This is a genomic window from Arthrobacter sp. CG_A4 (assembly GCF_035985125.1).
Lineage (GTDB): Bacteria > Actinomycetota > Actinomycetes > Actinomycetales > Micrococcaceae > Arthrobacter.
In genome coordinates this window covers 1-49,351 of the sequence record NZ_JAXCID010000032.1, presented here as the reverse complement: position 1 = coordinate 49,351, position 49,351 = coordinate 1, and the positions used below count along the sequence as shown (strand labels likewise).

Genomic DNA, 49,351 nt, shown 5'->3' with positions numbered 1-49,351 from the left:
ATCCTCAGAGAACTCCAACGAGTCCTCGCCGCATGGCTCGGTTACTGCCCCCACTGCCGACAACGAGCACCAACATAACAAAGTACTACTAGGAGACTGCTGATTAATTCGGGGTTTAAGGCGCGCCTCCGAAGGGATCCGGCGTCAGCGATGCTCCAGATCAGTGCTGCGATTCGAGAATGGTTGACGGGGCTATGCGACACTGCGGTCCTTCACTCTTGACAGTACGTCCCGTTGAAAAGGCGGGAGACGAAACGATTGCAGGCGATGCCGCCCCCCACCTGCACGAGGTTTCCAAAGTCGACTTAGGGCGGCCAGATATCTAGTTGTGACGGAACTCCATGCGATCAGTTTCATCGGGATTCCGCCATGATTGCGGGTTCCCCATCGATCCACTTTTTTTCGTCCGAAGAATACCTGGAGACAGTAGGGGTCGCGCTCGATTGATCGATTCGCTTCCGACCACTGTAAGAGATCCGGTACTCGGTCAGCTCGCCATTCGAGCGACGGAAGGTAAGAATCCACGGCACACCTTGAAGGTTGCCGGCTTTGTTGTAAGGCCTATAGGACCCAACCAGATTTCCGACGTTCCATTTGCCGCTGGAACCACCGGAACCACGCCACCACTGAACAAGATCCGCCAAGACTCCCAGCGGCACGGCGGCTGGTCGCCGATACTCGCCGTCCTTCTCCTCAAGTCGATCGTCGTCAGCTACCGGCTCGTCGGTCGATGGTTCTGACAAAACCGGCTCAGGTTCAGTTGGTTCTCCCAATAACTCTTCCGGCGCAGGAAGGTTTGCAGCAGCCCTGGCGGACTGCATTTGTTCGAGAAACTGCTCTGACTTCAACGAGCTAACGGCAGCAACTTCCGAGTGCGACGCTGCGCGCTCCGACGCATTGCCGATGGCACCAAGCAACTCAGTCTGCGCGATCGAATCTAAGTATGTCTTCTTAGACTGAACACGGTAGATCGTCACGCCGACGGCAGCCCCAAAGCAAGTGACAGCCAGAGAGAACAGCGACAGAGCGCCCGAGACCGGATCTTGGGCAGTTAAAGCGGCAACAGGTACCGACAGTGACGCTCCGACGGTAAGAATATAGGCGCCTCGTTCGGCTAACAACCATCCACGAGGTGGCGTCCAGTCAGTTGGCGGTTCCCCCACTTGGCCAGCTACGTTCACTTCTTGCCTTGGGCCGCAGACGTTATTCCGTGACGGAACTCCACCACGTCGCCGTCGACCATGACATATTCCTTGCCTTCGATCCGGACCTTGCCGCGGGCCTTCGCCTCAGCCATGGTGCCGGCCTCCATTAGATCATCGAAGGACACCACCTCGGCCTTGATGAAGCCACGCTGGAAGTCGGAGTGGATCACGCCGGCCGCCTGCGGGGCGGTGTCGCCCTGGTGGATGGTCCAGGCCCGGGTTTCCTTGGGGCCGGCCGTCAGGTACGTCTGCAGCCCGAGGGTGTGGAAGCCTACGCGGGCCAGCTGATCGAGCCCGGACTCGTCCTGGCCGTTCATTTCCAGCATCTCGCGGGCCTCTTCCTCGTCCAGCTCCACGAGGTCCGATTCGAGCTTGGCGTCGAGGAAGATGGCGTCCGCCGGGGCAACCATGGCCCGCAGCTCTTCCTGCTTCTCCGGACTACCCAGGATGCCTTCATCCGCGTTAAAGACGTAGATGAAAGGCTTGGCGGTCAGGAGGCTGAGCTCCCTGAGGTGCTCCATCTCCAGCTTGTCGCTCTTGACGGACGCGAAGATGGTGTCACCTCGTTCCAGCACGGCCTGGGCGGCCAGGATTGCTGCCAGTTCCGGGGCTCCCCGCTTCTTGATCTTGACTTCTTTTTCGATCCGGGGGACAGCTTTTTCGATCGTCTGGAGGTCCGCCAGGATCAGCTCGGTGTTGATGGTCTCCATGTCCGAGCGGGGATCCACCTTGCCGTCAACGTGGATGACGTCGGGGTCATCGAACACGCGGACCACCTGGACAATGGCCTCGGCCTCGCGGATGTTGGCGAGGAACTTGTTGCCAAGACCCTCGCCCTCGGAGGCGCCTTTCACAATCCCGGCGATGTCGACGAAGGACACCGGGGCGGGGAGCAGCCGCTGGGAGCCGAAGACGGCGGCCAGCTTCGCGAGCCGCGGGTCCGGCAGGCTCACGACGCCGACATTGGGCTCGATCGTGGCAAACGGATAGTTCGCTGCGAGCACCTGGTTTCGGGTCAGTGCGTTGAAAAGAGTTGATTTGCCGACGTTGGGCAGTCCGACGATGCCGATAGTAAGAGCCACGAGGATAGATTCTACCCGCTGCGGCCGGGGATCTCCGCGGCTGCCTGGTCCGCCAGCTGGTGTGCCACCCGGCGAGCTGTCCGCAGGGAGCCGGACCAAAACTGTCACAGCGGCATGCCAGAGTGAAGACATGGACGCTTTTGCACTGATACTTGCCCTACTCATGCTGCTCGTCGGCGCCATCGCCGGCGCCGCCGTCGCCTATGTGCTGCTGCGGCGCCGCTCTCTGGCCGTCGAGCAGGACTTCGACGCCGTGTCCGCGCGGCTCTCCGAGGTCAGTTCCCAGTTCGCCGCGGCCGACGCCGAGAGGCGCCTTCTCGCTGCGCAGAACCGGGAGCTTGGCGAGTCCAGGACCCAGGACGGCAGCGTGCTGCGGGCCCTGGCCCCGGTGGCAGAGAAGCTCAGCGCGGTCCAGCAGCAGGTCTCGCTGCTGGAGCGGGACCGGCTGGAGCAGTACGGCCAGCTTGCCCAGCAGTTACAGGAAGCCAGGCTCTCCGATGCGCAGCTGCTGCGGTCCACCCTTGCCCTGGAGTCCGCGCTGCGGTCCAATAGTGCCCGCGGCCAGTGGGGTGAAGTCCAGCTCCGCAGGGTGGTTGAGGCTGCCGGGATGCTGCGGCACGTCGATTTCCACGAACAGCTGCACAGTGCCGCGACCGACACCAGTGTCCGGCCGGACCTCGTGGTGCAGCTCCCTGGCCAGAAGCAACTGGTGGTCGATGCCAAGGTGCCGCTCGCGTCCTACCTTGAGGCCCAGGAACTCGGCACGTCCGGCCGGAGCGGCGCTGCCTCACCGGCCGGGCAGCAGGCGCACCTCCTGGCCCATGCGAAGGCACTGAAGGCCCACGTCGATGCACTGAGCAACAAGAAATACTGGGACATCCCCGGCAACTCCCCCGAGCTGGTGGTCTGTTTCCTGCCCGCGGAGTCGATTCTGGCGGCCGCGCTCTCGGCGGATCCGGCACTGCTGGACTATGCCTTGTCCAGGAACGTGGTGCTCGCCTCGCCGGGGACCCTGCTGGCGGTGCTGAAGTCCGTCGCGTTCACTTGGCGTCAGGACGTCCTCACGGACAGCGCCCGGGAACTCTTCGAGCTCGCGCACCAGCTCTACGAGCGGATGGGGACGCTGGGCGAGAACGTCACCAAACTCGGCGCCTCGCTCAAAACCTCGGTGGACCGCTACAACTCCATGGTGGGCACGCTCGAGGCGAGAGTTCTGCCGACCGCCCGCAAGCTCAACGCCCTCGACGCAGCGGGGCTGGCCACACCCGCTGCCGTCGAGGTCACGCCGCGGTCCGTGGCGGCCCCGGAACTTCAGCCGGGCAACGGGTCAGAGCTCGTATCCGGGAGCGGGTCCCGGAGGGATACGGGGCCCGGACCCCGGCGGGAGCCGGAGCCGGAGTCCGGCGAGTCCGCAGCCTAGGGGTGCCGGGTCAGGACGTCTGGGCGGTGCGTGCGCCGCGGCCGCCGAGGGCGCGGGTGACATCGCCGGCCTGCTTCAGCGTGGCACGGAGTTCCTTGGGCAGCGAGAACAGCAGGTCCTCCTCCGCCGTGACCACTTCCTCGACCGAGCCGTACCCGTAGTCGGCCAGGAGCCGCAGGACGTCCTTGACCAGAACCTCCGGGACGGAGGCACCCGAGGTCACGCCGACGGTGGCGACGCCCTCGAACCACGCCTCGTCGACCTCGTTGGCGAAGTCCACCCGGTAGGAGGCCTTCGCACCATATTCCAGCGCCACCTCGACCAGCCGAACGGAGTTCGAGGAGTTGGCCGAGCCCACGACAATCACCAGGTCGGCCTGGGGCGAGATCTTCTTGATCGCCACCTGGCGGTTGGTGGTCGCGTAGCAAATGTCGTCGCTGGGCGGATCCTGCAAGGTGGGAAACCGCTCCTTAAGCAGACGGACGGTCTCCATGGTCTCGTCCACACTGAGCGTGGTCTGGGAGAGCCAGATGACTTTCTCCGGGTCCCGGACGGTGACCTTGTTGACCTCGTGCGGGCCGTTGATGATCTGGATGTGTTCGGGGGCTTCGCCTGCGGTGCCTTCGACTTCCTCGTGGCCGTCGTGGCCGATCAGCAGGATGTCGAAATCGTCTTTCGCGAAGCGGACCGCCTCTTTGTGCACCTTGGTCACCAGCGGACAGGTGGCGTCGATGGTGCGCAGGCCACGGTCCTCGGCGGACTGGACCACTGCGGGCGAGACGCCGTGGGCCGAGAAGATCACCAGGGCCCCCTCGGGCACCTCGTCGGTTTCTTCAACGAAGATGGCCCCCTTTTCCTCCAGGGAGCTGACCACGTGCACGTTGTGCACGATCTGCTTGCGCACGTACACCGGGGGGCCGTAATGTTCCAGGGCTTTTTCCACCGCAATAACAGCCCGGTCGACGCCGGCACAGTAGCCGCGCGGGGCTGCCAGCAGCACCTTTTTGGGACCTGGTACGGGGGCCGCCGCCAGCACGTCTTCCGGAGTGCGCCGACGGCGCGGAACGGTTGGCATCGGAATGGAAACAGCGGTGGACGTCATCCCTCAATCCTACCGGTGTTGGCTGCAGCCCGTTGTGGGCCCTGCCTGCAGGCTGCGGCTAGAGGTCATTTTCGTTAGGTCGTCGGGTCAGACGGAGCCTGGACCTTTTCGCGCTGCGGGACATGCCCATTCTTCGCACCTTGGACTGGGCATAATGACACTATGTCCATCCGCTGCCCCCGACGCGGGGCATGTCCCTTTGAGCCGGTGTCCAGTCCAGCGGGACATGCCCATTCTTCGCACCTTGGACTGGGCACAATGACACTATGTCCATCCGCTGCCCCCGACGCGGGGCATGTCCCAGAGTCCGGCCACCGCGCTCCTCTACTCAGACACCAAACCCCCGACGACCTAACGAATATGCCGGTCAGCCGCTGCGGCGTCCGCCGAGTACCCGGACCATCAGCCCCAGGGCCAGCAGCATCCCGCCAAGCACCACGGCGACCAGGATCCATTGCCCGAAACTGCCGGTGGAGGCTGCAACAAACTCGCGTTTGAAAATCTCCGCGACCTCGTTACCGCTCTTCTTCCGTGCCACCGCAGCCCCGGCGGCGTCAGAAGCCAGCTTCCAGGCGCCTGCCAGCACGAGGGCGCCCGCCCCCGCTCCGGCGAGAACGGTCCAGCGGCGCCGGGCCGCAACCAGGGCGATGGCGAACGAGATAACGGCACCGACGCCCGCGGCGTAGCCCATCGGGGCGTAAGCAGAAACCCGCTCGAGGAACTGCCGCTGGCTGGGCTGCCCGATTTTGATCAGGACCTGGTCGGGGGCCTCCAGCGGCAATCGGGTGGCCTCGGCCACCTGTTTGGCTACCAGCCCGGCCAGCGGCGCGGCGTCTAGGGTTAGGGCGCTCACCCCGTCGATTTCAGCGGGCCGGGTGTCCGGGTCGACAAAACTCAGCCGGTGGCTCTTGCGCAGGGTCTCTGTCCAGGCCTCGGGATACCCGGGCAGACCGGTCAGGGACGTCGCCGCGCTCTCCAGGACCGGCCGAGCCAGTTCGGTGAGGACTTCGGGGATCCGGTCCGAACCGAGGCTGCCGACGGCGGCCGCAGCCAGCCGCTGCCGGAAGACGGGGTCCGTGCCGAGCGGCGCGGTCAGGGCCACGAAACCGTCCTCCTGGACGATATTCCGGTCCACCCACATGGCCGGTACGGCGATAGCTGCCATAACAAGCCCGATGAGAACAGCCAGAGCCGAGACAAAAGTGCGCAAGAGAAAATCCTAGGAAGGGGGAGGCCGGGAGTAGTGCCATCCTACGGCGGCGGTCCCGGGATCTATAAAGTCAGGCTCTGGTGGTAAAGCTATGGATAGAGTTGAGCAGACAATCCGCAGCCGGCAGACACAGCAATTCATTAGACACAGCCCTTCGACAGACCCAGCCCTTCAGTAGACCCAGCCCTTCGACAACCACAGCCCCGCAAAGGACCAGCACACATGCACAAGGCAATCTCCGCCACGGGGTACGGGCGTGTCTGAGGACGTCGCGGCGGCCACCACAGTACCGGCCACAGCTGCGGAAACCAGTCCGGACAACCCCTGGCCGCTGCAGCTGATGTCCCAAAAGCTCAAGATGCACATCGACCGGGCGCCCTCCGCCTGGGTCGAAGGACAGGTCATCGAGTTGAACCGGCGCGGCACCAACGCCTATCTGACCCTGCGTGATGTCGACGCGGAGATCTCCCTCCCGGCGTCCGTCTGGACCAACGTGCTGGACCGCCAGGAGACGCCGCTGGAACGCGGCTCCCGTGTGGTGGCCCTGCTCAAGGCCGACTTCTGGCTGAAGACCGGACGGCTGAGTATGTCCGTCAAGGACATCAGGCCGGTGGGGCTCGGCGATTTGCTGGCCAGGATAGAGCGGCTCCGCCAGGCCCTCGCTGCCGAGGGCCTGTTTTTGGACGCCCGGAAGAAGCGGCTGCCCCTGCTCCCCCACCGGATCGGCCTGATCACCGGCCGGGATTCGGACGCCAAGAAGGATGTGCTGCGCAATGCGGCGCTGCGCTGGCCCGCCGTCGAATTCGAGATCCGTGAAGTGGCGGTCCAGGGAAACACCGCCGTCGCGCAGATCATCGGCGCGTTGCGCGAGCTGGATGCCCGCCCCGAAGTGGACGTGATTGTCATTGCCCGTGGCGGCGGCGCCCTCGAAGATCTGCTGCCCTTCAGCAACGAGGAACTCATCCGCGCCGTGGCCGGTGCTGTGACGCCGGTGGTGAGCGCCATCGGCCATGAGGCGGACCGGCCGATCCTTGACGATGTGGCGGACCTGCGCGCCTCGACCCCCACCGACGCCGCCAAACGGATCGTCCCCGATGTGGTGGAAGAGCTCGCCCGCGTCCGGCAGGCCCGGGACCAGCTACGGCGCGGAGCCGCCCGGCTGGTGGAACGGGAGACCGACCGGCTGGCTTCGCTGCGCTCCCGCCCGGTGCTGGCGTCCCCCGAGGGTATGGTCACCACACGGAACGACGACGTCGAGCGGCTCAAGGGCCGCTCCCGCGCGGCGATCACCACCGCCGTCGTCCGGGCTGCCGATCAGCTGATCCACCTCAAGTCGCAGATCCGGGCGTTGTCTCCCCAGAAAACGCTGGACCGCGGCTACGCCGTCGTGCAGCTCGCCGGGGGTGAGCTGGTTCCGGGAGCGGGCCGGGAAGTGGTGCGCCACCCCGGCCAGGCCCCGTCGGGCACGGCATTGACGGTACGCGTGGCCGGCGGCCGCTTCAGTGCGGAGTCCACCGGAGGCCAGGAGCCCGCCGACGACTGACCCGGCGGACTCCGCCCGGGTCGATGACATTTTCCAGAACCACCCGTCCTCCGGGACCAGCAAGGAGCAGTACGCCATGGCAGCTGAAACGAACCCCAACACCGACATCGAGGCCCTGAGCTACGAGGACGCCCGCGAACAACTCCTCGGCGTCGTCGGCAAGCTGGAAGCCGGCGGTGCGAGCCTGGAGGAATCCCTCGCGCTGTGGGAACGCGGCGAGGCGCTGGCCAAGCGCTGCGAGCAGTGGCTCGAGGGCGCCCGCAAGCGGCTTGCCGCAGCCCGCGACCAGGCCGCGCAGACCGGCTAGGCACGCGGACCGGCCGGGCGCCCGCAAGCGGCTCGCCGCAGCCCGCGACCAAGCCGCGCAGACCGGCTAGGCACGCAGACCGGCCGGGCGCCCCGGGCCGGACTCAGGAGCGTTCCACCAGCTCCCGCTCCATGCCGACGTCCAGATCAGGTACCGGCCACTGCAGCTTCAGCCCCTCCAGGGCCTCCAGCAGCAGCTGCTGGACCGCGACCCGGGCGTACCACTTCTTGTTGGCGGGCACCACGTGCCACGGGGCTGCCTTGGAGCTCGTCTTGTCGAAGGCCGCCTGGTAGGCGTCCATGTAGTCGGTCCAGAAGGCCCGTTCCTTGAGGTCGTTGCTGCTGTATTTCCAGAGCTTGGCCGGGTCGTCCAGCCGCGCCAGCAGGCGTTCCTTTTGCTCGTCCCGGCTGATGTTGAGCATGACCTTGACGATCGTGGTGCCGGCCGCCGTCTGCCGGGCCTCGAAGTCGTTGATGGCGGTGTAGCGGCGCTCGAGTTCCTCGGGGCTGGCCCAGCTGTGGACCCGGTGGATGAGCACGTCTTCATAGTGGGAACGGTCGAAGACGCCCACCATGCCCGCGGCCGGCGCTTCCTTCTCGATCCGCCACAGGAAGTCATAGGACTTCTCCTCCGGGGTGGGGGCCTTGAACGACTTGAGCTGGACCCCTTGCGGGTTCATGGAGCCCATCACGTGCGTGACAATTCCGCCCTTTCCGGCGGTGTCCATGGCCTGCAGGATGAGCAGGATGCGCCGGGTGCTGCCGAACCTGGACCCGGCAAATAGCTGCTCCTGGAGCTGCGCGAGGTTGTCATCCAGGTCAGCGAGCAGTTCTTCGCCGGCGTTTTTGTCCCCGTCATAGCCCGGGGTGGAGTCCGGATCCGAGTCCTTCAGGCTGAAACCCTTGCGCGCCTTCAGGGTGGCTGAGGAGTTCTTCGTAAATCTCACGACGTCTGCCATCAAGGGCCTCTTTCCGGTTCACGCAGCCTCCGTTAGGGACACATGGGAGCACCCATGCCGCGCTGCTGTCCTCAGGCTAGTTGCCCTTGTACCGGCTCAGGAAGTCCGCCATGCGGTTGATTGCCTCTTCGAGGTCCTTCACCAGCGGCAGCGTGACCATCCGGAAGTGGTCGGGGCGGACCCAGTTGAAGGCGCGGCCGTGGGAGACGAGGATCTTTTGCTCGCGCAGCAGGTCCAGGACGAATTTCTCGTCGTCGCGGATGCGGTACACCTCGGGATCAAGCTTCGGAAACAAGTACATGGCACCCCGCGCCTGCTGTGTGCTGACGCCGGGGATGGCGTTGAGCATGTCGTAGGCCTTGTTCCGCTGCTCAAGCAGGCGCCCGCCGGGGAGGATCAGATCGTTGATGCTCTGGTACCCGCCGAGCGCCGTCTGGATCGCGTGCTGCGCCGGGACGTTGGCGCACAGGCGCATGTTCGCGAGCAGGCTGATGCCCTCGAGGTAGTCCGCGGCATCCTTCTTGGGTCCGGAGATGGCCATCCAGCCGGCCCGGTAGCCGCAGACCCGGTAGGCCTTGGAGAGACCGCTGAACGTCAGGCAGAGGACGTCGTCCCCGGTGAGGCTGGCCATGTTCACGTGCACGGCGTCCTCGTAGAGGATCTTCTCGTAGATCTCGTCCGCGAAGAGCACCAGGCCGTGCTTCTCGGCGAGGGCCACGATCTTCTTCAGCGTGGCCTCCGGGTAGACCGCACCCGTGGGGTTGTTTGGGTTGATCACCACGAGGCCCTTGGTGCGCGGGGTGATCTTCGCTTCGAGGTCCTCCAGATCCGGCTGCCAGCCGGAGTCCTCATCGCAGAGGTAGTGCACGGGCCTGCCGCCGGCGAGGGCCACGGAGGCAGTCCACAGCGGGTAGTCCGGTGTGGGGATCAGGACCTCATCGCCGTCGTTCAGCAGCGCCATGAGCGACATCGTGATGAGCTCGCTGACGCCGTTACCCAGGTAGATGTCATCGACGTGGATGTTCTGGATTCCGCGGGTCTGGTAGTACTGCGACACTGCGGTGCGGGCGGAGAATATCCCGCGGGAATCGCTGTAGCCCTGGGCGTGCGGCAGGTGCCGGATCATGTCCACCAGGATCGCGTCCGGGGCTTCGAAACCGAACGGCGCCGGGTTGCCGATATTCAGCTTGAGGATGCGGTGTCCCTCGGCCTCCATCTGCTGGGCGGCTTGGAGGATCGGTCCACGGATGTCGTAGAGGACATTATGAAGCTTGGTGGACTGCTTGAATTCTGCCATTCATCAAATATGCCATATGGCGGATGTACTGCGTCCGCGTCATGTCTCACAGCCGTTTCCGGCCGTCACAGGCACCGGGACCACCGCGGCAAACACGACGGCGGCAACCGGACCCCGCCGTGAGGCAAAGTCCGGCAGCCGCCGTCGTACGTCAGGAAATGAAGGAGGTGCGCCCTACATGACCAGTCCCTTGTCCTTGAGCCATGCGGCCGCAGCGTCCTTGGGGTTCTGCTTCTGGCTTCCGCTGACCGCGCGGTTGAGGTTGATCAGGTCGTCCGTGGTGAGGACCTTGGAGACCGAGTTCAGGGCTTCTTTCGCCTTGTCCGTCATCTTGGCCTTGTTGTAGAGAGGCAGGACCTGCTGGGCGATGAAGTTGTTCTTCGGGTCTTCGAGCACCACCAGATCGTTGTCCGCGATGGACGGGGTGGTGGTGTAGATATCGGCCACCTGGACCTGGTCCGAGAGCAGGGCCTTCAGCGTAACGGCGCCGCCGCCGTCGCTGAACGGTTCCAGCTTCTTGGGGACGCAGTTGTAGTTCTTCTTCAGGCCCGGCAGGCCGTAGGCGCGCTCGGCGAAGGTCGCCGGGGCGCCCACCACGATCTCGCCGCAGACCTTGGCCAGGTCCTCGAGGGACTTCAGTTTGTACTTCTCGGCGGTGGCCTTGGTGACCACCATCGCGTCCTTGTCCTCGGCCTTCGAGGCCTCGAGCACGGCAAGGCCCTCCGGCAGCTTGCCGGGCAGCGCCTTGAAGATGTCCTCGGCAGAGACCGCTGTGGCATCCTTGCTGACGTGCAGCAGCAGGTTGCCGCTGTAATCGGGGATGACATCCACCGAGCCGTCCTGGACGGCCTTGAAGTAGACCTCGCGGGAACCGATGTTCGGCTTGGTGCTCGCCGTGATGCCGGCCGCGTTCAGCGCACCGGCATAGACCTCGGCGATGATCTGGCTCTCGGGGAAATCGGCGGAACCGATCACGAGGGCTGAGCCGGACGCGGCACTGCCGGTGGCGGGGGCGGACGAGAGCGGATTGGATGAGCCTCCGCAGGCGGACAGGGCCATGGCCAGGCCCAGGCCGGCGGCCAGGCCGCCGAATGCGCGCCTGGCAAGTGCTTGGGGGCGGGGTTCTTTCATGACGTACCTCCTTGAACAACAGGCTCCGGGGTTACGGAATCTGTGAGATCCACCGCAGCCTGCTGGCTCCGGTTTGGCTGGGATGAGGCCCCCCGTGACAGGAAGAGCCGCTGGAAAAGGGCAAGGACCAGGTCGATGGCGATGGCGAGCCCCGCGATGAGGAGGGAACCGCCCAGCATCTGCGGGAAATCGGACAGGACAAGCCCGTCGAACAGATAGCGGCCGAGGCCACCGAGGTTAATGTATGCCACCACCGAGACGGTGGCGATCACCTGGAGGACACCGGTCCGGAAGCCGCCGAACATCACCGGCAGCGCGTTGGGGAACTCGGCGCGGAAGAGCACCTGGAGTTCGGTCATGCCCATGGCCCGCGCAGCGTCCACGACGTTCCGGTCGACGCTGGAAATGCCGGCGTAGGTCCCGGCAAGCAGAGGCGGCACGGTCAGGATCACAAGGGCCCACACCGGCGGCATGAGCCCGATGCCGGCCAGCAGGACGAAGAGCGTCAGCAGGCCGAGGGTGGGCAAAGCGCGGAGGGCGCCGGCGAGGGCCACGACGGCCACCCGCCCGCGGCCGGTGTGCCCGACATACAGTCCGATGGGAATGGCGATGGCGGTGGCAATCAGCATCACCAGGCCCGTGTACTGCAGGTGTTCGGTCAGCCGCGCCGGGATCCCGGCGCTGCCGGACCAGTGCTCCGGCTCGGCGAGCCAGGCGAAGGTGTCCGTGACGACGTTACTCATGCGTTCCCCCCGCCGGACGGGAGACGCGAAAACCGCTGTGCCGCGGACGGAAGGGCCGCCCTGTCCGGGGTGGGCCCCTGCGCTGCGGCGGCTCGGGTCCACGGCGTCAGCAACCGCTCCAGAAGCACCAGCACGGCGTCCATCAGCAGCGCGAGGATGAGGATGGCAATGATGCCCACGATCACCTCGGTGACGAAGTCGCGCTGCAGCCCCGAGGTGAACAGCATTCCGAGGTTCCCGATGCCGAGCAGTGCCGCGACGCTGACAAGGGAGATGTTGCTGACCGAGACCACCCGCAGCCCGGCAAACAGCACCGGCAGCGACAGCGGCAGGTCGATCTGCAGAAAGCGGGCGAACGGCTTGAATCCCATCGCGACGGCGGCCTGCCGGAGGTCCTCGTCCACGGAGTCGAAGGAATCCAGCGCGCCACGGACCAGCAGTGCGACGGCGTAGACCGTCAGGGCCACCACCACGTTGACGGGATCCAGGATCCGGGTACCGAGAATGGTGGGGAGGATGATAAAAAGCGCCAGCGAGGGAATGGTGTAGAGCAGCGAGGAGGCCGTCAGGACCACCGAGCGCAGGGCACGGTTCTGCCTCGCGAACTGGGCGAGCGGGATGGAAATCAGCAAGCCGAAGATCATCGGCAGGATAGCCAGGACGAGGTGCTGGCCGGCCAGGCTGACGACTTGCCCGCTGTTGGCCAGGAACCAGTCCATCAGAGCGCGCCTTGCCGGGCCACGCGGTCCGATTCGATCACGGCGAGCACCTCATCGGCCTTGATGACACCGGCTACCCGGCCCTCGGAGTCCACGGCAACGCCGAGTCCGGAGGGCGAGGAAAGGGCCGCGTCGAGCGCGCGCCGGAGTGTGTCACCCTTGCGGAAGAGCGAACCGCCGGGGACCATCGCCGGGACGGCTCCGGTGACCGCGCCGGGGCCGGCCCAGCCGAGGGGGCCCAGCCCGCCGTCGACCACCAGCTGCCACTCGTCCGGGATGCCGCCGTCGTGCTGGAGCTGCTCCGGGGTGACGGTCCGGGCCTGGTGGATGGTGACGCCGTCGGAGGGGCTGAACCCGAGGTGCCGGAAGCCGCGGTCCCGGCCCACGAAGGACGCCACGAAGTCGTTCGCGGGGGCGCGCAGGATTTCCTCGGGGGTCGCGTACTGCGCCAGTTTGCCGCCGAGGCCGAATACTGCCACCTTGTCCCCCAGCACCGTGGCCTCGTCGATGTCGTGGGTGACGAAGACAATGGTCTTGGCCAGGTCCCGCTGGAGCCGGAGGAGCTCCTGCTGGAGTTCGTCGCGCACCACGGGATCGACGGCGCTGAAAGGTTCGTCCATAAGGAGCACGGGCGGGTCGGCCGCGAGCGCCCGGGCCACGCCGACGCGCTGCTGCTGGCCGCCGGACAGCTGTGAGGGGTAGCGCTTGCCCAGCGACGAGGCCAGGCCGACGACGTCGAGCAGTTCCTGCGCGCGCTTCCGCGCCTCGGTCTTGGAGACTCCGTTAAGCCGGGGCACGGTGGCGATGTTGTCCAGCACGGAACGGTGCGGCATCAGCCCGGAGGACTGCATAACGTAGCCCATGGACCGCCTCAGCTTGGCCGCCGGAACCGAGGTGACGTCCTCGCCGCCCACGGTGATGGTTCCCGACGTCGGCTCGACCATGCGGTTGATCATCCGCAGCGAGGTGGTTTTCCCGCAGCCGGAGGGGCCGACAAAAACCGTGATGGCCCCTTTGTCAATGGACATGGTCAGATCATCTACGGCAGCCTGCCCGCTTTGGTACTGCTTGGTGACACTCTGGAACTCGATCATGGCTTCAGCCATTTCCGGGCTTACCTAACTGTTGGCGGCGACGACGGACCGTCCGGCCAACTGATCATATGCATGCTGATTTTTTGCTGCAAAGCGGGTAGAACCCAGCGTAGCCAGCGACGGCGAGAAAGTCAGTGCCGCAGCGGCTGCCGTCTCGATTCGTAGGAGACCGCACGTTGCTTCGTAGCAGACTGCCTTTTGGATGTGTGCCATGCAACGCGGGGTCACTCCGCGCCCATTCCACCCGGCGGAATGGGCGCGGAGTGACCCCGCGTTGCTTTTGTCGCTGCGCCCCGTCAGCGGCTCCGCCGGGCGCTGGCTTTTGCCGGCAGCTGCGAGCTTTTGCTGCCACTCCCGCTGATACGCCCGGCTCGCTGCCGCGTCGTGGCGCCGGCCCAGGGCGGCGACTTCGCGCTGCAGCTTCAAATAGCTCGTCCAGCGGCGGTCATCGAGGGAGCCGTCCGCGAGCGCGGCCTGCACGGCAGAGCCCGGTTCCCGGCCGTGGGCGCAGTCGGAGAAGCGGCACGCCCCGAAGAGGTCCTCCAGGTCGCCAAAGATCTCCGCCATCGCGTCATCCGCATCGAAAAGTCCGAAGCCGCGCACGCCCGGGTTTCCATCAGCACGGCCCCGCCCGCCAGCGGCACGAGTTCACGGGACGTCGTGGTGTGCCAGCCTTCCCGTCCCCCGCCCGGACCGCACCGGTTTCCTGCGCCTCGAAGCCGACGAGGGCGTTGATGAGCGTGGATTTGCCCGCGCCCGAGGGTCCAAGCAGCACAAGCGTTCCGCCGGGCGGCAGATGGCCCAGCAGTTCATCGAGACCGTCGCCCTGCTCGGCCGAGGTGGTGACCACGGCGACGCCGGCGGCCTGGCGCATGACCTGCCCCACGACGTCGTCCGCCACGTCCCGGAGGTCCGCCTTGGTGATGATCACCAGCGGTGTGGCGCCGGAGTCCCAGGCGGCGACGAGGGTGCGTTCGAGCCGGTTGTGCGTGAGCGGGCGGTCCACCGGGACGACGACGCCGACGACGTCCATGTTGGCGCCGAGCACCTGCGGCTCCGAAGACCCTTCGAAGGCGCGTTTGCGGCTCAGCTCCGAGTGGCGCGGCAAAACTCCCACGATGGCGGGCTCCCCCGCAGTATTGGTGCCGAGCCAGACCCAGTCCCCGGTCGCGGGAAGGTCCCCGCCGCGCGGATAGGGCAGGTGGAGCGCCCCGTCCCGGGCGGCGACGAGAACCAGGTTCCGGTCCACCCGGACAACCCGGCCCGTGCCGGTGCCGGCCGGCACGGGGTTGGCCGCGAAGTGCGCGGCGACTGCAGGGGTGTAGCCGTAGCGGTCCGGACCTGCGGTTGCATCGATGGTGTGGCTGGTTTTGGCGGCGTCTGGAGCGCCCGGTCGTACAAACGAGGGGCGTACAAAAGGAGAAGTCAACGAAGTCCCTTGGCTGGGGCCCCGGTGCACCTGCCGCGCTGGCGGTTCACTGGGAACCAGGCAGCTGATGCGGGCTAGGAGGTGCTAAAAGCCGGGGCAGGAGTACTGATGTGGCTGGTATCGGCGCGCATCGCGCGCTGCGCAAGTGCAGTCATCGTCTCCACCTCCCCGCTCCTGTTACCGCTTCGTCGTTGCCTCTATCGCCGGCGCGTGCCGGCGGCGCTCCTATGCTATCCATGCCTGCCCCGGCGTGGCTAGGGCAAACCGTCAGGGAAGTTTGCCGTTTAGCGGCCGCTCACGGTAGAGCCGGAACGCGGCGTCCACCAGCGAGACCTTGTTCAGCCCGTCGACGTCGGCCAGCCGGATCCAGGCCGCGTGGGTGGTGCTGCCGTTCACCTCGTGCCGCAGCTCCCCGCCGGTGATCTCCGCCTCGTAGACAAGGCGCAGGGACTGGAAGTCCCGTTCGCCGCCGTCGATCCGGATCTCGGCAGGCCAGTGCCCGACGTCGATCCCCAGCATGGTGCCGATCTCGGCGTCGTACCCGGTTTCCTCGTAGACTTCCCGCCGGCACCCATCCACCGGATGCTCGGCCAGATCGAGGCCTCCGCCGGGCAGGGTCCAGCCTTCCTTGCCGCCCTGTTTCCAGTACGCCAGCAGGATGGCGCCGTCACGGATGATGACGGCGTAGGCGGCAGGGCGGGTGTCGAAGTTCAGGCTCATTCCCCCAGCGTAGCGGCGGGACTAGCCCTGGCGGGTGTGGTTCAGGCCGGACTTGTCCTGTTCGGCCACGAGCTGGAGCACTCCGAAGACGGGCTCCCGCTCCAAGACGCGCACGTCGCTGATCCCTGCGGCCGCCAGGGCCGAGCGGAAAGACTCCTGCAGCCGTGGCACGTTCATGCCGAGTCCGCCGCCGAGGATCACCGGGCCGTCGATGCCCAGCTGCCGCACGCACTGGACCGCGAGTCCGGCAAGATCGCGACCGGCCTGGTCCACGAGCGCCTGGCTGGCGGCATGGCCGGCGGCGGCGGCCTCGAGCACGGACCGGGCCCGCTGGGCCCAGTAACGGCGTCCGGTGTCCGTGGAGTGGAAGAGCGCGATCAGCTTGGCGGGGCCCTCCACGCCGCAGGAGGCCAGCAGCGCCATGGTCAGCTCGTCCGGTTCCAGCCCCAGGTTCATGCGGCGCAGGCTATGGCGGACCGCCTCGCGGCCCAGCCAGTAGCCGCTGCCTTCGTCGCCCAGCAGATAACCCCAGCCGCCGGCGCGCGCCTCGTCGCCGTGGCCGTTCCTGCCCCAGGCTGCCGAGCCGGTACCGCCGATTACGGCAACGCCGGTGTTCGCCCCGCCTGCGGCCAGCAGCAGGCGTGAATCGTGGACCACGGTGATCCGGGCGCCCGGCACATGCGGGGCAATCAGGGCAGCGAGCGCCGCGGCGTCGGCGTCGGTATCGATGCCGCCCGCTCCCGCATAGACCTGGCCCACGGCTCCCCCTCCGATCAGGGCAAAGAGCTCCGCGAGGTGACGCGCGGCTTCCTCCCGGCTGACGTTCTGGACGTTGGAGCTGCCCACCGATTCATCGGCCACCGCCTGGCCGTCCTCGAAGCGGACGCCTCGGGTCTTCGTTCCGCCAATATCAAGGCCAATCACGGCACCGGCTGCAGGGGCCCGTGCGGGGGACGGCCCGGTTGCCGGCCCGGTTGCCGGCGACGGCGAGGACACCGGCGTGGAAGGCGTAGAGACCGCATGGGTATGAGGGGACACAGCGTCCGCCGCCGGCGGGATGTCAGAATGGGTCACCAGACCAGCCTACTGAATCGCCTCCAGGAGTGAGCCATGCCGCACGCCCTCTTCGGTACCCGCATCATCGCCGCTCCGATGGCCGGCGGCACGTCCACGCCGGCCTTCGTCACCGCCGTGCACGCCGCCGGGGGCCTGGGCTTTCTCGCCGCGGGGTACAAGACCGTGGACGCCATGACGGCAGAAATCCGCAACACCCGGGGCTCCGGGGCACGTTTCGGGATGAACGTCTTTGTCCCCGATCGCCCCCGGCTGAAGCCGACAGATGGCCTGCGCGCGGAGCTCGAGGCCTACCGCTCCGAGCTCCGCGTCGATGCCGCCCGTTACGGGGTGCAGCTCCCGCCGCTGCGGTTCGACGACGACGATCACTGGCAGGCCAAGATCGACGCGCTGCTGGAGGATCCGCTGGAACTGGTCAGTTTCACCTTCGGGCTGCCGGGCGCGGAGGTGATACGAGCCTTGCGCCGGGCGGGCTCCGCGGTGCTCGCCACGATCACCACTGAGGCCGAAGCGCTACAGGCCGCCGAACGCGGCGCGGACGCGCTCGTGGTCCAGCATGCGAGCGCCGGCGGTCACAGTGCCGCGTTCCTACCGGGTTGCGTTCAGCCGGCTACGACGGCGGAGCTGGTCGCCCGGGTGCGGTCCGCCGTCGGGCTCCCGCTGATTGCCGCCGGCGGGGTCATGGACCGCTCCGGGCTGGACGCCGTGCTGGCCGCCGGAGCCGACGCCGCCCAGCTGGGCACCGCGTTCCTTCGGACGGATGAGAGCGGAGCCCGGCAGCTGCACAAGGATGCCCTGGCCAGCCCGCACTTCACCCGGACCCGGCTCACCGCCGCTTTCACTGGCCGCCAGGCCCGGGCGCTGGTCAATGAGTTCGTCCGGGACCACCCCCACGCACCCGAGGCCTATCCGGCCATCCATCACCTCACCGCTCCGCTGCGCGCGGCCGCGGCTGCTGCCGGGGACCCGGAGCGGCTGAACCTCTGGGCCGGCACAGGCTGGCGGCAGGCGCGGACCGGTTCCGTGGCGGAGGTGGTCGCGGACGTGACGGCAGGGCTGCCCGCCGGCGACTGACCACCACCCGTTAAGCCGAACCCGCCGATGGTGTGCTGGGTGCGCCCGAGCCCGGCCAACAGTGGCAGCAGCGGAAGCAGTTGCACGAGTTGTTTGCGTTCCTCGTCCATGGCACCGGCTGTCCTCATCCGTTCCGTACTTGACATTGATTCCATGGCAAACATGCATTGGATGCAGGCCTTGGTCGAGGCCTAAGGTGGTTGGATGCCACGACCCGCATTGCCCCGCCGCGCCGCCGCACGCGTTCCGCCCGGGCCACCCGTCCCGTCTTCCGACGGCGTCCACCCGGCCGCTGACGGCGCGGCTCCCGCTGCGGCTGCGGCTCCCGCTGCGGCTGCGGCTCACGCGGACGCTCCCGCCTGGGCGGGACATCCGAAAGGATCCGCGGCGTACAGAAAGGTTCTTGCCGGACTGGCCTTCGCCGGCGTCGCGACCTTCGCCCAGCTGTATTCCACCCAGGCGGTGCTGCCCATGATGGCGGCGGACCTGCAGGTCACGGCGGCGGAAGCGGCCCTGACCATCTCGCTGGCCACCGTGGGACTCGCCGTGACCGTACTCCCATGGTCTTTCCTGGCCGACCGGATCGGCCGGGTCCGGGCCATGATGTGGGGCATCTCCGGCGCCACTGTCCTGGGGCTGCTGGTTCCGCTCGCCACAACCTTTCCGATGCTCCTGGGTCTGCGGATGCTGGAGGGTATGGCCCTGGGCGGCATCCCCGCAATCGCGATCGCGTACCTCAACGAGGAGGTCAACAAGGCCCACGCCGCCATGGCGGCCGGAAGCTACGTCGCGGGCACCACCTTGGGCGGACTCTCCGGCCGGCTGCTGGCCGGCGTCGTCGGCGAGCTGTGGGGATGGCGGGCCGCGGCGCTGGCCGTCTCCCTCCTGGCCGCGGCGGCAGCCGTGTTGTTCCTGGTCCTGGTGCCGCAGGCGCGGGGATTCACGGCTGCGGCGGCCAGCGGCTTCCGCGGCGCGCTCCGGACCCTGGCGGGCCACGGCCGGAATCCCCGGCTCCTGGCCCTCTACGTCCAGGCGTTCCTGCTGATGGGCGGCTTCGTGGCGGTCTACAACTACCTCGGCTTCCGGCTTACCGGGGAACCCTTCAGCCTGCCCGCCGCCGTCATTAGCCTGATCTTTCTCGCCTACTTGTCCGGAACGGTGTCCTCACGCTGGGCCGGCGGGCTGACGCTGCGGTTCGGGCGGCGCAGCGTCCTGATCGCCGGAACCGTGCTGATGGTAGTCGGCCTGGCGATGACGCTCACCCAGCTGCTGGCCCTCATCATGGCGGGCCTGCTGCTGTTTACCGGCGGCTTCTTCGCGGCGCACAGCGTCGGCGCGGGCTGGACCGGAGTCATTGCCACGACCGGCCGCGCCCAGGCGGCCTCGCTCTACAACCTTGCGTACTACCTGGGCTCGAGCATCATCGGCTGGGCCGGCGGGCTGGTCTTCCAGTCACTCGGCTGGACGGCCCTTGCCCTTACCGTGATCGGGCTGGCGTGCACGACGGCGGTGATCACCGCCGTCGTGCATCCCGCACGGCAGCAGCCGGTGCCCCGCGCACCGGCACCGTAGCGCTGGAACGACCGCAGGGCTGGCGCGCCTTTTCGCTGATTCGTCCGGGAGTCTTGGCCCGGGAGTCTTGGCCCGGGGGCCGGGGGCCGGGAGGGCACGGCTCAGGGACATGCCCCGCGCCGGGCCCAACGGCTGGACATAATGTCATTGTGCCCGGTCCCAGGCGCGAAGAATGGGCATGTCCCGCGGGACTGGACACCCGCCCCAAGGGACATGCCCCGCGCAGTGCCCAGCGCGTGGACATAGTGTCAATATGCCCGGTCCCAGGCGCCAAAAATGGGCATGTCCCGCGGGACTGGACACCCGCCCCAAGGGACATGCCCCGCGCAGTGCCCAGCGGGTGGACAAAGTGTCATTATGCCCAGTCCCGGGTGCGAAGAATGAGCATGTCCCCCGCCCACCGGCGCGAAAACGTCCTGGCGCTGCCGAAACCCCGGCCGAACCAGCGAAAATGACCGCTAGCGCGTCGACTCGATCGCTTGCACGAGGTCGGCCACCACATCCGAGGGGTCCTCGAGGCCCACCGAAACGCGGAGCAGGCTGGCGTGCGGCTTGGCCTCGGCGGCCACCGGCCGGTGGGTGAGCCCGGCCGGGTGCTGGATCAGGGTGTCGATGCCGCCGAGCGAGACCGCGTGCGTGATCATGCGGACCGCGGAGGGGATCCGTTCGGCGTGGTCAGCGCTGGCGAGCTCAAAGGCCAGCAGCGAACCGGGGCCGGCCATCTGCGTCCCGATCAGGCCCTGCGGATCGCATTCCGGCAGACCGGGGTAGAAGACGCGCCGGACCAGCCCGTGACCGGCGAGGGTGACGGCCACTTTCTGCGCGCTGGCCTGCTGGGCGCGGACCCTGACCGGCAGCGTCGCCAGCCCGCGGTGGAGCAGGTAGGCCGGCCAGGGCGTCAGGATACCGCCTGTGACGGCGCGGATCTGGCGCAGCCTGGTGGTCCATTCCGATGCCGCGGCCACGACGCCGCCCATGGCATCGCCGTGCCCGCCAAGGAATTTCGTGGCACTGTGCAGTACCATCGCGGCACCGTGCTTGAAGGGCTGCTGGAGGACAGGGCTGGCGAAGGTGTTGTCGACCAGGAGCGGGACACCGTCCGCGGCAACGGCCACCCGGGCGATGTCGACGAGTTCCAGGCTGGGGTTAGCCGGCGTCTCAAGGATGACCAGTCCGGTGTCCGGCCGGAGGGCGGCGCGGACGCCCGCCGGGGTGGTGAACGTGACCTCGTTGCCGAGGACCCCCGAGGCGAGCAGGTAGTCGCTGCCGCCGTACAGGGGACGGACCGCGACCACGTGCTTCTTTCCGGTGGCCACGACCGCGAGCAGCACCGCGCTCAACGCCGCCATGCCGGTGGCAAAGGCGACGGCCTCCGGGGTGTCCTCCAGGACGGCGACGCCCTCCTCGAAGCGGGCCACGGTGGGGTTCCAGAGCCGCTGATAGACCGTGCTCTGGCCCTCAACATGGGTGCCGCCGGTGGCCATATGCTCATAGGCGAGGCCGCCGTCGTGCACCGAGGGAAGCGGCGCCGTGGTTGAAAGATCGATGGGCACCGCGTGCACGCCCAGTTCAGTGAGGCCATTCCGGCCGGCGTGAACGGCCAGCGAGTCTTGAGAAAGCACCTTGCTCCTTATGAATATTCACCATTAAATGTGGCAAGTATCTGGCAATAATTCGGAGTTTTATAGGGCTGATGAATGGAACTGTCGGAATCGGGCGTTTATGATGAATAGACCACATGTCAAGGAGGATCCGTGAATAGCAGTGCGAAGAATATTCGGCCGGGCGCGGGTGCCGGCGAGCCGCTGGACGCTATCGACGAGCGGTTGCTCGCGGCCCTCGTCGCCGATGCCCGCATCTCCAACAAGCAGCTGGCGGAACTCGTCGGCATCGCCCCGTCCACCGCGTTGATGCGCACCCGCGCCCTGTCCGAGCGCGGGATCATCCAGGGGTTCGAAGCCAAGCTCAGCCTGTCCGCCATCGGCCGCTCGGTGCAGGCACTGATCGCCGTCCGGCTGCGGGCGCACGACCGCGAGCAGATCGACCGCTTCACCGCACGGGTCCCCAAGCTGCCGGCCGTGCTCTCAACCTTTCACACCTCGGGCTCGGTGGACTACCTGTTGCACATCGCGGTGGCCACCACCGAGGACCTGCGCGACTGGGTGCTGGACAACCTGGCCACCGATCCCGTTGTGGGCCATACCGAAACCACACTCGTGTTCGACCACATCCAGGGCAACCAGGGTCCGCTGCCGGACTAGCAGCCCACGGTTCTACGCTGTCAAGCGTCCCGGCGCAGGGCCGTACGAAGGGTGATGACCGCGAGGGTCCCGGCGGCAAGCGAGCAGAGCACCACAAAGCCGGCGACGGCCGCCTGCAGGCCGACCACGCCCGCGGCAAGCCCCAGCCCGATGACGGGGAACGCGCTGCCCAGGTAGGTGATGACGTAGACGGTGCTGACGATCTGCGCGTGGCGCGATGCCTCGACTTTTCCGGCCACATCGTTGAACACGGTCCGGAAGGACACGCCCTGGCCGACGCCGGCCGTGATGCTCGCCAGGATCAGCAGCCACGGGCTGCTCCAGGCGGCGGCAGCGGCAATCAGCAGCACCGATACCGCCAGCACGCCCAGCCCGGCCGGCACCACAAAGCGTCCCCGCACGGCCAGCAGCTGGCTCAGGGCCGAGGACCCGAGCGTCACTCCCGCCAACAGGCCAATCAGCGGCCGTGACTCGGCGTGGACGATCGCCGCAAAGTAGCCGGGCGCAAGCGAGAGGCAGAAGCCGAAGACCGCGAAGCTGAGGAACCCCACCGAGGAGGCCAGCCAGAAGGCCCCGCGGGCCTCGCTGGACACGGACGGCCGCCGTGGTGCCAGCACCCGCAACGGCTGGGGCCCTGCAGTGGAGCTGACGGCCGGCCGCGCTTTGAGCAGGTACAGCGGGACCAGTAAGGCCGCCAGGACAAGGGAATGCAGGTAGTACGGCGTGGACGTTGGCCCGGGAAGGAGCGAGAGCACTCCCCCGATGGCCGGCCCGGCGGCGACTCCACCGGCGGAGGCCAGGAGCGTGAACCGCGAGGCCCACTCCGGACGGCTGGGAAGCAGCTCACGGAGCGCCGCGGAGCTGGCTCCGGTGGCGAGTGCCACCGCAACGCCCTGGAGCGCCCGGCCGGCACAGAGCGCTGTGAGGCTGTCGGCGGTGGCGAAGACGGCGCCGCCTGCCAGTCCCACCAGGACCGCCAGCACCAAGGCGGCGCGGCGGCCGATGTGGTCCGACCAGTGTCCGGCGAGCATCAGCGTCGCCACGAGCGCCAGGACATAGGCGGAGAAGGCCACCGTGACAGCCAAGGCGGTGATGCCGAGTCTGGCCTGCAGCAAGGGGTACAACGGGGTCGCCAGATTGGCACCCACCAGGAGTGTGAAAATCACGACGCCGGCCATGACCAGCCGCGCCGTGGTGGAGGCGTCCCAGGCACGGCGGCCAGCCGTGGCCGGGCGCATGCGGAGTTCGCTAAAGACAGTCAAGCCCGGGCCCTTTGCATGGAAGCGGGCCGCGCGCTTTCCCTCTGGTGGGGGAACCGCCGGCCCGGTGACAATTGGTCCCTAAAGTTTGACGCCTTCATGACCTATTGGGGCTAAGGTCTGTGTCAAAATTGATTAGAATAGTCAATTGCTGGCTGCCAAAGTGAACTGGAGTGATGATTTGAACAGTCTGGACCCCACCGACCTGAAAATCCTGCTGGAACTAATCAGGGACCCGCGAATCCAGATCGGCGACCTCAGTGAATCCTTGGGCATCGCGCGGAACACCGCCCAGTCCCGCCTGCGGCGGATGCAGCGCTCCGGTTTGCTGCACGACGGCGGCCGGGAGATCGACCTTGAGGCGGTGGGCTTCGACGTCGTCGCCTTCGTCACCATCGAGGTCAACCACCGCGAACTCGACGGCGTGGTGGGCGCCCTGCGCCTGATCGCGCAGGTCCTGGAAGTCCACGAGATCTCCGGACGCGGCGACGTCTGGTGCCGGGTGGTGGCCGCCGACACGCATCACCTCCAGGCCGCCCTGCGGTCCATCCTGCGGATCAAGGGCGTCATCAGGACGGAGACCGTACTGGCTCTCCACACGCACATCCCGTACCGCACCGAGCCGCTGATCAGCAGGCTCGCCCAGGGCAGTTCACTGGCTCCCGTCCGCTCGAAGTGACGGTCCGCACCCTCCGGCGCGGCGCGTTCTGCGGCCGCTGCCGCCAAATTCCCCGGGGACACGGGATAATTGCCCCGTGACTATCATCGATAACGCCGTCTACGTTGACGGCGTCCGCAGCGCCGAGCCGCAGAGCCTCGAGCAGACCTTCGAGACCCTGACAGAGCGCGGCGGCATGGCGTGGATTGGACTTTACCGGCCGACGGAAGCCGAAATGGCTGCCGTGGCGGCGGAATTCGGACTGCACGGACTGGCCGTGGAGGACGCGATCTCGGCTCATCAGCGCCCCAAGCTGGAACGCTACGACGACAACCTCTTCACCGTGCTGCGCCCGGCCCGGTATCTGGATGAATCCGAGACGGTGGAATTCGGCGAGCTGCACGTCTTCACCGGCAAGAACTTCGTGGTGACGGTCCGGCACGCCGAGACCGGCGGCGTCGCGCAGGTGCGCCGGCGGCTGGAGCGGCGCCCGGAACTCCTGGCCCAAGGTCCCGAGGCGGTGCTGTATGCGCTGCTCGACCAGGTAGTCGATGACTATCTGCCCGTCGTCGCCGGGCTGGAAAACGACATCGACGAGATCGAGGACCAGCTCTTCGGCGGAGACACGACCGTCTCCCGGCGGATCTACGAACTCGCCCGCGAGGTGATCCAGTTCCAGCGCGCCATCCACCCGCTGCCCGCTATGATGCAGTTGCTCCGGCGCGGCTTCGAAAAATACGGCGTGACGAGCGAGCTGCAGCACAACCTCCGCGATGTGGAAGACCACGTGGCGCGGCTGATCTCCCGGGCCGATTCGTTCCGGGACCTGCTGCAGAACGCCCTCACCCTCGACGGGACCCTGACCGCCACCAGGCAGAATGAGGCGAGCGCGGAACAGAACGAGCAGGTCAAAAAGATCTCGTCCTGGGCCGCCATTTTTTTCGCCCCGTCCATTGTGGCGGGCATCTACGGCATGAACTTCCAATCGATGCCGGAGCTGCAGTGGACCTTCGGCTATCCAATGGCCATCGGGTTGATGGCGGCCACGGCGACGATGATGTACGCCATTTTCAAGAAAAAGGGCTGGCTGTAACCCCGGCAGGCAAGCGTCGGGCCCTTCCGGCCGGCTAGTGCCAAGTCGGCAACGGACTGGTGTCAACGCCGGGCCTGCAGGCCCGGCTGCTTACCGGCGGAGCCGCGCCTGAGCCACAAGCCGGCGGAAGGCCAGGACGAAGACGGCCTCGATCAGGACCATCAGCCCGAGCAGCAGCCACGCACCCTGGCTGATGAAGACGACAGCCCCGCAGATCACGAGGATGGTGCCGAGCGTAAGGGCGTAGACGGCGAAGCCGATGGCCACCTTCGCGCTGCGGACCCCCGTGCGGAAGCCAAATCCCACAGGTTCACCACCCGGGTATCCCGCAACGCGGTCCGGACCCGCCGGCTTGAGCCTATCGAACTCATCCCACGGGTCGCGGTCCTGATCCTGTTCGGCCATGGTCCCATTATCCCGCGGAACGGCCATGCTGCGGGGTGCGTCACAGGCCCGGGGGTCGCATTCGCCGGCGCGGGCTGGCCAGCCTCAGGCGGCGCGCACCTCGACTTCGCCCGGGTCCGCGCCGTCGGCGCCGAACACGAGGTGGCGGTTGGCAATCTTGTCGCTGAAGAAACGGTCGTGGCTGACCACCACCACAGCCCCCGGAAAGTGCATCAGCGCCCGTTCCATGACCTGGGTGCTGGACATGTCCAGGTGGTTGGTCGGCTCGTCCAACAACAGCACCGAGGCGCCGGACAGCAGGCACTGCGCCATGGCGACACGCGCTTTCTGCCCGCCGGAGAGGTTCCCGATCTTCTGCTTGAGATCGGCCTCCGAGAACTGGAACATCGCGAGGAACCTGTTCACGGACTTCTTCGTGGCGCTGAAAGCCAGGCTGTCCGGCAACGCGTTGACCGCGTGGGACACGGTGTCGGCGTCGTCGAGGTCTTCGAGCATCCGGTTGTAAGAGACAAAACCGGGCCCTTTGGCCCAGGCCACGTCGCCGGAATCCGGCTGCTCCTCCCCCGTCAGCACCTTCAGCAGTGTGGACTTGCCGCTTCCGTTGGAGCCGAGGACCACAATCCGGTTGCCCCGGCGGATCTCAAAGCTCAGGCCCTCGAACAGCACCTTTTCGCCATAGGACTTGCCCAGTCCCTCCACCCGGCAGAGCACATCCTTCACGTGCAGGCCGCCGTAGATCTCCGTGACGATCTGGTCCACGGGCCGCGGTGTGCGGGACTTCTTGATCTTGGCCAGTTGGTTCCCCAGCCCGCGGCCGGCGGCCTTCGCAGCCTCGCGGCGGTCGGCGATCCCTTCGGCCTCAAACGCCAACAGCTCCGATTCGTGCACAAACTGCTGCTCAAGGGTCTTGAGGCGGAACTGTTTCTGCACCACATATTCGCCAAAGTTGCCCGGGTACTCGTGCAGATGGAAGTTTTCGACTTCGATGATCCGGGTGACGACGGCGTCCAGGAACTTCCGGTCGTGCGAGACGATGATCGCGGCACCCTTGAAGTCCCGGAACCAGCCTTCCAGCCATTCGACGCCGGCCACGTCCAGGAAGTTGGTGGGCTCGTCGAGCAGCAGCACGTCCGGGCCCTCCAGCAGGATCTTGGCCAGGGCCGCGCGGTTGCGCCAGCCGCCGGACAACTCATCGATCGCGCAGCTGCGGTGCGCCTCGTCGAAGCCGAGGGTGGTGAGTACCGTGTCGATGCGCCGCGGGTAATCCCAGCCGTCGAGGCGGTCCATCTCCTCGAACAGCTCGGCCTGGCGCTGGATCAGCCGGTCGAGGTCTGCGCCGGAAGGGTCCGCCGCGATGGCCGCGTCAATGGCTGCGAGCTCGGCTTCGATGGCCGTGATCTCGGCGAACAGTCCGTCAAGAACCTCCCGGATTGTGGCGTCGCCGTTGAGTTCGGAGAACTGGGAGAAGTAGCCCACCCTGGTGCCCAGCTCCAGGGTCACGGTGCCGGTATCGGGTGTCACCTGGTCGAGGACCAGCTTGAGGATGGTCGTTTTCCCGGAGCCGTTCTTGCCGATCAGGCCCACCCTGTCCCCGGCTTCGAGGCGGAAGAACGCCTCGCGAAGGATCTGGGTGTTGTCGAAGCGGACGCTGACATCCTGCAGCCGGATCAGGCTCATGGGTATTTCTCTCTCGCGTTGGGGCTTGGTAAGGCATGTGCGCGCCCAGCGGCGCGTAGCACTGCGTGGCGCTGCGCGGCGGCGCCTGGCGCTAACGGGGAACGAGCCGCCACAGGGAAGTGACCTCGGCCGTGCGGGCCTGGAACAGCGGATCGTTGCGGTCGGAAGCCTTCGGATGGGTTGGCCGTGTGTCGAGCCGTTCCAGCACCTCCAGGCCGGCCGAGTCGATGGCGCCCAGCAGCTCATCACGGGTCCGCAGGCCCAGATGCTCGGCGAGATCCGAGAGCACGAGCCAGCCCTCACCGCCCGGCTCCAGATGACTGGAGAGCTCGCTCAGGAAACGGTACAGCATCCGGCTGCCGGGGTCGTAGACGGCATTGTCCAGGGAGGAATGCGGCGTGGCCGGAATCCACGGCGGGTTGCACACGATGAGCGGGGCGCGGCCGGGCGGGAACATGTCGCCCAGCACAGCCTCCGCACGGTCCTGGACGCCGAGATTCCGGAAGTTCTCGGCGGCGCAGGCAATCGCGCGGGGTTCATTGTCCGTCGCCACCACGCGGTGGACGCCGCGGCGGGCCAGAAGGGCGGCGAGCACCCCGGTTCCTGTTCCGACGTCGAACGCCAGCGTGTCAGAGGGCAGCGCAGCGGCGGCCACCAGGTCCACGTACTCGCTGCGGGTGGGGAAGAACGTGCCGTAGTGCGGATGGATGCGGCCCTGCAGCGCGTCGACGAAGACGCCGTTTTTTCGCCACTCGTGGGCACCGATGGCCCCGACGAGCTCATGCAGGGACACCACCGAAGATCCGCCGATCTCCCCGTATGCCTCCACGACGGCGTCCTGGATGTCCGGCGAGCGCCGCAGCGGCACCACCGGGCCCGGATCAAGCGGGATCAGCAGCAGGCCGAGGATGCGCGCGCGGTGCGAGCGGGCCTGGCGATGCCGGTAGAACCCATCGGCCGGGGTGTCAGCGGTCTTCTTCTTCTTCTTCTTCCCGGCGCCCACCCGCCGGTCCATGGCGTTGAGGATCTGCCGCGCATTGTGAAAGTCTCCGTGCCAGAGCATCGCGATGCCCTGGGACGCCATCCGGTTCGCCTCATCGGCCGTAAGCGCGTCGTCGACCACTTCGACGCGCGCGGGCGCGAGCCTTCCGTTCGCCGATCGCCACCGAGCAGTCCTGCTGTGGCCGGCCTCCGCCCAGGTCACGACGGCGGGCCTATCCGCCCCGGCTGCCTGCGGGGGCTGGAGGGCCGGCGTCGGGATGGCCAGGGGGCCTGGCGCGGCGGTAGCGATATGAGTTCCATTCCCAGAGTCCGAGGGGCGGATCGGAGACTGAAGTTTACGGCGGGTTTCCGCGATGCCTGGGATGCGGTCCAAGGTTTCGGCCAACGGTCCGGCGATGAACCGAGCCCGACGAAAAGGCCGATTCTGCCGCTCGATGTACCCTCTCAGGATACAGCTGAGCGATGGTCGTCATCCGCCATCAGGCGTCAGGTCATCCGCTGTCAGGCCAGGACGACTGGCTCTCGGGGCCGGACCGTCCTGTTACTGCGGGATGCGGCTGCGCACGATCTCGCTGACGGCCTTGCCGTCGAAGCGTCCGGCGACCTTTGCCGTGACAGGCTTCATCACGGCACCCAGCTGCCGGATGGTCAGCTCAACACCATCAGCCTTGAGTAGATTGATAACCCCGTCCACGATTGCTTCCACCTCGGCGGCGGTCAGTGCCTGCGGCAGGTACGCCTCGATGATCCGGGCCTCGGCAATTTCCGCTGCCGCCCGGTCCGTCTCCCCGGCCACGACGTAGATGCGGGCGGTGTCGCGGCGCTTGGCGGCTTCCTTCTGAAGCAGCGAGGTGACCTGGGCGTCGTCGAGCACGATCGGCGTCTTACCGGACTTCTCGCGGGTTTCGATTTCGCCCAGCACGTTGCGCACCGTGGTGAGGGCCAGCTTGTTGCGGTCCTTCATGTGGCTGACGACGTCAGCGTGCAGGCGTTCTTTCAGGGTGGTCATGATTCTCCTCGTCTCACTGGACAGGATATCGGCAATGTCCCGCTCCCCCGGCGCGTTGGCCGCCACGTCGACTTCAGTTCGAGCAAGAGCTTGTCTGAGCCGCCGTTGCGGCCGGCCTTGACGAAGCCGAAACGCCCGCAGAGGACCCGGGCCCGGTTCCCGTCCTCGACGCTGAGGCTGATGGCCCGGAGTCCACGCGCGGATCCGTGGGCTATCAGGCCTCCCCCTTGCACAGGGAGTAGGCCATGGTGAGCGGGTCGTGGCCGCTGATGGCCGACCGGGCCGAGCGGACCAAGGCAATCTTCGGTGCCTTGTTCCCCGACCGCGAGGGGTGCTACCCGTGGATCGACGTGCCCGGGTCCAGGGTTGTCGGAGGGAAGGCAGCGGGAGCGATCCCGGCATACGCGAAGAGACGGGACCTTTTGCGGTGCGGTTCGATCGGCCGGGGCAGTCTCGGTCGCCGCCTCGATGTACGGCCCCTTCTAATCCGTCAGGCGATCACACATCGGTCCCGACCGGACTTCTTGGAGGAGTAGAGGGCGAGGTCGGCGTGACCAATCATTTCCTGCGGAGTCGTGGTGTCCCCGGCGGGGCACGCGAAACCGCCAATACTGACAGTGACGCGAATGGGCTGACCGTGCTCGACGAGGTCTGCTTCGGCCACCGCCCGGCGGATTCTCTCACCCATCATTGCGAGATCGTCCGGCCTCGCCCCCGGCAAGACAACCTTGAATTCTTCTCCGCCGAACCGAAACAGCACGTCGCCCTCGCGCAGGACCTTTCGCGCCTCGTGCACTACGTTGCGCAGCACGCGGTCGCCGACCAGATGACCGAAGGCATCGTTGACTGCCTTGAAATGGTCGAGGTCGAGCATGAGCACCCCCAGCGACTCGTGGGATCGCCTGGACCGATCGAATTCCTCCGCCACAGACGGACCAGCCCGAAGCGTCGATTGAGCACGCCCGTCAGCGGGTCCAGGGAAGCCGTCCGTTGCAGTTCCTCGTGGGTGAGCGCGTTGTTCACAGCCACCCCGAGACCCGGAAGCGAAGCGCCTAACACGGCCCTGGCCTCCGGGTCACTGCGCACCGCGAACACCATCACCAAGACCCCGACGGTGACCGTGCCGAACAGAACAGGAAGGGTGGCGCAACCCTGTTCGCCGTGCTGCTCGATCCGGTTCTGAGCGAGGCCGCTTCCGGGCCAGCCTCGCTGGCGACGACGGGCGCCTACGCCTATCCGCTGGGCGACGTGCTGCTGGTGGCGATGATCACCGGCATGGCCTCTGCACCGAAGCTCGGCTTCGGCCCAGGCTGGATGGTGCTCTCCATCGGCCTGTCCACTTACGCCGACACCGACCTGGGTTATGCCCTCCTCTCGCAGCAAGGAACGTACGCCTCCGGGTATGTCCTTGACGTGGGCTGGGCGATCGGCGTCATGCTGGTCGCGTGCTGGGCGGATGGTGCCTCCCGGGTCGAAGTCCGCCTGGCGGCCCCCGCAAGCCAGGTGCTTCCGGTCTCTGTGCCGATGCTCGCCGTCGCTGTCGGGCTTGGCGCGCTCCTGCTCGGCACCCGAATGACCCTATCGACTCCTGCTGTGGTTCTCGCCGCAGCCACGGTCGCGGCGGCGGCGGTTCCGCTCACCTTTCGGGCAGCGGCGGTGGGGATCGCGCTCCGTGTGCGGGCGGCGCTGGCTGCTCCGTTCGCATTGCCGGGCATCGGCCTGCAGACGAGTGCGAGCATCGGCGTCGCGCTTGCACCCGGTCACGGCCGTGACCTCAGCGTGCTGCTGAGCAAGGCGGATATTGCGATGTACAAGGCAAAGGAGTCGCGAAGCGGCCATCACGTGTACACGGTCGGGGACGATGGCCACGGCGATGCCCGGCTGCGCACCCTCGAGGAGCTGCGGCTCGCGCTCAGCGATGACCAGTTACTGCTGCACTATCAGCCCAAGGTCCAGTTCGGATCCGACGAGGTTGCCGGCGTAGAGGCGCTCGTGAGATGGCAGCACCCCGTGCGTGGCCTTGTGTACCCGGACTCGTTTCTGCCTCTGGTCGAGGATGCCGGGCTGATGCACGAGCTGACCCGGGTCGTGCTGACGAAGGCCCTCGATCAGGCGCTCGTCTGGCAGGAGCGGGGCCACCCGCTCACGATCGCGGTAAACCTGTCGGTGAGTTCCCTCGTCGACACGGACCTGCCCACCCGGATCGCCGCGATGATCGCGAATCGCGGCCTACCGGCGTCCGTGTTGATGTTGGAAATTACCGAGAGCTTCTTCATGACCGATCGGGCGCGGGCGCTGGATATCCTCACCCGCTTGCGGGATGCCGGGATCCAAATCTCGATCGACGATTTCGGAACCGGGTACAGTTCCCTGGCATATCTGCGGGACTTGCCGATCGATGAGCTCAAGCTGGACCGCTCATTCGTGCTGCCGATGGCCGAGGACACACGCGCGGCCGCGCTCGTGGCGTCGACGATCGATTTGGCACACAAGCTGGATTGCGGATTGTCGCGGAGGGAGTCGAGGACAAGGCCGCGCTGACCGAACTCGCCAGCTATGGCTGCGATTCCGCGCAGGGCTTCTTCCTCTCCCGGCCGGTCACCGCCGACCAATTCGACACCTGGCTAGCTACCCGCACCGCCGCCGTGGCGGCCACCTGAGCGCCGTCCTCACCCGTCAGATTTCAACCAAGTGCCGCCTCGTCGACCGGCTGCAGCGGGCGGACCTCGCACTACGCGAGAGCTGCGTTCTGACCGGCATGATCGGTCTCGCGGTAAGCCATGACGCCTTGCACAGCAATCCAATCCGGGATGTGGGCCCATCAAGCTCGCCACCAAGAGCGGCAAGGCCCTGTCAATCAAAGACGTCCAGCAACTCCGAACAGTCATCCGCAACTTACAGGAAAACCCCAGCCACCAGGACGGCCTCGCGCCACAGATCTGTCCGACACCGGATACACCACCACGCTGACCAACAGTTGTAGGGCAGCATCCTCGACGCCGCCGGAAATCCACTCCAAGCCACGGCCTGGAGCTTCACCACCGGCCCGTGATGCACAAGCAGCAGAGTTGACCTGGTCATGGTCTATTCCTGCTCGACGATCCTTCACGCCCGCCACCGGTCTGTCCCACCAGAAAATGGGCGAGCCGGCAGGGTCTACAGCGAGCTCGTCATGTCTTGGCTGTGGATCGTGGCCTCTGCGGCTTGCGCTCTGACTTTGACCGGATCCCATGGCATGGCTCATTGCGGCCGCAAAGCGTAGCCATGCCACGTCGCCGCGGCGGGTGACAGGGCCGGGAAATCACGTCGGGGTGTCGCCGCGAATGCCAGCACGGTTGCCGAGAACTCCAGGACGTCGGTTGCTGCACGGTGGCTATGTCCGCTGTTGTTCTCCTGGTATAGCCAGGCCCGCCCGCCGCGCTGGCGGATGCCGTCCACAAACTCGATTGCGGCGCTGTTGTCGACGCGTTCGTCCTTGCCCATGACGCAGCACAGGAGCGGGGGCAGGTGCGCGGCCGTCTCCATTCGGGCCAACAGGTGCAGGGGTGAGTAGGCGGCGCGGACGGTGTCCGGGCATTCACCGTCGGCGCCGAATTCGTGGTGCCATTGCGGCCCCAGACCGTGCCGGTCCAGATGGACGGTGTCCAGCACCGGGGCCACCGCGATGACTGCCCCGAAGGTTGCCGGGGCCATGAGCGCCGACGTGGCCACCACGAGTCCGCCGTGCGAGGCACCCACGGCCACGAGAATTTCAGGCTTGGTCCACCCCTGCTGGGCGAGGGAGTTGGCAGCGTCGATGAGGTCCAGCATGGTGCGCTGCTTGTTGACGCCGCGGCCGGCCTCGTGCCAGGCCTTTCCCAGTTCGCCGCCGCCGCGCAGTTGGGCCGCCACGTAGATGCCGCCGCTTTCCAGCCATGCGGGCACGCTGGGCTCAGGCTCTGTGCGGTGGCTGACGCCGAACCCGCCGTAGCAGCTCAGGATGAGCGGCCGTGGCCGCAGCGGCCTGTTGCGGGCGTCCAGGTCCTGGGCCCTAGCCGAGATGAGCAGCGGGATGTCGACGCCGTCGCTCGCCGTCGCGAGAAGGCGCAGGTGGACAAAACGGGCGCCGGCCGGTTCTCGGACCGTGCCATGTGGGCCGGCCACGTGCGGCGGCAATGGGATGCTGACCACCCCTGACGGCCGTTCGGGCGAGGCCGTCTCGACCCACAATGCGGCACCACCGGAGTGGCGCGTCACTGCCAGCGCCGCAAGTTGTTCCGCAGCGGAGAGCTTTAGGAGCGGGCGGCCAGCCAGGGTGAGCCGTGTGCCGCCGTCGTGCTCCACGGCAAGCACTGTGCCTCCGGGGGCCTCCGCAGCGGCAAGGATCCGGCCATGCGGAGGAACAGGGTTTACCGGCGGGTCCGCGTCCAGCCTCTGCCATTCGGTGCCATTCAGCTCCCAGAGGCGGACGCCGGCACCGGGTGTCCGAGCCAGCAATTGCAGCCTGCCGCCGCGGCTGCGCAGGGACAGACGGTGCCCGGCAATGCCCGAGCGTTCGGAGGTGAGTTCGGCGGGAAAGTCGAGCGCTTCAGGCCCGACGGCGTCCGGGACGTCGGGTCTTGCTCCGGCCCCGAAGGCCGGAACCGGGCAGCGGAGAATTCCTTGCAACGGCGGTTTCCCAGTCAGCACAAATACGGATGATTCAGTGGCGGCCCAGACCGGTTCCCCATGCCAGCCATGCACGCCCGGAACCGGTATAGGCTGCGCGTCGGGGGCGAGCAGCCACAACTGTGCGAGTTCACTGTGCGGCGGACTCAGGAGGGCGGCGATCCTGTGACCGTCGGGAGACAGCGAGAAGCCGCGGACCACGGTGTTCGGCGGTGCCGGGATCCTGGTGCCGAGGGGCGTCTGGCCGCCTGCGCCCGTCTGCACGTCCCAGGCCTCCCTCAACTGCGCTTCCGGGACCGTGTACAGAGCAGCGAAATCGTCGGCGGGCCCGCGCCACAAGTGGACCGCGATACTGCCGGCGATTTGCGGGATTCCTTGTCTGGGGGTTTTGTCCCAGTGCTGGAGCCGATTCCGGAAGTACCGGTGCAGCCCGGCACCGGGGAGCATCCCGGGATCTGGTGAATTCACCGCCATGCTCACCGTCCCACCGTGTCTTCGGGAGCGGCCTGTGTGGACGACAACCACCCGAGGTGCCCGCCGTCCCGCAGCGGTGTGTCCGCGGCAATGGTCCGCAGCGGTGACCCTGGCTGGGCCGTATCCACCAGGTGCAGTTCGCCGTGCCCGCCCCGGGTCACCGCGACGAGCTCCGACGACGGCGAGGCCGCCACGGCCCGCCGGTCGGCGCTGTCCCACGGCTCACGGCCCGGCCGGGGAGCTTGATCCATGTCAGGGAGGACCCAGCGGCCACGTTCTGTCAGGGAGCCGAGTTCCAGAACAGTGAGGTCGTCGCCATCGGGATGGACCCTCGCGACGGCGGCCCCGGTGGCGGTCAGGGCGAACCGGAAAATCAGGCCATCGCCCACGGCTGCGGTGCGCGTCAGCCCGGAGTCGACGTCGTGGATCCAGAGCGCATTGCGCCAGGAGTCCCACTCCCGCGGGTAGTCTCCGCCCTCGCGCAGCACCGCCACGAGGATGCGGCGCCGTGGGCAGAAGCGCAGGAAATAGGCCCGCCCGGGCGCCGTCCACGGCAGCGTTTCGAGCACTTCCGGACTTTGTTTGCGGACATCAAAGCGCTCCATGCCGCGGTCCGTTGCCACGAACATGGTCCCTGTGGCGGGGTCGTAGGCGTCTCCGTGACCGTCGTCAGAGATCCTGCCCATCACCTCACCTCGCAGTTGGGGGCAGTGCACGCCCTCGTTCAGGATCCGCTCGAGCGACAGGGACTCGATGCCGCCCGGTTCCCGGTGGCGGAGGACCGCACGGGGCCCGTCGGGCGTTTCCGACACCACGACTCCGGGCTCGCCTGCGCGGGTGCGGACGCGGCGCGAGCGCGGGCCACCGCCGGCGGCCAGATCCACCACGGTGAGCAGATCGCTCCAGGGTTCCCATGACTGGCCGAGACCCGTTGTCACCGCGATGTAGCGCCCGGCGGGGTCGCAGGCAAGGTGCTCGCCAGGGATGGCAACGGAGATCCGGTGCTGGACAGGATGCCCGGAAGGATCAGAGCCTCCGAAAGGAGTGCCTGTGTCGAAGGGATTCGCGATGATCACGGTTCCGCCGGCATCGTCCACAAACGCGCACCGCCCGCCGCCTAAGGGCAGGATCCCGGCGTGTTCGGCGAGAACCACGTCCTCGATCCGCCCCACCCCGGCCCCGGACACGGTGTCAAGGAACTGGACCGTTCCGGCCTTCTGATCTGCAACGACAAGAATTTCGCGTGGCATGGCACCTCTCCAACAACAATTTGAGAATGATTCTCATTAACTATAGTGTGGCGGTGTTGCCACAACGGCAGCGATCAAACACCGATTGAAAAGGAGACCACCCATGGAGAACACCAAGGTCCTGGTTGAAGTTGAAGAGACCGAGCAGCTGGCACACCTGTCGGCAACACACTCGAACGCCCTGGTCGAAAACCCGTTCGACTAGTCACTAAGCCAGGGGGCGGGCGCGCCGGCGTGCCCGCCCCCTTAGTCCGCCCGCATTCACCGCACCCCCGGAAAGGGAGCCAATGCACAGCCAGATAATCGACGCTTTCGACGTCAACGGACGCACCACGGTCCGTTCAGGGGACGGTGTTTTCCTGCGCGTACCGCTGTCCACTACCGGCGCTACGGCGGACGTGGAACTTACAGGTGGACTGGCCGGGCGGGTGCGTGCAGAACTGGCCGAACGCCGGGAGGCCAGGATCCGCCCCCGCCTCGGGCGCGAAAGCATCGGAATCCTGGCCCCCGAGTCCTGGCGGCAGGAGCTGGCAGAGGCCCTCAGCGGCCGTGCCGCCACGGTCATGGAAAGCGCCAACAACATTCCGTTGTCGGCCGGCCTCGTGCTCCACATCCCCGGATCACCGCAGGATCGCGGCACACTTGACCATCTCCCCGCCGCCGGCACCGCAGTCCTGCGCTGCTACCGCGAGGGGGAACTGTTTTTCGTCGACCCGCTGGCCATGGGACCGCGGGATCCCACCGGGACACAAGTCCTCCGCCGCCGGCTCGCAGCCTCACCAGCTGCTTCCGAACTCCGCGCGTGGCTGGACGCCTCCCCGGCCGCCGCCGCCGGCCCCGCGGGCATCCCGGCCGCCGCGATGACGATTCTGACGGCCCGGCTCCTGACCACCATCGCGGCCTGGCAGCAGGACGCCCCTGCCCTGTCATCGCTCCGACGAACGCTCTGGAGGCTCGACACTGCAACACTCGCGGCCAGCGACCACCCCGTGCTGGCGTTCCCTGAGCCCGCACCGCTCCCGGTACCCCTCCCATGACAGGGGGCTCATGGCCCGGGTACCTTGAATTCCCGCTGGAAGACGGGGTAATTCTCGCCGCCGACAGTTACCACAGCTCCAAGCGCGGCCGGACCCAGGGGACCATCCTGATCCGCACTCCATATGGCCGCGGACAATACGGGGCGCAGGCCGGCGCCTGGCAGCGCGCAGGCTACGACGTCGTGGTCCAGGACGTCCGGGGCCGCTACGGTTCCACCGGCGAATGGCACCCCTACGCCCGCGAAGGCCACGACGGTGCCGCCACCGCCGCATCACTGGCCCGGGCCGGGCTGCTCCGCGGACCTCTTGTACTGGCCGGTGCCTCATACGATGCACACTGCGCCCTGGAAGCTGCCCGCACACTCGAAACCAGCGGCTCGGCCATCCGGGCAGCGGCCGTGGTGGCCATGGTCCCGGCGCTGGGCCTTTTCGAAACCGCCAGAGACCCTGACGGCACGCCCCGGTTCGGCGACAGGATTGGCTGGTGGCACATGCATGGCTTCGGCCGTGAATCAGCCCCGCCGCTGGCACCCGCCGAACTGGGGCGCCGCTGCCGCATCGCGGCGAAACAGGGTCCGGAACAGCTCGTCCACGACGCGGAATACGGTCCCGGTGCCCGGGCGGCCTGGGCACGGCTGTGGTCCGCCCCCCGCACGGATCTCAAAGCTCGCTACGGCAGGAGGAACACGCCGCTGCTGCTCGTTTCCGGCCAGAACGACTTCTTTGCCGCCGAGGCACTCGCCATGGCAGACGCATGGTCGGGCGGCATGACGGGTCTGCTGTGGGGGCCGTGGGGCCACCGTCTCGCAGGCGATCTCGACGCCGGGACCGCAGCCGAGCTCCGCGCTGACGGCGGCCTCATGGCACGCATCCAGGACTTCCTCGCCTCGATCCGGAACGGAACGCCAGCCACGGAGAGCCTGGAGTTTAGCCTGGCGCCTGAGACCGGCTATGCCTGGCTCCCGGCCGAGCGGGACGGTCTCCTCCGCCGGGCATCCACATCCGCCGCCCCGCACCGGGTGCCCCACGAGACCCAGTCCGTCCCTGCCCCAGTCCTGCTACCCCGCGGAGAACCATGACCACAACAGCCGAAGGGCTCGGCCTGCTCCCCCTGCACACCCTGGTGGACGAACAGACCGGGATCATCCGTCGGGTGCGCCCGGTCCTCACGCCGGACAACGCGCCGCCCGCTTACACCTCCATGACAGCCGAGGTCTCAAACGCGCGCTGGCTCGGCGACTGGCCGGCCGACCGCGTCTCCCTGGGAACCACCTTCGGCGACAGCCGGCAGGCCTGGATTGCCGCCGTCGCCGAGGGAATGGAGCGCTACTGCGGCAACTTCATCCCGGCAGAGACCGGGGACGGCACGCACTTCACCGGGACAGCGCACGAACTGCGCACCGCCGGGCACACCGCCGTTCCGCTCGACGAACTGCCGCGCTTCGCCCCCTGGCAGCTCGCGCGCAAGGGCTTCCCGTACCGGAACCTCGACGACGACACCGAGGCCCTCTGGGCATCCTGCACCCGCGAATCCGACCAGGCCGAGCTGTGGTTCCCGGCCAGCCTGGTCTACCTGAACTGGCGGCAACAGCGCTTCCGCGGTCTGCCGCGCCTGCACCACCTCAACTACGCGGGCATCGCCACCGGCCAGGGCCGCCAGGACGCGACAGACCGGGCTGTGCTGGAAACCGTGGAACGCGACGCCCTGGAACTGTGGTGGCACCTGGACGGCCCTACCCGCGGCATCCGGCCCGAAAGCGTGCCCGGGCTGGCCAAGGCCATGGCAGGCTGCCGGCTGCAGTACTGGGTGGTGGAAATGCCCAGCGAGTTCGCGCCGTGCATGGCGGCTCTGGTGTTCGACCCGGAGACCGGCCTGTACGCTGCCGGCTTCTCCTGCAAGAACGACCCCGCCGAGGCCGCCCGCAAGGCCGTACTGGAGGCCGTGCACACCTGGATCTACACCCAAGGAGCCACAGCCGCAGACGGCTGGGTCTTCCAGGCGGTGGAGGCCGGTCTGATGGCCCGCGGCCTGTACCTGGAGCACCGCGAGGACCGCCGCTACCTGGACGACGCCGGCGAACAGTTCGAGGCCGTCCGCGACCTGGGCGCCCACGTGCAGCTCTGGCTGGACCCGCGGCTGCACGGCATGGCCGGGCGCTTCAACGAACCCGCCGGGGGAACCGTCGAGCTCGGCGCCGTGGAACACGTAGGCATGCCCGAGGTCTATCGGAGGCTCGAGGCGGCAGGCCACAGCGTCTACACCCGCGAGCTGACCACGCCCGACGTCGCTCTGACCGGACTCAGCGTGGTGCGCGCAGTGGTGGGCGGTCTCGTTCCGAACGCGCCCGCCGCCTTCACCTATCTCGGCTGCACGCGCTTCGCCGACGCCGCTCTCAGCCGCGGCTGGCGCACCATACCGCCGGTCGGGCCGGGGGACTTCACCCTCGCCCCACCGCCGCACATGTAGTCCGCCGTGATCATCAACGGAGCTTGTCCCAACAGTGGGACGGCGTTTGCCGGCATCTTCGCCAGTGCCTGGTCCGGGGAGGAACCTGGGCCCATGGACCACCCGGGCCCCCGGCAAAACAGCTGGGCCGGACCGAGCCATTGGGGCGTCCCGCTTGGCGATGACCGTGTTCTTGGACGCGGGCCCAGACGGGTCCCGGCGCTGGCGATGCTCCGCGCCCTCTGGTGGAGCGGTCAGTTCCATGCCGATCCTGCCACCGGCCTGCCGGGGACCATCCGGCAGCGCGCGGTCCCCTCGGCAGGGGCCTGCTATCCCGTTCAGCTCCATGTGCTGTGCGGGGCCGGCTGCGATGTCCCGCCCGGCGCCTACGCCTTCGACGCCGACCGCGGCCTGCTGGTGCGCCGGGGCGACACCGGCATGGCAGGCAGTGCTGCGGGAGGCACCACTGGCACAGCGACGGGCGCCGTCGTCGTGTTCACCGCACTGCCGCAGCGCACTGCCGCGAAGTACCACCACCGCGCGTGGCCGCTGGCCCTCGCCGACACGGCCTATGCCGTGGCGGCGCTGGTCCACCACGCCGCAGCCCTGGGGATCGAGGCGGAGTGGCCGCCCGGCGGCCCGGAGCACCTGGCCGCGGCGCTTGGGCTGCCGGACTACTCAGCGTGGCAGGCCCGCTGGCCCGACACCGCACCCGAGCTTGCACTGGCAGCCGTCGCGCTCGGCGCCGCAGGGACACTACCCACCCTCGAACACCTGGCCGCGGGCGCCGGCGCAGCACCATCGCGCTGCGCCGACCGCCGGCCGCGCAGCCTCGCCCCCGCGGCCCACTGGATCGGGGACTACCGCCCCGGTTTATCCGGCGGAAGTCTGCCGTTCCACGGCTTTCCGGGGGTGACGGCCAGTCAGCTCGCGCGGCGGCGGAGCGCCGCCGTCGGGCGCCCTTCGTCCGCCACGGGGATCCCGGCGCGGGAACTGGCCGGGTTACTGCTGGAACAGGCGCTGGCAACTCTTCCGCTCAAGAAACCCGCATCCTGCAGGGTCCTTCCGCTGGACGACGCTCTACTGCAGGACCCGCTGCTCGCCGATCAGTGCGCGGGCCAGCAGTGGATCCGGAACCTGGACGGCATGCTGCTGTTCCAGACATCCGCGCCGCCGGACCCCACGGGGATGTGGTGGGCCGCCTCACTCTCCGCCCACATCCTCTACACCGCTCTCGCGGCCGACGCTCCGCTGCATTTCCGCCCCATCGGCGGCTGGACCGGCACACAGGACGGCTGGACCACCCTGCACGGACTCGGATTCACCGCCGGCACCCCACCAGAAAGGACCCCACATGCTGGTCAATAGCAGACTCCTGGCCATGACCGGCGGTCACCGGGGCAGGCTCGCCGCGGTCACGGCCGTACTGTGCACCATCACCGCGAGCTACTGGCTCCAGGCCTGGTTCCTGGCACAGGCCCTCGGCGGACTGGTGCACTCGATCCGCAGCGCGGAGCCCGGTTTGCAGCCGGGCGTTGCGCCGTACCTCGCCGGGGTGCTCGCGTGCGGCCTGGGGCGCCTTGCCCTGCAGCAGCTCCACAGCCGCCTGGCGAGTTCCCTGGGGGCCGCCGTCCGGCTGGACCTGCGACGCAGCCTGGCCCGAGAGCTGCTGCGGCCGGAGCGGTTGAGCGACACCTCCGAACGCGGCGGCGCGCGGCGGCTGGCGCTCAGCGAAGGCGTGGACGGCGTGGACAGCTACATCACCCAGTACATCCCGCACGCCTTCCAACTCCAGCTCCTGTGCCCGCTGCTGCTGGCCGGCCTGGCCTGGCTGAACCCGCTGCTCGCCGGGGCACTGGCCATGGCCGTGATCCTCGCGGTGGGCGCTCCCCGGCTCTGGGGCAAGCTGCTGGCCAACCGCGGGAAGCAGCACTGGGACTCCTATGAGGCACTCAGCGCCGACTTCCTCGAAGCTCTCCAGGGCATGCGGACCCTGAAGATCCTGGACGCCGTACCGCGCGTCCGAAAGAAGCTGAAGGGCCGCTCGGATCAGTTGCACCGCGCCACCGTCGCCACCATGCGCACGTCACTGGCAGACACCGCGCTGGCGGACTTCGGCATCCAGGCAGGGCTGCTGGCAGCCGCCGCGCTCACCGCACTGGCCGCCGTCGGGGCCGGGCCGCTGCCTGCCGTGCCGGACCCGGGCCTGACGTATTTCGCCCTGCTGCTGTCCTCGGAGGTGTTCCGTCCCGTCCGCGACCTCGCCCGGCAATGGCATTCCGGGTATTTGGGTCTGTCGGCGCTCGGCAGCATCGACGCAGCAGGCGGTCCAACCACAGACGACCGCGACGGCGCGGACGCGATTAAGCGCGAGGAAGCGGCCGCCGTCGCGGTTCCGGCCACCCACCGTCCCGAGACGCTCATCCTTGACTCTCTCTTCTTCCGCTTCGCCGACGATGCCGACTGGGTCCTCCGCGACGCCTCGGCGCGGATCCGACGGGGCGGCATCACCGCCCTGGCCGGGGTTTCGGGCGCCGGAAAGAGCACACTGTTCGACATCATCCTGGGCTTCCTGGAGGCCGAGGGGAACCGGATGCTGGACGGACGGGCCCTGCAGCCAGACGACGTCGGCGTGGTCTCCCAGCGCAGCTACCTGTTTCCCGGCAGCATCCGGGCCAACCTGCTGGCCGTGGCACCGCATGCCACGGACAGTGACCTCCTTCAGTCGCTGGGTCAGGCGGGGCTGGGCCACGAGCTGAGTACCTGGCCCGAGGGCCTGGACACCGTCCTCGGCGAAGCCGGCGGGTCTGTGTCCGGCGGCCAACTCCAACGGCTCGCCATCGCCCGCGCCCTGCTGGCCGATCGGCCCGTGCTGCTCCTCGATGAACCCACCTCGGCGCTGAACGCCGGTCTTGCCGCCGAAGTCATGGACGGGCTGCGCGAACAGGCCCGGGAAAAGATCGTCCTCATGATCGCCCACCGCCCCGAGGTCTTGGCCGCTGCGGACACCGTGCTCCGGCTCGAGGGCGGCGTCTTGCGCGAAGCAATCCCCGGGGACCCGGCATCCCCCGGAAACCTGCTCGAAGGAGCCCCACAGTGAACACCACAGCCCCGATTTTTCTACGAAGGTCACCTCTTCTTGCCCTGGTTCCGCACATGGCCGACGAGTGGGCAGGCGTGGCCTGGACCGCCGTCGTCGGCATCCTGAACAACCTGGCGCTGATCGCGCTGGCCGTCATCGGATCGTATGTGGTGGCGCTGGCTGTGGTCCTGGGAGAGGTCGCCCAGCCGGGATGGTGGCTCGGCGGTGCCGTGGCTGTGCTGCTGCGAGCCGTTCTGACCTGGCACGAGATGGACCTCTCGCACAGCATTGCCTACCGGATCCTGGCGGCGCTGCGGATGGCGTTGTTCGATGGCTTTTCCCGGGGCGTGCCGGCCCGGAAACGCGGACAGCACACCGGCAAGCTCGCCGCGACTGCCATGGGCGACGTCGAAAAGCTGGAGTTTTTCTATGCGCACACCGTGGCCCAGCTGGCGGGCGCAGCCCTGCTCCTACTTGGCGGCTTCGCCGTGCTGCTGGCCGTCGGACCCGCCCTGGCCTGGGCGCTCCTGCTGGGGGTCACAGCGTTGGTCACAGTCACGATCCCCGGCCTGCGGAAAGGATCCGTCCTGGGTGCCCGGGTGCAGCAGGCCAAGTCCGAACTGTCCGTCCTGGCCGTGGACCTGCTGGCGGGTACGCGCGAGATCCTCGGATTCGGGCTGCAGGAACATGCACAGCGCCAGCTAGCGGACCGCACCCGGGCCGTGGACGATGTGCAGCGGCGGCTCAATGCGGTACTCGCGCTGGCGGGCTCGCTCCGTGAGCTGTGCGTTCTCGGGACCGTGGTGGCCGTGTTCCTGGCCGCTGCGTCCCAGCCCGCGCTGGATCCTGTCTGGCTTCCTGCCCTTGTGGCCGGCACCCTGACCCTGCTGGCACCCGTGGCCGAAGGAGTGGCCACCGTGACCCAACTGCAGCCGCACCGCGCCAGCGCCCAGCGAGTCATGGAAGGGATCAGTCTGCCGTCCGAGACCCCCGTCGCGGGCACAGCGGCAACCCTCGAAGCGGACGGTCCCCTGGGCGTTCAGGTGCAGGACGTGGCGTTCACGTACGACGGCGGCGCGGCAGCATTGCGCCCCGTCTCCCTGTCCGTGGCACCCGGGGAACACCTGGGGATCAGCGGCCGGTCGGGGGCAGGGAAGTCGACCTTGGCCCGGCTTCTGCTGCGGCTGTGGGCACCCGATGCCGGAAGCATCTCCCTGGTCTCCCGTGCCGGGCAGGCCGTGGACGCCTGGGCCGTGAACGAATCCGTCTTCCGGCGCTGCGTGACGCTTGTGGAGCAGGACGCCCGCGTCTTCCACGGCACCGTTCTGGAGAACATGCGCCTGGCCCTGCCGGACGCACAGGAGGCGGAGGTGCTCGCGGCGCTGCACCGGGCAGGGCTGCCATTGCTGGGTGAACGCTGGGCCGAAGGCGTCCACACGGTGATCGGCGAAGAGGGCATGAGCCTGTCCGGCGGGGAACGGGCGCGCTTCTGCCTGGCCCGGGCGCTGCTGCTCCAGCCCAAGGTGCTGGTGTTGGATGAAACCACGGCAAGCCTGGACGCGGCATCGGAGCAAGCACTGATGGAAGCCGTGGCCGGGCTGTCCGGTTTGACTACAGTGGTCACGATCTCGCACCGGGAATCCACCCTGGCGGCATGCGACCGCCGGCTGGTGCTGGGCGACTAACTGCAACCAGCAGGAAACGCCCGCCACTGCATGCAGTGACGGGACTCCGGCGTGCGCGTGGGCCCCGTCACTGCCGGATCTCAGTGTTCGTCGTAGTGGCCTTCGTGTTCGGCGTGCTTGTGGCCGTCGTGAACGTAGTCCACATGGTCGCCGTGCTGGACCGCTTCGTGCGTGCAGTCCGGGCCGCCGTGCTGGTGCTCGGCGAGGGTATGTTCTGCCTTGACTTCCTCGGTCATGATGTTCTCCTTCGCGGGCGCCGGAGCGAGAGCGGCGCCTAGCTTTCCTGGCTGTGAGCGATGGCGTCTTGGATGACACGGGCCACATGGTCATCGGTCAGGGCGTAGATGGTTTCGCGCCCTGACTTTGTCGCTGTGACCAGATTGATCCCCCTGAGCAGGCGCAGGTGCTGGGAGACCAAGGGTTGGGACAACTGTGTTGCCCCAACCAGGGCACTCACGGACGAGGGCGCGTCGGCAAGCGCGGACAGGATGAGAAGGCGCGAAGTCGCGGAGAGAGCCTTGAACAACTCTGCCGCCCCCGAGAGGGATTTCTCGCCAGCCATCACATAGAGATATAAGCACGCTCTTATGTGTTTGACAATGGCTTTCCGCGTAATCGCCCGGGAACTGAAGAGCCTCGGCCGGAATTATCCGGCCGAGGCTCTTCGTCAGGCTCTCCTGCTGTTGGACGCTTAGAAAGCGTCCGGGTGCAGCGCCTTGGCGATCTGCTCCACGGCGCGGATATTGCCCCAGGTGCCGGGCATGACGTCGTCGGAATCGATGGCCACCATCCGGCTGTTCTTCACCGCTGCCATCTCGGGGAACTTCTCCCGCAGGAACGCTCGGGTGGCATCCTCGTGAGCCTTGTCCAAGGTGGTGAAAACGATGACCTCCGGGTCCTTTTGAACCAGCGTTTCCGGGGAGATGACGGCCGAGAAGAACTTGGCGAACGCCGGGTCCGAAGGGCTGAAGACGTTCTTGCCGCCCGCGGTCTTGATCATGTCGTACTCAATGCCGGCGCCGATCGCGGCCATCGTATTGCCCTCCACAAACAGCTCCACGACGCTCGGCTGCTCCTTTCCTGCCACGGCTTTCTCCACACGGGACAACGCCTCCGCGGCTTCCCCGCGGACAGCTGTGGCCTGCTCTCCGGCGCCGAACACGGCCCCGATGTTCTCGATGTCCGTCAGCAGGTCCTTCACCTCTGCGCTGCTGCGCCGCTCCATGCATCCGGCGGTGGCGATGTACGATTCTGCGCCGGCCTGCTTAAGCTGCTCAATGCTGGCGAAACCCTGCTCCGCGGTGAACTCATATCCCGTGGGCGCGTAGACGAAGTCCGGGCTTACGCCCAGCAGGACTTCCCTCGACGGCGGCATCTGATCGCTCAGTTGCTTGACCTCGCCGCTGGCCTTCAGCTCCGGCACAAGTTCGCCGCCCTTCGTCTGGGCTTCGGCCACTACCTTGTCGGCCAGGCCCAGTTTGACCATGAGCTCCGACTGCCCCGGGGTCATGGACACGGCACGCTGCGGCACAGTCCCGAAGGACAGGGTGCGTCCGCAATTCTGGATGGTCGCTGCGTCCTTGCCGGGCAGCTCGGCGGCCGCGGTGGACGTAACAGCCTGGCCACAGCCTGCCAGCAGGGTGCTGCCCAGGGTTAGAGAGCCGAGCAGTGCCGCGGTTTTGCGCGGGATGATGAGTTTATTCATGGATTGCCTCCGGTGTTGGTGGTTCAGCGTTGGTGGGTTCAGCGGGATGCGGCGGAAGGGGCCGCGGAAATCTTCGACGGCGGTGCCACGGCGATCAGCGCCCGTCCGGTCAGGGGGTGGACGAGTTTCCTGGAGTCCACCCCGAAGGTGCTCCGGATGAGGCCTTCGTCCAGGACGTCGTCGGGCCGACCGAACGCCTGCAGCCGGCCTGCCTTCAGCACGGCCACGTGGTCACAGAACTCGGCCGCCAGGTTAATGTCGTGGAGCGCCGCCAGAACGGTCAGGCCTCGTCCGCTCACCAGCTGCATGAGCTCGAGCTGGAAGGAGATGTCCAGATGGTTGGTGGGTTCATCGAGCACCAGCACAGGCGATTCCTGCACCAGCGCCCGGGCCAGCAGGATACGTTGCTTCTCCCCGCCGGAAAGCCCCGCAAAGTAGCGATGCCCCAGGGCGGAGGCCCCGACGTCGTGCAGTGCTTCCTTCACCAGCCCGAGGTCCCGGGCCGAGTCGGCGCCAAAGCCGCGCTGGTGCGGCACCCGGCCGAGCATCACCACCTCACGGGCTGTCATCGGGAATTCCTGGCTGGATTCCTGTGCCATCACGGCGATGCGCAGGGCCGCGTCCCGGGCACTGAGCCGCCGGACGTCATCGCCGTCCACCCGCACGGTCCCGGCGGAAGGCTTGTTGACCCGGTACAGGGTGCGCAGGAGCGTTGATTTACCGCAGCCGTTCGGGCCAAGGAGGCCCAGGACCGAGCCGGTCGGGACGTCCAGGCTGACGTGATGGACGATCGGTGTACCGCCAAGGGAGACACTGACATCGTCGAAGGTGACCTTCACCGGTTTACCCCTGCCCGGTTCGCTCCGCTGCCGCGCATCAGCCAGAGGAAAAACGGAGCCCCGACGGCGGCCGTCAGGATGCCGATGGGGATCTCGGCCGGCTGAGCCACCGTACGGGCGAGCAGATCCGCGAGCATCAGGAACAGGGCTCCGCCGAAGATGGTGACCGGCAGCATCCGCCGGTGGTCCGAACCGACTGCCATCCGCGCGGCGTGCGGGACCACCAGGCCCACAAAGCCGATCCCGCCGCACACGGCCACGGTGGTCGCGGTCAGCAGGGCCGTGGCGAGCAGCAGTGTCCGGCGCATCGCCTGGACGTTGACACCCAGGGCCGTCGCGGTCTCGTCCCCGGCCAGCAGCGCATTCAGTGCGCGGGATCGCAGCATGGCGTAAACAGAGACGGCGAGCAGGCTGAGTCCGGGCAGCAGCAACTGAGGGTAGGTGGCCGCGGAGACGCTGCCGAGCAGGAAGAAGAGGACGCTGTACACGTTCTGAGCATCAGTGGTGATAGTCAGAAAGTTCGTGACGGCGGAGAGCAGCGAACCGAGCGCCACACCTGCCAGGATCAAGCGGGAGGGGGCGATGACCCCGCCCTGCTTCGCGAGCAGGTAGACCAGGACCGTGGCGATGGCCGCCCCGGCGAAAGCGGCAGCATTGAGGCCGATGCCCGCGACAGCGGTGGAGCCGGCAACAATCGCCAGCACCGCGCCGACGCCAGCTCCGGCCGAAACGCCCAGGATGTAGGGCTCAGCGAGTGGGTTCCGTACGTTCGCCTGTAACAGAGCGCCGGCCAGCGCCAGGCTGGCCCCGGCGGTTCCGGCCAGCAGCGCCCGGGGAAGCCGGAAGTTCCACACGGCCTGGTCCTGCGCCACGGACACAGAGCCGTCCACCATCCACGGCATCCCGGGGACGAGGTGCCCGGTCACAATCTGCCAGGACTCCCCCATAGTCGTCTTCAGCGGTCCCGTGCTGCCGGAAACCACCAGGACAAGCACGACGCCGATCAGCAGTGCGGGAACCAGGCAGCGTTCCAGAAAACGTGGTTTCCCCAAGAGCTGCAGCCCCGCCGGGCCAGGCGTGGAGTGGGCAGGAGGTGTTCGAGAGGCAAGTTCGGAGGCATTGGGAGATCCAGTCACGCCCTGCATCGTATCCCAAATGAGAATCACTTGCATTTAGACTTTCGGTGTCCGCGATACCGACACCGTTGATCCTGTTATCCGACCGGCGCCGGCGGCGTCCAGGCATTCACCCTCGGCGTCGAAGAGGTGGAACTGGCGCTGCATTGCTAATGCGAACAATTCTCATTATGGTGGGGGTATGCATCTAACCGTTGTCAGCTCTCTCGACGTCTTATGCCGCCAACAGGCTTGCGAGGCCCTGGCCGCCGAGCACCCTGCGGCCGTCGCTGTTCTCCACGACCTCCTGGAAAACGGTGTGGTCATCCGCCGTGTCTTCGGCCGGCCCGGGCCGGTCGAGCGGGAAGAAACCCTCCTGGAACACGGCTGCCTGAGCTGCACGGTGCGCCTGGACGTGGTTCCCACCATCGACCGGCTGCTGGCCCTGGGCGAGGACCACATCATCATCGGCCTCCCGCCGGCGGTCCCCGCGTCAACGGCCGTCAACGCCCTGAAGCGCGGACTCTCGCACCGGTTCACCATCGATTCAGTCGTGCTGGCCTGTGCACCGGATGCCCTCGAGGACCACATCTGGGACCACCACACCGTGTTTGAGTCCGGGTTCACCGCCGTCCCCGATGATCAGAGGACCCCCGGAGAATTCCTGATTGGCGAACTCGCGTTCAGCGACACTGTCCTTCTGGCCGACCCCGACCTGGTTCCGGTGGATCCGCGCGGGCGCGCCCGCGGCGTGCAACTGCTTGGGCAACTGGCCCCGCACGCCGTCATCACCGGGAATGCCTCCGACATCCGCCCGGGCCGGCACGACTACGCGGAGGCAACGGCCAGGTCAATTCCCGGCGCTGTGCGGGTCCCCGCCGGGCCGTCCGCTTCCCCGTTCAGCACCGTCACCCGGCGGGTCGAGCGTCCGCTCCATCCCGAGCGGTTCCGCCACGCACTCGCCACCTTGGCGCAGGGATGCTGTTGGCTCCGAGGCCGGCTGTGGATAGCGGCGGCCCCTGAATGCCGGATCGCCGTCCAGGGCATCGGACCGCGCGTCTGGCTGGAGAACACCGGGCCATGGCTGACCGGGCAAACGCCCCGTCCCGCGGCGGACCGGACGAACGCCGCCGGCGCGCGACTGGACGGGCGCCCTGACGCCATGGACCGCGGGACCGTCCTCGCGGTCACCGGCGAAGACATCGACGCGGCCGAGATCACCCGGCTGCTCGCAGACTGCGAACTTACCGACGCGGAAATAGCTGCCGGCTTTGCCGGCCTGCACGACCCGTTCGGCCTCACCACAACCCACTAAACCAAACAAAGGAGCAACACATGAAAGTACGGAACTCGCTGCGCGCCCTGAAGAACATGCCGGGAGCACAGGTGGTCCGCCGCCGCGGCAGAACCTTCGTCATTAACAAGAAAAACCCCCGCATGAAAGCCCGCCAGGGCTGACCGTCCACGGCCGTCAATCGGCAGGAAGCCCCCATGACACCGTTGACTGGCGGCCCGGCCTGAACCCGAGCCCGAAGCCGACCTCGAACACGTGAACACTGGATTCTCCGCCTGGAATGTCAACCGGAACTCGACCCGACGAACGCGTCCTCAACTGGACAGAAAAGGTGTCTGCCATGCAACGCAAGAAGGTCACGCCGACTACCGGTCCTGGAGCCGACGGTCCCCTCATTGCGCTGTGTGAAGGCCACCGATGCGATGCGCTCCACCGGCTCGCCGATGGTCAACATGGTGCTGATCGGTTGCGGTCGACAATCACGACCAGTCGAGGCGCGGTACTCGTCTCCGCCCAATGCCTGGGCGCTTGCGCCAGCGGGGCTGTCGCTGCGGTGGCCCGTCGCGACGGAGCTACAGGAGTGACCGGACCGTCCGTATGGTTGGGCGGCGTGGATCAGCCAGCGGTCCTCGATGTTCTCCTAGGTGCGTGGGTCGGTAGCGGTTCGCCGGTTCCGCAGGTTTGCGTCGTGACGGCGCGGAGGCCGGGTCTCCTTTCTGGAAGGGGGCCCGGC

At 67.5% G+C, this 49,351-nt stretch carries 43 protein-coding genes and 2 pseudogenes; 18 read left to right on the top strand and 27 right to left on the bottom strand.

All coding sequences use genetic code 11. The annotated features are described in order from the left end of the window. Nucleotides 1–353: 353 nt before the first annotated feature. Nucleotides 354–1,121, bottom strand: a complete 768-nt coding sequence (locus RCH07_RS13725; protein WP_326968033.1) for a hypothetical protein — start codon at nt 1,119–1,121, stop codon at nt 354–356. Nucleotides 1,122–1,177: 56 nt separating this feature from the next. Continuing rightward, entirely contained in the window at nt 1,178–2,287 is a 1,110-nt protein-coding gene (gene ychF, locus RCH07_RS13720; protein WP_326968032.1) for a redox-regulated ATPase YchF, read from the bottom strand. Between the two features lie 130 nt (nt 2,288–2,417). Here ychF and RCH07_RS13715 point away from each other — a divergent pair, with 130 nt between their 5' ends. Beyond that, nucleotides 2,418–3,707, top strand: coding sequence for a DNA recombination protein RmuC (locus RCH07_RS13715; protein ID WP_326968031.1), 1,290 nt, complete (start codon nt 2,418–2,420; stop codon nt 3,705–3,707). 10 nt (nt 3,708–3,717) lie between these two features. Here the strand turns inward: RCH07_RS13715 and RCH07_RS13710 are convergent, their stop codons facing one another. Further along, a complete protein-coding gene (locus RCH07_RS13710; RefSeq protein WP_326968030.1) occupies nt 3,718–4,809 on the bottom strand; it encodes a 4-hydroxy-3-methylbut-2-enyl diphosphate reductase in 1,092 nt (363 codons plus the stop codon). A gap of 367 nt (nt 4,810–5,176) precedes the next feature. Next, a complete protein-coding gene (locus RCH07_RS13705) occupies nt 5,177–6,019 on the bottom strand; it encodes a hypothetical protein (protein ID WP_326968029.1) in 843 nt (280 codons plus the stop codon). A gap of 256 nt (nt 6,020–6,275) precedes the next feature. Here RCH07_RS13705 and xseA point away from each other — a divergent pair, with 256 nt between their 5' ends. Further along, the gene (gene xseA, locus RCH07_RS13700; RefSeq protein WP_326968028.1) at nt 6,276–7,562 is read left to right on the top strand and encodes an exodeoxyribonuclease VII large subunit; all 1,287 of its coding nucleotides are present in this window, start codon (nt 6,276–6,278) and stop codon (nt 7,560–7,562) included. A gap of 76 nt (nt 7,563–7,638) precedes the next feature. Further along, entirely contained in the window at nt 7,639–7,869 is a 231-nt protein-coding gene (locus tag RCH07_RS13695) for an exodeoxyribonuclease VII small subunit (RefSeq protein ID WP_326968027.1), read from the top strand. Between the two features lie 103 nt (nt 7,870–7,972). On the opposite strand, the gene RCH07_RS13690 is transcribed toward RCH07_RS13695, so the two are convergent. The 9 genes and pseudogenes from RCH07_RS13690 to RCH07_RS13650 all read right to left on the bottom strand — a co-directional run bounded on the left by RCH07_RS13690 (nt 7,973) and on the right by RCH07_RS13650 (nt 16,884). Further along, complete coding sequence (locus RCH07_RS13690) at nt 7,973–8,827, bottom strand: polyphosphate kinase 2 family protein (RefSeq protein ID WP_326968026.1); 855 nt, start codon at nt 8,825–8,827, stop codon at nt 7,973–7,975. A 76-nt stretch (nt 8,828–8,903) separates the two neighbouring features. Further along, entirely contained in the window at nt 8,904–10,124 is a 1,221-nt protein-coding gene (locus RCH07_RS13685; RefSeq protein ID WP_326968025.1) for a pyridoxal phosphate-dependent aminotransferase, read from the bottom strand. A 174-nt stretch (nt 10,125–10,298) separates the two neighbouring features. After that, entirely contained in the window at nt 10,299–11,255 is a 957-nt protein-coding gene (locus RCH07_RS13680; protein ID WP_326968024.1) for an ABC transporter substrate-binding protein, read from the bottom strand. Continuing rightward, complete coding sequence (locus RCH07_RS13675; RefSeq protein ID WP_326968023.1) at nt 11,252–11,998, bottom strand: ABC transporter permease; 747 nt, start codon at nt 11,996–11,998, stop codon at nt 11,252–11,254. The genes RCH07_RS13680 and RCH07_RS13675 overlap by 4 nt, the downstream gene beginning before the upstream one ends. Next, nucleotides 11,995–12,717 carry an ABC transporter permease gene (locus RCH07_RS13670; RefSeq protein ID WP_326968022.1) on the bottom strand — a complete coding sequence of 241 codons (723 nt, stop codon included), beginning with the start codon at nt 12,715–12,717 and terminating at the stop codon, nt 11,995–11,997. The genes RCH07_RS13675 and RCH07_RS13670 overlap by 4 nt, the downstream gene beginning before the upstream one ends. After that, complete coding sequence (locus tag RCH07_RS13665; RefSeq protein WP_326968021.1) at nt 12,717–13,823, bottom strand: ABC transporter ATP-binding protein; 1,107 nt, start codon at nt 13,821–13,823, stop codon at nt 12,717–12,719. Before RCH07_RS13665 ends, RCH07_RS13670 begins: the two co-directional genes overlap by 1 nt. Nucleotides 13,824–14,114: 291 nt before the next feature. After that, nucleotides 14,115–15,168: pseudogene (rsgA, locus tag RCH07_RS13660) on the bottom strand (ribosome small subunit-dependent GTPase A); the annotation flags it as partial. A gap of 339 nt (nt 15,169–15,507) precedes the next feature. Beyond that, complete coding sequence (locus RCH07_RS13655; protein WP_326968020.1) at nt 15,508–15,960, bottom strand: NUDIX hydrolase; 453 nt, start codon at nt 15,958–15,960, stop codon at nt 15,508–15,510. A 21-nt stretch (nt 15,961–15,981) separates the two neighbouring features. Continuing rightward, a complete protein-coding gene (locus tag RCH07_RS13650) occupies nt 15,982–16,884 on the bottom strand; it encodes an N-acetylglucosamine kinase (protein WP_326968035.1) in 903 nt (300 codons plus the stop codon). Nucleotides 16,885–17,070: 186 nt separating this feature from the next. On the opposite strand from RCH07_RS13650, the gene RCH07_RS13645 reads away from it, so the two are divergent. Together RCH07_RS13645 and RCH07_RS13640 are read left to right on the top strand one after the other, a co-directional pair. Continuing rightward, on the top strand, nt 17,071–18,108 hold the full coding sequence (locus RCH07_RS13645) for a nitronate monooxygenase (protein ID WP_326968019.1): 1,038 nt from the start codon (nt 17,071–17,073) through the stop codon (nt 18,106–18,108). Between the two features lie 204 nt (nt 18,109–18,312). Continuing rightward, complete coding sequence (locus tag RCH07_RS13640; RefSeq protein ID WP_326968018.1) at nt 18,313–19,680, top strand: MFS transporter; 1,368 nt, start codon at nt 18,313–18,315, stop codon at nt 19,678–19,680. 458 nt (nt 19,681–20,138) lie between these two features. On the opposite strand, the gene RCH07_RS13635 is transcribed toward RCH07_RS13640, so the two are convergent. Next, on the bottom strand, nt 20,139–21,302 hold the full coding sequence (locus RCH07_RS13635) for a trans-sulfuration enzyme family protein (RefSeq protein WP_326968017.1): 1,164 nt from the start codon (nt 21,300–21,302) through the stop codon (nt 20,139–20,141). Between the two features lie 132 nt (nt 21,303–21,434). Here RCH07_RS13635 and RCH07_RS13630 point away from each other — a divergent pair, with 132 nt between their 5' ends. Then, the gene (locus tag RCH07_RS13630; protein ID WP_326968016.1) at nt 21,435–21,941 is read left to right on the top strand and encodes an Lrp/AsnC family transcriptional regulator; all 507 of its coding nucleotides are present in this window, start codon (nt 21,435–21,437) and stop codon (nt 21,939–21,941) included. A gap of 20 nt (nt 21,942–21,961) precedes the next feature. On the opposite strand, the gene RCH07_RS13625 is transcribed toward RCH07_RS13630, so the two are convergent. Further along, the gene (locus tag RCH07_RS13625; protein WP_326968015.1) at nt 21,962–23,203 is read right to left on the bottom strand and encodes an MFS transporter; all 1,242 of its coding nucleotides are present in this window, start codon (nt 23,201–23,203) and stop codon (nt 21,962–21,964) included. A 178-nt stretch (nt 23,204–23,381) separates the two neighbouring features. Between RCH07_RS13625 and RCH07_RS13620 the strand changes: the two genes are divergently transcribed. After that, the gene (locus tag RCH07_RS13620) at nt 23,382–23,879 is read left to right on the top strand and encodes an Lrp/AsnC family transcriptional regulator (protein WP_326968034.1); all 498 of its coding nucleotides are present in this window, start codon (nt 23,382–23,384) and stop codon (nt 23,877–23,879) included. A gap of 76 nt (nt 23,880–23,955) precedes the next feature. Beyond that, a complete protein-coding gene (gene corA, locus RCH07_RS13615) occupies nt 23,956–24,951 on the top strand; it encodes a magnesium/cobalt transporter CorA (RefSeq protein WP_326968014.1) in 996 nt (331 codons plus the stop codon). 90 nt (nt 24,952–25,041) lie between these two features. On the opposite strand, the gene RCH07_RS13610 is transcribed toward corA, so the two are convergent. From RCH07_RS13610 to RCH07_RS13590, 5 genes are all read right to left on the bottom strand, one after another. Continuing rightward, nucleotides 25,042–25,356 (bottom strand): hypothetical protein, encoded by a 315-nt coding sequence (locus RCH07_RS13610; protein WP_326968013.1) that lies wholly within the window; start codon nt 25,354–25,356, stop codon nt 25,042–25,044. A gap of 84 nt (nt 25,357–25,440) precedes the next feature. Further along, the gene (locus RCH07_RS13605) at nt 25,441–27,033 is read right to left on the bottom strand and encodes an ABC-F family ATP-binding cassette domain-containing protein (RefSeq protein ID WP_326968012.1); all 1,593 of its coding nucleotides are present in this window, start codon (nt 27,031–27,033) and stop codon (nt 25,441–25,443) included. A gap of 91 nt (nt 27,034–27,124) precedes the next feature. After that, entirely contained in the window at nt 27,125–28,237 is a 1,113-nt protein-coding gene (locus RCH07_RS13600) for a class I SAM-dependent methyltransferase (RefSeq protein ID WP_326968011.1), read from the bottom strand. 339 nt (nt 28,238–28,576) lie between these two features. Continuing rightward, a complete protein-coding gene (locus RCH07_RS13595; protein WP_326968010.1) occupies nt 28,577–29,044 on the bottom strand; it encodes a GatB/YqeY domain-containing protein in 468 nt (155 codons plus the stop codon). 490 nt (nt 29,045–29,534) lie between these two features. Next, nucleotides 29,535–29,972 (bottom strand): GGDEF domain-containing protein, encoded by a 438-nt coding sequence (locus RCH07_RS13590; protein WP_326968009.1) that lies wholly within the window; start codon nt 29,970–29,972, stop codon nt 29,535–29,537. Between the two features lie 335 nt (nt 29,973–30,307). On the opposite strand from RCH07_RS13590, the pseudogene RCH07_RS13585 reads away from it, so the two are divergent. Then, nucleotides 30,308–31,704, top strand: a pseudogene (locus RCH07_RS13585) (putative bifunctional diguanylate cyclase/phosphodiesterase). A gap of 580 nt (nt 31,705–32,284) precedes the next feature. Here the strand turns inward: RCH07_RS13585 and RCH07_RS13575 are convergent. Together RCH07_RS13575 and RCH07_RS13570 are read right to left on the bottom strand one after the other, a co-directional pair. Next, on the bottom strand, nt 32,285–34,165 hold the full coding sequence (locus RCH07_RS13575) for a prolyl oligopeptidase family serine peptidase (RefSeq protein ID WP_326968006.1): 1,881 nt from the start codon (nt 34,163–34,165) through the stop codon (nt 32,285–32,287). 2 nt (nt 34,166–34,167) lie between these two features. Continuing rightward, entirely contained in the window at nt 34,168–35,415 is a 1,248-nt protein-coding gene (locus RCH07_RS13570; RefSeq protein ID WP_326968005.1) for a hypothetical protein, read from the bottom strand. Between the two features lie 103 nt (nt 35,416–35,518). Here RCH07_RS13570 and amiA point away from each other — a divergent pair, with 103 nt between their 5' ends. The 7 genes from amiA (at nt 35,519) to RCH07_RS13535 (ending at nt 43,665) form a co-directional block, all read left to right on the top strand. Then, the gene (gene amiA, locus RCH07_RS13565; RefSeq protein WP_326968004.1) at nt 35,519–35,620 is read left to right on the top strand and encodes a streptamidine family RiPP; all 102 of its coding nucleotides are present in this window, start codon (nt 35,519–35,521) and stop codon (nt 35,618–35,620) included. A gap of 82 nt (nt 35,621–35,702) precedes the next feature. Next, entirely contained in the window at nt 35,703–36,452 is a 750-nt protein-coding gene (locus RCH07_RS13560) for a hypothetical protein (protein ID WP_326968003.1), read from the top strand. Further along, nucleotides 36,449–37,531: a CocE/NonD family hydrolase gene (locus RCH07_RS13555; RefSeq protein ID WP_326968002.1), complete on the top strand. Its 1,083-nt coding sequence runs from the start codon at nt 36,449–36,451 to the stop codon at nt 37,529–37,531. The genes RCH07_RS13560 and RCH07_RS13555 overlap by 4 nt, the downstream gene beginning before the upstream one ends. Further along, nucleotides 37,528–38,919 carry a YcaO-like family protein gene (locus tag RCH07_RS13550; RefSeq protein WP_326968001.1) on the top strand — a complete coding sequence of 464 codons (1,392 nt, stop codon included), beginning with the start codon at nt 37,528–37,530 and terminating at the stop codon, nt 38,917–38,919. The genes RCH07_RS13555 and RCH07_RS13550 overlap by 4 nt, the downstream gene beginning before the upstream one ends. Nucleotides 38,920–39,012: 93 nt before the next feature. Further along, nucleotides 39,013–40,266, top strand: coding sequence for a hypothetical protein (locus RCH07_RS13545; RefSeq protein WP_326968000.1), 1,254 nt, complete (start codon nt 39,013–39,015; stop codon nt 40,264–40,266). After that, on the top strand, nt 40,253–41,998 hold the full coding sequence (locus tag RCH07_RS13540; protein ID WP_326967999.1) for an ABC transporter ATP-binding protein/permease: 1,746 nt from the start codon (nt 40,253–40,255) through the stop codon (nt 41,996–41,998). Before RCH07_RS13545 ends, RCH07_RS13540 begins: the two co-directional genes overlap by 14 nt. After that, nucleotides 41,995–43,665, top strand: a complete 1,671-nt coding sequence (locus RCH07_RS13535) for an amino acid ABC transporter ATP-binding/permease protein (RefSeq protein WP_326967998.1) — start codon at nt 41,995–41,997, stop codon at nt 43,663–43,665. Before RCH07_RS13540 ends, RCH07_RS13535 begins: the two co-directional genes overlap by 4 nt. Nucleotides 43,666–43,745: 80 nt before the next feature. On the opposite strand, the gene RCH07_RS13530 is transcribed toward RCH07_RS13535, so the two are convergent. From RCH07_RS13530 to RCH07_RS13510, 5 genes are all read right to left on the bottom strand, one after another. Then, entirely contained in the window at nt 43,746–43,901 is a 156-nt protein-coding gene (locus tag RCH07_RS13530) for a zinc transporter permease (RefSeq protein ID WP_326967997.1), read from the bottom strand. Nucleotides 43,902–43,939: 38 nt separating this feature from the next. Further along, nucleotides 43,940–44,227 (bottom strand): ArsR/SmtB family transcription factor, encoded by a 288-nt coding sequence (locus RCH07_RS13525; protein WP_326967996.1) that lies wholly within the window; start codon nt 44,225–44,227, stop codon nt 43,940–43,942. A gap of 129 nt (nt 44,228–44,356) precedes the next feature. Next, a complete protein-coding gene (locus tag RCH07_RS13520) occupies nt 44,357–45,370 on the bottom strand; it encodes an ABC transporter substrate-binding protein (RefSeq protein ID WP_326967995.1) in 1,014 nt (337 codons plus the stop codon). Nucleotides 45,371–45,408: 38 nt separating this feature from the next. After that, complete coding sequence (locus RCH07_RS13515; protein WP_326967994.1) at nt 45,409–46,209, bottom strand: ABC transporter ATP-binding protein; 801 nt, start codon at nt 46,207–46,209, stop codon at nt 45,409–45,411. After that, nucleotides 46,206–47,345 carry a FecCD family ABC transporter permease gene (locus RCH07_RS13510; RefSeq protein WP_326967993.1) on the bottom strand — a complete coding sequence of 380 codons (1,140 nt, stop codon included), beginning with the start codon at nt 47,343–47,345 and terminating at the stop codon, nt 46,206–46,208. The genes RCH07_RS13515 and RCH07_RS13510 overlap by 4 nt, the downstream gene beginning before the upstream one ends. A gap of 181 nt (nt 47,346–47,526) precedes the next feature. On the opposite strand from RCH07_RS13510, the gene RCH07_RS13505 reads away from it, so the two are divergent. Both RCH07_RS13505 and ykgO read left to right on the top strand, forming a co-directional pair. Beyond that, nucleotides 47,527–48,639 (top strand): GTP-binding protein, encoded by a 1,113-nt coding sequence (locus tag RCH07_RS13505; protein ID WP_326967992.1) that lies wholly within the window; start codon nt 47,527–47,529, stop codon nt 48,637–48,639. 20 nt (nt 48,640–48,659) lie between these two features. After that, entirely contained in the window at nt 48,660–48,782 is a 123-nt protein-coding gene (gene ykgO / locus RCH07_RS13500) for a type B 50S ribosomal protein L36 (protein ID WP_283536582.1), read from the top strand. The last annotated feature ends 569 nt before the right edge of the window (nt 48,783–49,351 follow it).

Coding starts and splice junctions, on each gene's coding strand:
- RCH07_RS13715 (WP_326968031.1), top strand. CDS start 2,418: ATGGACGCTTTTGCACTGATACTTGCCCTACTCATGCTGCTCGTCGGC.
- RCH07_RS13710 (WP_326968030.1), bottom strand. CDS start 4,809: ATGACGTCCACCGCTGTTTCCATTCCGATGCCAACCGTTCCGCGCCGT.
- RCH07_RS13695 (WP_326968027.1), top strand. CDS start 7,639: ATGGCAGCTGAAACGAACCCCAACACCGACATCGAGGCCCTGAGCTAC.
- RCH07_RS13690 (WP_326968026.1), bottom strand. CDS start 8,827: ATGGCAGACGTCGTGAGATTTACGAAGAACTCCTCAGCCACCCTGAAG.
- RCH07_RS13685 (WP_326968025.1), bottom strand. CDS start 10,124: ATGGCAGAATTCAAGCAGTCCACCAAGCTTCATAATGTCCTCTACGAC.
- RCH07_RS13680 (WP_326968024.1), bottom strand. CDS start 11,255: ATGAAAGAACCCCGCCCCCAAGCACTTGCCAGGCGCGCATTCGGCGGC.
- RCH07_RS13675 (WP_326968023.1), bottom strand. CDS start 11,998: ATGAGTAACGTCGTCACGGACACCTTCGCCTGGCTCGCCGAGCCGGAG.
- RCH07_RS13670 (WP_326968022.1), bottom strand. CDS start 12,717: ATGGACTGGTTCCTGGCCAACAGCGGGCAAGTCGTCAGCCTGGCCGGC.
- RCH07_RS13665 (WP_326968021.1), bottom strand. CDS start 13,823: ATGGCTGAAGCCATGATCGAGTTCCAGAGTGTCACCAAGCAGTACCAA.
- RCH07_RS13655 (WP_326968020.1), bottom strand. CDS start 15,960: ATGAGCCTGAACTTCGACACCCGCCCTGCCGCCTACGCCGTCATCATC.
- RCH07_RS13645 (WP_326968019.1), top strand. CDS start 17,071: ATGCCGCACGCCCTCTTCGGTACCCGCATCATCGCCGCTCCGATGGCC.
- RCH07_RS13640 (WP_326968018.1), top strand. CDS start 18,313: ATGCCACGACCCGCATTGCCCCGCCGCGCCGCCGCACGCGTTCCGCCC.
- RCH07_RS13610 (WP_326968013.1), bottom strand. CDS start 25,356: ATGGCCGAACAGGATCAGGACCGCGACCCGTGGGATGAGTTCGATAGG.
- RCH07_RS13605 (WP_326968012.1), bottom strand. CDS start 27,033: ATGAGCCTGATCCGGCTGCAGGATGTCAGCGTCCGCTTCGACAACACC.
- RCH07_RS13595 (WP_326968010.1), bottom strand. CDS start 29,044: ATGACCACCCTGAAAGAACGCCTGCACGCTGACGTCGTCAGCCACATG.
- RCH07_RS13575 (WP_326968006.1), bottom strand. CDS start 34,165: ATGGCGGTGAATTCACCAGATCCCGGGATGCTCCCCGGTGCCGGGCTG.
- RCH07_RS13570 (WP_326968005.1), bottom strand. CDS start 35,415: ATGCCACGCGAAATTCTTGTCGTTGCAGATCAGAAGGCCGGAACGGTC.
- amiA (WP_326968004.1), top strand. CDS start 35,519: ATGGAGAACACCAAGGTCCTGGTTGAAGTTGAAGAGACCGAGCAGCTG.
- RCH07_RS13560 (WP_326968003.1), top strand. CDS start 35,703: ATGCACAGCCAGATAATCGACGCTTTCGACGTCAACGGACGCACCACG.
- RCH07_RS13555 (WP_326968002.1), top strand. CDS start 36,449: ATGACAGGGGGCTCATGGCCCGGGTACCTTGAATTCCCGCTGGAAGAC.
- RCH07_RS13550 (WP_326968001.1), top strand. CDS start 37,528: ATGACCACAACAGCCGAAGGGCTCGGCCTGCTCCCCCTGCACACCCTG.
- RCH07_RS13545 (WP_326968000.1), top strand. CDS start 39,013: ATGGACCACCCGGGCCCCCGGCAAAACAGCTGGGCCGGACCGAGCCAT.
- RCH07_RS13540 (WP_326967999.1), top strand. CDS start 40,253: ATGCTGGTCAATAGCAGACTCCTGGCCATGACCGGCGGTCACCGGGGC.
- RCH07_RS13530 (WP_326967997.1), bottom strand. CDS start 43,901: ATGACCGAGGAAGTCAAGGCAGAACATACCCTCGCCGAGCACCAGCAC.
- RCH07_RS13525 (WP_326967996.1), bottom strand. CDS start 44,227: ATGGCTGGCGAGAAATCCCTCTCGGGGGCGGCAGAGTTGTTCAAGGCT.
- RCH07_RS13520 (WP_326967995.1), bottom strand. CDS start 45,370: ATGAATAAACTCATCATCCCGCGCAAAACCGCGGCACTGCTCGGCTCT.
- RCH07_RS13505 (WP_326967992.1), top strand. CDS start 47,527: ATGCATCTAACCGTTGTCAGCTCTCTCGACGTCTTATGCCGCCAACAG.
- ykgO (WP_283536582.1), top strand. CDS start 48,660: ATGAAAGTACGGAACTCGCTGCGCGCCCTGAAGAACATGCCGGGAGCA.